Source organism: Sphingomonas sp. SDUR79 (genome assembly GCF_056821745.1).
Genome location: NZ_JBPDIN010000001.1, coordinates 2749058 through 2806728 on the forward strand (window position 1 = coordinate 2749058; position 57671 = coordinate 2806728).

Below are 57671 nucleotides of genomic sequence, written 5' to 3' on the forward strand. Positions count from 1 at the left end.
GGCGCAGCCGGACGCCTCGCTGGCGGTGGCAGAGCGGATCGCAGGATCGCTTATGGGTCTCGTTCCCGAGACCTGGCGCAGCCAGGAGATCCGCATCGTCTCCGCCGAGCTGGGCGCAGAGATAGTGCGGCTGCGCCGCTTGGCCGATGCGGCGGGTGCGCCGGAAGGATCCTTGACCTCGCTGTGGCTGGACCAGCACCATCCAAGCTGGCGCGACGAACTGCCGGTGGGTGTCAGCAGTGAGGCGGGTCGCGCGCTCATCGACGGGCTGATGAAGACGACGGTGCTGCGGGGCGGCGCAGGCGCGGTCGGAGTGCGACGCCTGCTGCACTTGGCAGATGGCACCCGTCGAGAACTGGTGGAACTCAAACTTACGGGCACGCTGAACGACATTGAGGGACGAGCCATCTCTCGCAACCTTGAGGACGACTGGAGCAGGCTGCGCCTCTTTCCGTCGAGCGAGTTCGCCAGGCACGTCACGGGCGAGCTGGCGACGGCCGATCCCGATGAGGACGGGACCTGGGCGTCAAGACCGAGCACCACCCGCAGCAGGTTCGATCTTCCGATCGCGGTACCGGTGGTCGCCGAGCTCCGCGGAGCCGGGGCACGGGTGGGTGAGGCCTTCTGCCTTCCGGGCGGAGAAGCAGTGCGATCAGCGATACGAGTGTATGTCGCCGATGACGAGGCGGGTCGAGACGGTACCCATCTCCTAACTTTGGTCGGTACCGGCAGTGGTGGATATTCCGCGGAGCAGCTCTTCGTAGACCTCCCAGACAGCTGGAGCTGCTCGCCCCATAGTGAGCAGGCTGCATGTGAGCAGGTCGCCGGCGGAAAGCAGGGGGGAAGAGCGCTGTGGAAAGCGGAGGGCGCCGTTATGGCAACCTCGGAAAGCGGCGATCGCTTCCTCGTGCGATCCGGGCAGAAGGGCGCGCAGCGCGACAGCCTCGTGCTACTCGGTAACTTCGCACGCGATTGCACGAGCGTCGACGCTTCTCTCCACCTGTATCTCGGCTCGCCACGGTTCGTGCTCCGGGAGGGCGTCCGAGAGCGAAGCGCGGCATCCTCAGAAGTCGTCTGGAGGACCCAAGGCACCTCGGCTTGGCAGGGGACAACGCGGCAGCCAGAACTCGGGCCATGCGAGTTTGCGTGGCGGGACCAGCAGAGCGGTCATATCCGCAGCCGGGTAGACGCGGTGATTCTCCCCGCTGACTTCTCGATCGAAAGGCGAAACATAGGGGACTGGCTCGAGCTCCGCGTATCCGGGTGGCCGGGACGCATGGAGATCGACGGAGGCGTGAAGGTGTCCAGCGACTGCTGGCGCTTCGCCATGCGAGGCAGTCCCCAATCAAGCACGACGCTCAGGCTGTTCTGCGATCGTGGCGGGTCAGTCGAGATACGGATCGCGCTCCCCCATCAGGCCTGGATCGACGACTGGAGGTCGGGACCGCTGACGAGGGACGCGCGGATTTCCCTTTCGACGATGAACCGATATGTCGCGCGTGCCGACGGAAGGTGCGAACTGATGGCGGACCTCTTCGATCGCCATCGCAAGCCGGTGGCCCAAGGGATCGCCAGCTGGTGGGTCGATGGAGAGCTTCCGCTATCCACCATCCGCGACGATCTCGCTGCCCTGCTGAGACCGCTCGGCGACATACGAGCCACCATCAAACTCAACTTCAACGACGGATACGACAACGTCTGGTCGGTGGGAGAGTTCGACCACAATCTCCAGCGGGAGGGCCGAGGCTGGCGACCTGACAGCGCCGTGATCGAGGAGGACGTCAGGATCGTCGGCCGCGCACTTCATCAACCTGCCTCAGAGCGCGAGTTTGGATACTACGGCTCGCTGGCCAGCGGCAACCACCGGCCCTTCGAACTGCCGACGCTGCAGGGCGACTGGCTCGTCTACCTGCGTTCGAACGAGCGAGTGCTGAGCTGTCCCCAGTTCATCCGTGGTGCCGATATGTCCGCGCCTCCGACGTCCGCATTGGGAAAGGCGATGGCGATCCAGGAGCGTGACCATCGGCTCGAGGCCATCTGTCGACTCCTCGACGAGGTCTTCCAGGAACCGAGCTCAACGGAGAGCCGTGAGGTCGTGAAGGCTGCGATAGGGATAGCCCTGTCCCTTGATGGCATGCCACCGTCCACCTTCGACATCCTCGCCCTGATCTGCGATCGGCCACTGCTCGGGACCATGATGCTCTTTCATGCGCCGATCGCGGACATCGATGCGCTGCTTCGACTTGCAGAGGGGCTCCCGACTGCATGGACACTGATCCCGTCCCAATGCTGGGAGGAAGCGGCGCGGGCGCTGGCAGAGTACCTCTTCCAGACCGCACCGGACGACCCCCTCCTCGTGGCGCGGATGGTCAGCGATCGAAGAAAGGCCATAGCTGAGCAGGAGCCCGCCCTTGCGCCTCTGCTGGGCTTGAAGGCCGACGAGGCTGATCTTCATGCGGCTGCAAACGCATTCCTCAATCGGTCGGACGACAGGATCCAGACGATGCAGAACCCCTTCCGCCCGCTACGCTCAGAGATATTGCCGAACTGGACGGTCGGCGAGCACTTCTGGCGTGCGCTGGACGCGCCGGTCGCGGCCGCGCTCTCAGCTCTAGGGCATGTGAAGCTCGAACCGGCGGAGGTTCGATGCGTCAAGGATATCAGCCGGCGCCATCCGCGCTGGTTTCGCGAGGCGTTCGCTGCCACGCTTAAGGAGATGCAGTAATGGCAGATGCTGATCCCGCCGACTTTATGGCCAACCCACTATCCGTCGACCAGCGGCTCCGCGAGCGGGTCGCCTCAGCGGTGATCTCGCAGGCCGGCATACGCCATGATGAGCTCAACGCCTTTCTGCGGGATCATCTGTCGTGCAGCGACGTGTCCCGAGGCGCCCTCCTAGCGGAACCGGCGCTCGAGGGCGCGGCTGGATATGTCTCCTCCGGCAAATCTCCCTCTGACCTTCGCGGCAACCTTCTCCACCCCAGGTTGGTGGATGCGCTGATTGGACACGAGGGCCAGCCCTACCGGTTCGACTATCCAGCGTATTCCCATCAGCTCGAGGCATGGGAGCATCTCCTTTCCCAAGATCGCCGCTCGGTGCTGGTCTCAAGCGGAACGGGCTCCGGCAAAACCGAATGCTTCCTCGTTCCGATGCTCGACGACCTGGCCAGGGAGGTCGATGGGCGAGGTCGCCTGATGGGTGTACGTGCTCTGATGCTGTATCCGCTTAACGCCCTGATCGCGAGCCAGGAAGAGCGGCTCCGGCGGTGGATCGCGCCGTTCGATGGCGACATCCGCTTCGCGCTCTACAACGGCCTGATGACGGACAAGCGCAAGGACGAGCGCGACCGGGCTGAAGCGAGCTTCCCGGAACAGGTCCTCTACCGCCGCACGCTACGCAGCGATCCCCCGCCCGTGCTGGTCACCAACAGTACGATGCTCGAGTATATGACGATCAGGAAGGAGGACCACCCCATCGTGGAGGCATCGCAGGGCCTTCTGCGATGGATCGTCATCGACGAGGCGCACAGCTACGTGGGTTCTGCAGCCGCAGAGGTGTCGCTTCTGCTTCGACGCGTGCTGCAGACGTTCGGCGTGAAGGCGGCGGACGTCCGCTTCGTCGCCACGTCCGCCACGATCGGTGGATCGGATGAGAGGGCCAAGGCCGATTTGCAGCGATATCTGGCGGACCTTGCGGGGGTGCCGACGTCCCAAGTCCGCGTGGTGTTAGGCGCTAGGCAGGAGGTCCCGCTACCGCCCAAAGGGGACGGGCGATCCCCAGCCCTAAAGGGCAGTGATTTTGCGCGTCACCCAGTCGTGCAAAACTTCGTCCGAGAGGCTGAACAGGGACCACTGTCGCTCGGCCGCGTCCAACAGATGGCCTCGGCAGCCGGTATGGACGCAGCATCCTTGATCAACGGCGTGACTACGCCCGGCGCCGCCCCGGAGGGTAGCGGCCCATTGCTCCCGCTTCGCGTCCATCAGTTCATCCGAGCGGTGCCCGGTCTGTGGTCGTGCATCAACAGCGCGTGCACGGGCGAAAAGCCGACAGGGTGGCCGTATGGCGGAATCTCCTTCCAAGCCGAGGATCAGTGCGGCAGCTGCGGAAGCCAGCTCTTCGAGATCGTCAGCTGCCGAGAGTGCGGTGAGCCCTGGCTCAATGCATTCGACCATGGAGACAGGCTACTGCCCGCTGATACCGCTCCGGATCGTGACGAATTCGCTGCGGCAAGCGCAAGAGAGATGGACGAGCCTGGAACCGACGAGACCGGCGACGAAGCCGAGGACGAGGAGGCCCCGAGGTTGACGGATGGCGAGCGGCGTCTGCTCGGCGTCCGCCCGCTGCCTGATCTGCGCGAAAGAGGCGTCCAGCCGCTGGACGGTACACTTCCCGAGCGGCGCGGTGAGGGCACCACGGTCTGGATGAGCAGGCCCGTGGACGATGGGCGCTGCCCTCGTTGCCATGCCGCCGGCAGCGCGAATTCCGCAGGTCCCCTTTGGCCATTTCGGTTCGGAGCGCCGTTCCTGATTCAGAATGCCACTCCCACAATGCTAGAGGGTGTGTCTGCGAGCGCGGTCGATGGCATCGAGCTGCCAGCGGAAGGCCGACAGCTGATATCGTTCACTGATAGTCGCCAAGGCACTGCGCGCTTCGCGGCCAACATCGAGACGATGTCCGAGCGCAGCTTCGTGCGATCCTTCGTCTATCACCTTGTCCAGAAGGCTTCGGCCAGATCCGAGCTTCCTCCAGAGGTGCGTGCCGAGCTTGAGCAAAAGCGCGACAAGCTCGCGATTCTCGCCCGGGACGACGAGATGTTCGCCTCCTACCTCGCGGAGGTCGAGGCACAACTCGCGGGGCAGCCGACCGATGGAGACGTACCTTGGTCGACGGTGGTGAAGGCTCTGGGGAGCGAGCCCATGGTCCGGCTTTGGATCGGTCGCGTTTGGGACGCCGACAGAGACGACCGCTTCCATAGAGATCCCGACGCACTCGCGAACTATCTTCTGCTGCGGGAGCTGGCGCGCCGGCCACGGCGCGCGAACGCGATCGAGACGCTCGGCTTCGCGAAGCTAGCTTTCCCGGGGATCGACAAATTGACCGCGGCGCGCATTCCCCGGCGCGTGAGCGAAGGAGGCTTCAAGCTCCAGGACTGGCAGGACTACCTCTACTTCCTCGTAGACACGGTCGTGCGTGCCAACTTCGTGATCAACATCGGTTGGGCCGACGCCCGTTGGCTCCTGCCCAAGCAGGCGTTCCTGCGTACTATCGTCGGCCCCAACGAGCCTAAGCGGAACGCGTCAGACGTCGTGTGGCCGCAAGCACGTGCGGTTGGAGCCAAGACCAACGCGGTGATACTGCTTGAGAGGACGCTCGGACTGGACAGCGCGTCCGGCGAGGATCGCGCAGCCATCAACGACATCCTCCAGGCCGCTTGGGATCAGGTGCGCCCACTGCTCGAAGGCACCGGGTCGACGCTCTCGCTGGCCCTGGACAAAGCCTCGATCGCCAGCGTCGGAACGGCATGGCTGTGCCCGATCACCCACCGCGTTCTTCCGCGCCTGGCGATGGGGAGATCGCCATATGGTCTCCGGGGGTCGCCCCCCGGCAGCGATGAGAAGTCTATTGAACTGAGCTTCCCGCATCTCCCGAGCACCTTCCCCAGAAACAGCGTCGATCGCGAGCACCTTCGCTCCTTCGCCGCCACGGCTCCCGAAGTGTCGAGGCTGCGGAAGCTCGGCGTCTGGTCCGACCTCCACGACAGAGCCGCGACATTCGTCCCCTATATCCGAGCGGAGGAGCATTCCGCCCAGCAGCCTCCCTACAGGCTCCGGGCGTTCGAAGAGCAGTTCAAGAAGGGGGAAATCAACTTGCTGGCGTGCTCCACGACCATGGAGATGGGCGTGGACATCGGATCGATCGAGGCCGTGCTCAACACCAATGTGCCGCCTTCGATCGCCAACTATCGGCAGAGGGTCGGCCGCGCAGGTCGGCGAGGCCAGAGCTTCGCCTCCTCACTCACGTTCGCACGCAACACGCCGCTCGATCGGGAAGCGTTCCTCGACCCGGTGCGGTATCTCCAGACAAGCCTGCGCTCACCCAGAGTGAAGATCGATTCGAGGAGGATCGTTCAGCGCCATGTCAACGCTCTCCTGCTCGCGCAGTGGTTCCGAGAGGCGGCGGGCGAACTCAACCGGGTCAAGGCGGGAGACTTCTTCGGCTTCCCTCAGAGCCTAACGCTCGACCCTCCCGAGGACTCGCCCATCGCACAGTTCCTTGGATGGCTGGGGCAGCCGAGCACCGCAGCACGTGTGAGACCGCAGGTCGAAGCGCTGACATCCGGTACGGCGCTGGACGCAGCGGACAACGTTCTTTCCACCGCGCGGGAAATGTTCAGCTCGGCGGAGCAGTCCTTCGGCGCGCAGTGGCGATCGCTGCGCGAGCAGTCGAAGACGCTTGCGGCGGATGCGCGTGCCGGGCTGGAGATCCAGGTCAGACGCATGTGCCGGGAACCCCTGCTCAGGGAACTGGCCAATCGGTCGCTGCTGCCGGGCCACGGATTCCCGAACGCAGTAGTTCCGTTCATCACCGATTGCGCAGAGACGCGCGACAGACAGCGCGGCCGCCAGGATGACGAGGGGGAGACCACTCGCAACCGACGCTACGACTATCCAAGCAGAAACGCCGATGTGGCCATCCGCGAGTATGCTCCCGGTGCCGAGATCGTCGTCGACGGCCTAGTGTGGACGTCGGCAGGGGTGACCCTCAACTGGGAGCGTCCAGCCCACGACAACGGCGACGCCGAGATCCAGAGCATCCGCTGGGCCTGGTCGTGCCGGGACTGCGGCGAAGCCGGTTCCGCGCTAACAATGGTGGAGCAATGCACCGCCTGCGCGTCGATCGCGGTGGAGCGACAGCAGTTCCTCGAGCCCGCCGGGTTTCGCGTCGACTGGCGAGCCAAGCCGCACGCTGAAACGGACAAGGTCGAGTTCATCGAGCCCAGCCCGGCGCGCATCTCCGCCCGCGAGGCGCGCTGGGAGCCACTGCTGGACCCGGCCCTGGGGCGCGTCAGAGCGACTGCGAACGGGATGGTGTTTCATCACTCGCTGGGGCGATCCAAGCAGGGATACAGGATCTGTCTGGACTGCGGACGTGCGGCCGAGGAGGGCGACACGTCCCTCGTGGACCACGACGCGCTGATGCCGCCCAAAGGCGGCGCGGGCCGCTGCTCCGGCAACGACAAGACCTTCGCGATCACTCGCCCGCTCGCGCTGGGACATGAGGTCCTGACGGACGTGGCGGAGTTCCAGCCCGCGCATCTGACCGATGCCGGGGCGGCCTGGGCGCTTGCGTCCGCCATGCGAGAGGCTCTTGCGCGCCGACTGGGCATAGAACCTAGAGAGCTGGGGCTGGGGGTCGCTAGGCGGTCCGGAGCGCTCGAGGCTCCTACCTGCTCCCTGTTCATATTCGACCAGAGCTCGGGCGGAGCGGGATATGCGCCGCGCCTCCTCGACGATCTGACGCTTGTTCTTCGGAATACGCAGCAGATCCTCGACTGCCCCCTGGATTGCAGCAGGGGCTGCTCATCCTGCGTGCTCGTGGCGGACCTCTTCGCTCAGCAGGAGATCATCGATCGTCGTGCGGCACTCGCATTCGTCACCCGCCTGCTGGTCGAACTGAGCGAACCCAAACCGGAGGACGTGCCCGGTCCCCAGGCCGCACTGAGCGCGCCCGTTGCGGACGTGCTTTCCCGACGGGCCGGGTCAGGAGACGTCGCAGCAGTCTTCACCGGTCCCGCGTTCGATCTAGCGACGCTCACCGAGCCACCCATGTCGACAATGCTGGCATCGCTTCGGAAGGCAGGCGCGGACGTCCGCCTGGTCCTTCCGGTCGGGCTGCTCGATCGAATGGACGATGCGGCGCGCGCAGGCTTGCGCAACGCGTCGCATCGCCACGGCTTTACGCTCTGGGACGCCGAAGCCGTAGAGGGTTCGAACGGATCTGCTCTGGTAGCGGCCCTCCGCGTCTCGGGCGGCGTGGAAGGGTTCTTCACGCGCGACAGGGCGGCGGCCATCCTGGGGAGCGCATGGGGAGCAGGAAGCGAGCATCCGCTCGTGACGATGCCGATGTGCGAGATGCCGGCAATGTGCCGGATCGATGATAACAAGCTCGAGCGAGCCCTAACCTCCGGCGACCGCGTGAGGATCATCCAGTCAGATCCGGGGAGACCGGCGAGACAGTTCGGTCCAGGCCTGGTGAACCGAGTGCTCAAGGAGGACCTCGAGGCTGCCGGCCTCTGGAAGCCCGGGCAGCTCAAGGCCATCAGCTACTCGGACAGGTACCTCAAGGCGCCGCTTCCAGTCCTGCTGATGCTTCGCACGGTCGCTGCGCTCAGAGATGCACTGGCACCTGAGCGAGCTGTCATACCACTGACGATCACGACTGAGCCGCTGAGAGACGACAACTACGGGGGGGCGCCATTCAAGTTGCAAAACAACTGGAAGAGCGAGGAAGATCGCGCGGACGTGGTCGAGGCTCTGGCCGGACGTTTGCGCTTCGAATGCCATTACCAGGATTCCCACGCGCCACACGGAAGGAAGATGGCGATTCAGTATGACGACGGGAGCGAAGCCTTAATCCTGTTCGATCAGGGTTTCGGGTACTGGCGCGCCACGTCCAACGACCGCCATGACTTCCGAGCACGTCCGGCCGAACAGGCGTCAGCGCTATTGGAGGCCGGCGTTTTCGTCGCCGGCATGGGCGAGAGTTACGTGGCAGTGACAAGATCATAGCCCACCGCAGGCGTGCGATAAGAGGGCTTGCCGTGTTTACGGCAGTATCGGTTGCCGTGAACGAACCGTCGCCATGGGCCGAGAGTGGAGGAAGTTCACTCTGGCGATCCAACTCGTTCTAAAGCAACAGTCACCTGCTGCGGGGGGTGTCTGCACAGAACCATGATTCGCGCAGCGGCCGCGCGGAGCGGACGACGACGACCGGGGGTGAGCGTGACCATTACAGAATGGCTTGGACAGGGCCTGATCTTCTTCTTCACAGAGATCCCCGGCATTCGCGATGCGATGGCGGCCCTTCTTGCCGTTGGGCTCGTACTCGCAGCCGTGGCAATCGCGCTCCGGTACCGACGTGACCACCATCTCCCGCTCATCAACGCGATCAACCGCCGCATCGCAGCGATCGACAAGGCTACGGGTGGCGCGGATGTCGACATCGATGACGCGCGTCTAGGCTTCGCGGAGCACTTCGAAACCATCAACGATCAAATGATGGAGGCGGGTAATGTCCAGTCCTACGCCCTTCGGCGAACGTGGGAGGAGTACCGCGAGACCATCGTCGATCCGAGCGCGGACGTCCTGCACAACACGGCGAGGCCTGAGCACTTCTTCCTGGGACTGGCCGACCGGCATCGCGGCCTAGGCTGGTTCGCCAACATCTTTATCGCTCTTGGGCTGCTCATAACGTTCCTCGGCATCATCGCCGCACTATCCACCCTGGACTTCAGCGGCGGGGTGGATGCGATGCAGGATCGGCTCAACGAGCTGATGAAAGTCGCGGGAGCCAAGTTCTGGGCCTCGGTGGGCGGCATCGTCGCCTCGATCATCCTTCGAGCCTTCGACTATCGCCTCGGCAAGCGCATCGATGAGGGATTGAGCTCCCTTTGCGACAAACTCGAGCACGGCATGGTCTACCTGCCACCCCAGCGGATCGCCAGCGATCAGCTCGAGCAGCTCAAGGAGCAGACACCAGCTCTGCGCACATTCTCGGAGCAGCTTGCCGTCGCGCTCGAAGGCGCGCTCGAGAAACAGATGAGCCCAATGATCGCACATCTCGGGTCAATCCAGAGCGGCATCGACAAGATCAGCGGCGGCGGCGGCGAGGCGGTCAAGGAGGCTATTGCCAGTGGCGCTGGCGCCGAGATGGCCGGGTTGGCCGAAGCAATCGGCGCGATGACCGTCACGATGGCTACGATGGCCGACAAGCTGGAAAAGCAGACTGGAGAAGCCGATCGTCAGATCGAAGAGGCCGTCCGGCGCTTCGGCCAGGCATCCGAGGAGATGCGGGGGGCCTTCGGGGAACTGAATCGGAACTTCGAGGCCGTCGCCGAGCGCATGCGCTCGGACGGAGAGCAAGCCAGCGCGCAGGCGCGCGAACGGATGGACTCGCTTCTCACCACTCTAAGCACAACGCTCGATGGGATGAAGGAGGGCCTTGCACGAGCCGCCGGCGAGCTTGGGGAAGCTGGAGCGCGGGCGGCCAACGATGCCGCGCGCATTGGGCAGGAGGCGCTGGAGGACTCGTTCTCCACATTCGTCGAGCGGTTCGCAGAAGCCGGCGACCCGCTCGTCAGAAGCATGCGCGACGCCGGTGGCGCAATTTCGGCGAGCGCGGAGGGTCTCAACGCGTCGCATCGCGCGATTGGCGACCACGCGCGCGCCATCGAAGTGGTCGCCCGCAACTCGACTGACCTCGCGACTGCGTTCGGAACGGCCGCCAGCGATGTCCAGCAGGCTGCTGCGCCGGTGCGGCAGTCCGCCGAGACGATGGAGAAGGCTGCGATCTCCATCGAACGATCGCTTGCCGCCGAGGCGCGCTCCAACGAGGCGGCCCGCGACGAGACCAAGCAGATGGCCCAGGCGCTCCAGGATACGGCACGCGCGGCGGAGCAGGCATGGTCGGACTACCGCGCCCGCTTCGCGGAGGTCGATCGCGCGCTCGGCGAGGCGCTCGTCCAGCTCACCGACGCGGCAAGCAGCCACTCGCGCAACCTCAACGAGAGGGTCGCCCAGATCGACACCGCACTCGGGAATGGCATCGCTCAGCTGGCAGGCGCGCTGGAGCCGCTGTCCACTCTGCGAGACACCGTGGAAGAGCTCGCAGACGCGTTGACCAGCCAGCCACGCGAGGCGGCTGAGTGATAGAGGGGATAGTCCGCCGACGCCCCGCGGAGGAGGGCGAGAGCTACTTCATGTCGATGACCGACATGATGGTCGGCCTGCTGCTCATCTTCATCATTCTGCTCGTCTACTTCGCGCTGAACCTGCAGACGAAGACCGCGGAGCTGACCGGGGCGAACAGAACTCGCGCGGAGATCCTCCAAGATCTGCAGCAGTCGCTACGGGACAAGGGACTGCAGGTCGAGATCGACACCCAGACCGGGGTGCTCCGTCTGCCGGACGACGTCCTCTTCGACAAGGGGCGCTTCGAGCTGAGCCCGGCGGGCCAAGGCGCGATCGACAAAGTTGCAGCCGCCATGATCGAAGTACTGCCGTGCTTCACGTCAAGCGACCTCTGCAAGGGGGAGCGCAGCCCGCACCTGATCGACGCCGTGTTCGTCGAGGGCCATACAGACAAGGACGTCATGGTAGGTGCAATGAACAACTATGGCCTGTCCGTCCGTCGCGCCGAGGCGACGTTCGCGAGGCTGCAGGAGGGGCGCCCAGAACTGAACGGGTTTCGAAATGCACCTTCCGGGCAACCTGGCTCGGCCCCGATCCTAGGTTTGAGCGGATATGGTCCGGACCGCCCCATCGCCGACGGCGACGATGAGGCCGCGAAGAAGCGCAACCGGCGGATTGACTTGCGATTTCTGATGTCCGCGCCAGGGTCACACAGGCTCGACGAGGACGTGCTGAGACGATGAGCGCCGTCAAAGATGCCATCGCGCGAATGCACGCGACCGGAGCGGCGGGATTCCCGCGCTCTCCGACGACGCAGCCGGAGATCCAAAAGCAGCTGCAGGCGTTCGATCAGCAAGTTGGCACCCCCGAACAGGTAGAGGAACTGAGACCCTTCCTTGAGCGGTCCAGCGTCAGGGGAGCCGGAAACCTCCGTCGCTTCGAGCTCAATCGCGTCTTGAGGGGCGCCTGGTTCGACGAGAGCTTCGACGAGCTGGGTACCAACGCCCTGAACCGTGCAGAGCGGGATGCCAAGCGGAGCTCGGACCAAGCGACGATCGAAGGATATCTCACCTACTTCCCGAGCGGGCGCCCAGCGATGACTCCACTTGCGGCGGCCGCCAAGAAGGCAGCCGGTCGCCACATTTGGGCATGGCGGCGGCGATCGGAGACATGGGACCTGTTCGACCCTCAGCGCGGGCCAGGGCGCGTGGGTAGTGCCGTCGCGTCGGCCGAAGCTGGCGCTGTCATCAACGTCCTGACCGAAGTCGGAATCGGCCGCTCACTGGCTGCCTCACAGTTTGGGCGGGCGGCCTTCGTCGCGGCATGTGATCAGATCGCGGAGATGCGGGGCGCGCAGGCGAGCGCTGCCCAAGAAGGCATCATGAGCCTGTTCGATTCAGAGAGTCAGGCCAGTGATCTTCCCGATCTGGTCCGGGCGCTTCTCCAGCCGTGGCTGTCGGCGCAGCCCGAAACACATCATCGGAAGGCGCTGTCGGAATTCCTCCTAGACCAGGTGGGAGACCCGCGGGTCACGCCCAGACGCTGGGAATCCGTCGTGGCGGCGATCGGACGTAAGGTGGGGGCCGAGCGCGCAACGGCCATCGTGCAGGTGCTCAAGCGGTGGCTGACGGACGTAGCCATGCGCGAGTTCTTCCGGGCGATCGCCAAAACCACCGACCGGCCCGACCAGTGGAGGCAAAGATCCGCCTTCTGGCTCGCATACCTCGACGAAGGACTCGTCACTGACGCCTGGCCAGCTCTGGGGCAGCGAGCGCGCCACGGGATCGAAGAGATCATGAGGCAGAGCGGGGAGCGGCCAGAGTTCGGCGTCATGCGGGGCGGCCCGCTATCCTCGTCCACGATCATCATGCGGATCGGCGACCTCAGGATCGCCGAGTGGAGTGACAACGGTTCGTGCCGCTTCTGGAGCGACGACGATGCGCGAGCTCCAAAGCTGTATGCAAAGTTCTACGACGGAGGCGATCTGCGTACCACCAGCGGTCGTGCGGACTTCGAGTATCTGTCGCACGTGCCGCCAAGCCCTGGGTGGGAGGCCAAGTTCGCCGGCGTAATCCACCGGCGTACGGGCGTTCTTCATCCGGTGCACGGGCGCGGGCGCGCGCGCAGCTGGAACGATGTGCGATGACGTTCCGCATCCTCGCCACCCAGCTTCCCGACGGGTCCGAGCGCATCGAATTGTTCGAAGACCTGACGGGCGGCCTGTTCCGCAGGTCGAGCAGTCGGATCGTGCCACGGGCCGAATGGGTGCGCCACATGCCTCACCGGTCGCTCTCGGCCTTGACGGTCGCGACAGCGCTCGCAGGTTCGTCCGGTATCGAAGAGGACGATCAGGGCGTGAACCTGCCCTTTCACGCAGTCGCGCTTCTGGACGAAAGTGATGCCCATTCACTGGGTTTGCCACCTGCGACCCCGCTCACCCTTCAACTGCGTTCCAGCGGATCTTTATCGGAAGGGACGATCCAGGTTCATCTGAAGTGGGTTCGCCGCGGCGGCGTCCCGGTCCGCGCGAAGCGGCTCGGCGCAAGATTGCGCGAGGGGGAACGATCAGGACGTCTCAGCGAGCCCCTTTTGTCGACCGCGATCGCTGCCGAGCGGGTTAACGAAGCTGCGGATGAGGATGAACGCAGGGCCGCATTTGCCGAATTCCGCAACGCATTGGGAGAGGAGATCGCCGATAGCATTGACGTCGACGGGTTCATCGAGCGCATTCGCATCGCTTACGCAGCAAATTTCTCCCTGAATGCGAAGACCAGTGGGGGCCGCTTCGACTTTGATCCTGTCCTGTTCAGTCGACAGGTCAACGAAGTGGAGGATGGTGCGCTTGTCGATGAGCAGCAGGCTTCGCTACTGACCCCGAACGAAAGCGCACACTTCCAAACACGGTTCCGCGCGCACGACGGACCACGCCGTAGCTACCTCATGCAGGACGGAACCCTGCTCTTCCTCGACCCTTTGTTAGGTCGGGCCCTCGAGGTAGTTCGTCGGAAGCAGAAGGCCTCTTCCGAGGAGCGCAGGGAGTTCCTGCGGGCGCCCCAGCGCCACCTGCGCGAAGCGTTGTCCCTGGACGAGTCGGGCGATGACGCAGCGGCCGACCGCATCTTCATTGAAACTCAGCAGTTCTCCGACCGGGTCAAGGGGATTGAGGTCTGGCAGAAGCCAGTGCTTCCCTGGATCAAGCCGAAACCGAATAGCTGGCTTCCTGAGGCGTTCGGTCTCAGGGTCGGCGATCCACCTGACGATCGCCACATCGAGCTGGCTCCAGGCGACGCCGCGACCATCGAGCAAGCCGTCACTGCGGCCATCGCTCGGGGGGAGCCGTCGATCGAATGGAATGACGAGCGGCTGCCCGCCACAGTAGAAACACTAAGTGCTGTGCAGGGGATCGCGCACCTCGAACGAGAGGCAGCAGAGAGCGGCACGGCGACAGAGCGGACACCAGAAGAGCACCCTAGAACTTTCTTCCTGCAGGTAGGCCAGAACTTTGAGACGCTCGACTACGCCCGACTTCCGCGACCGGTTTCGCAACGTGCGCCATTCCAGCCTCCCTCCGTGCCCGAGACGGTGGTCTCGCAACCGAAACCTCACCAGGTAGCCGCCTTCTCGTGGCTGACAGAGACATGGACGCGCAAGATGCCCGGCGCGCTGCTTGCCGACGACATGGGTCTTGGCAAGACGTTCCAGGCGCTGATGTTCCTACAATGGCTCCGGGCCGAGGCTGCGCCGGACAGACCGATCTTGATCGTTGCGCCGACCGGTCTGCTGAGGAACTGGAAAGCCGAGATTGCACGTCACCTCGGGCCAAGCGCGCTCGGTCCCCTCGTAGATGCCTTCGGTGAGGCGCTCGGACATATCCGAATCGGCGTAGGGAACGACATCCGGGGCGGCACCACACGGCTCGATGTCGATGCCTGGAAGGATGCGGGACTCGTCCTCACGACCTACGAGACGATGCGCGACTACCACATGAGTTTCGCGCGGATCCGCTTCGCCGCGATCGTCTTCGACGAGGTTCAAAAGTTGAAGAACCCTGCCAGTCAGATGACGCGGGCAGCCAAGGCGCTGAACGCCGATCTGCAGCTGGCAATGACCGGCACTCCCGTCGAGAACCGACTTCAGGATCTATGGTCGATCACCGACATCATCTATCCTGGCTTTCTTGGAACGAGCAGAGAGTTCGAGACGCACTACCCAGCCAACGACCGGAACGCGCTGACATCCCTGCAGTCACGGCTGGTCGGCCGAGACGACGAACTTCCTCCCTTCATGCTTCGCCGCATGAAGGAAGATATACTCAGCGGTCTGCCAGCCAAGACCACGAAGAAATATCACGTCGACATGCCCCCGCCACAGGCGGCGGCATATGATCGCGTGCTCGCCCGTGCCCGCGCGCTGCGCCAGAGCGGAGAAAAGGGAGGCATGCTGAGGGTCCTGCACATGCTGCGCGGGACATCGCTGCATCCCGAGGCGCCGCGGAACGTGCTCGACTTTCAGGACTACGTCAGCCGCTCGTCGCGTCTGAAGAAGACATTCGAAATCCTAACCGAGGTGAAACTCGCGGGTGAGAAGGCACTGGTCTTCTGCGAAGATCTTGAGATGCAAGCGTTCTTGGCGACGGCCATCCAGGAGCGGTTCTCTCTGCCCCGCCCGCCCGCCTGCATAAGCGGGGATGTCGCAGGATCGAGGCGTCAGGACCTCGTCGAAACCTTCCAGTCGGCGCCGCCTGGATTCGGAGTTATGATCCTGTCGCCCAAGGCAGGCGGCGTCGGGCTCACCATCACGGCGGCGAACCACGTCATCCACCTGTCGCGATGGTGGAACCCGGCGGTCGAGGATCAAGCGACCGACCGCGCCTATCGGATCGGTCAGCAGCGGCCGGTAACGGTACACATCCCAATCGCGATGCACCCCGACCCGGCAATCGCATCCTCGAGCTTCGACCTGCGGCTTGACGATCTGATGGAGCGCAAGCGGGCGCTCAGCCGGGGTCTGCTATTGCCTCCGGAAAGTGACGACGACGTAGAGGATCTGCTTTCCAACGTTCTGGACGGGCGGCCAGACGAAGGCCCGGCGGATGCAGAAGCGATTGCGTCTGAGCCCGGGGCACCCGACACTGCCCCTGAAGCGACTGAGAGTGGCGTCAAAGAGGACCATCTTGCTGCGACGAGCGAGGTGCCGTCTCCAGGACTGCCTGCAGCCAGACCGATACTCACGCTCCGCCCAACTCCCGTCGAGGCTGCGGAGAGGCGTGCGAACGAAATACGACGCGTCGAATTCGAACAATATGGAACCCGGGACTGGGCGATTTTCGACCAGTATATCGATGGAGCGTCGATCTCGCGCCTAGAGATCCAGGATCCTTACTGCTGCGCGGACGAGGCCGCTCGCGGACGGCTGGTCAACTTTGTGAAGCGTTTTGAGGAGAAGGCGGACAAGCTAGCGCGGGTCGAGATCCTCGCGTTCGATGCAGACTCGATCGAGACGCGCCAGCCCGAGAGCACGCGGGACCAACGAGAACAGCTCGAGCGCCGCTGGCAGGCCAGCCTCGGCGAGGTCGACCTGAGGCTGGCACAGCGATCCCGTCGGGCCAGGGGCGACCTGCACGACCGATTTGTTCGCGCACACCTCGCAAGTGGCGACACAATCATCTGGGATCTAGGCCGGGGCATCGATGGCGTGATGAACGCCAAGTGGCCTTGCGTCGTGAATGCATTTCACCAGCCCGTTTCCAGCCCGTAGGTCAGATAGTGTCATATACTCTTGTATCGGCATGCAGCGCCGCCATAGGTCGGAACAAGATTGAGACAGTCTCGCGGTCGTCCCGCCGTTTGGCCGCACCACGGCAATCCATATCACTCGCGCCTCAGCATCGCTCGCGACGCTTCCCGATGACTATGCGGCAGGCCAGGTCTGGGTGATCCTGCCGACTCTTGGCCGGGCAGTGGTGCTGATCACGACGCCCGAATAAATCGCGCAGTTGGTGGGAGGGATTCCTACCCCCGAACTGCTCTCGCTTGCGGTCGCGCGGTTCGATCCAGCGCTGCCGCCGCCGTCCTGACGGCGAACGACCGCGAAGGTAAAAAGTACCGCGAACGAACGCCTTTGGGACCGATGATTTCATCAACGAACGGCTGATTGTAAGGCGCTTTGCTGACTGGCCGGTCAGTCAGAAGCGGTCCTGCGGATCATGGGCCGGTTGCCGACTGGCTTCTTTTGGATGCTCAAGTGTGAAAAGCGGACCTTCCTTGCTGCGGCCACGGTCGGAGCACGCATTTCGGCCCCTGCGCAACGTCGATTAAATCCCAGCCGCGAGATCCTTGGCGGCCTGCAGCAGGAAGCTGCGGACGTATTCCGCGCGAGTCGCTACGATCGAGCCGTGATCGGACGGCCAGCCCCAGACCACTCCCGTCACGACGGCCAGATCGGGCGTCCACGTCTGCCCCGCCATCTTCGCGGCGACGAAGTTGGTGTTCCAGACGGTGGACCCGCTGAGACCCGGCGGTAACGGCAGACCGGCACTTCCGACGACCTGCTCGGCCAGGTCGGGGCGGTAGTCGATGCCGAAGTGGAAACGGCCGTCCAAGCGTGGGTCAGCCGGCAGACCGACCTCGCGCGCGACGTAGCAGGTGGCCTCGGAAAACAGGTGGTCGAAGTGGAACCGGACGCGCTCCCCTGCAAAGCCCGTAAAGGCCAGCAGTTCGCCTTCCACCGGCTGGTGCGCGATGGCGATCTGGCCGACGTCGATCGGCGTTGAACTATGCGTCGCTGACCATATCAAGTCGGGCACGGGCAGGAGGGCGAGGTCATAGGGCGCAGGAAGTTCGACGTGCTTGCCGTCGATCCGCCAGATGTCTTCCTTCCCGCGAAGCCGGGAGGTCAACGTCCGTTTCTCGGCGCGTGCGGTAGCTACGTGCTCATTGGTCAAGATGAAGACCCTGGTCCCCAGCTGCGGGAAGGATCCGCTGCTCCACCCGGTGCCATAGTCCCCGTGATCTTCGAACACCGGCGCGCGGCGGTGGGCCAGATAGGTGGTCATGTCGCGCACCATTGCGGGGATGGCGGCGATCCATTCGTCTTCGGTGAACAGCACGTTGTCGATTTTGTCCATCATGCGACCGCCCTACCATCACCGGCAACCCCGGCGCGATATTCACGCGAAGTAGGAATCGGGGCCAGTACCAGCGATCCGCCGACCGTCGCCGCCGTAGATGCAGGCAATGTCGGCTATCGAGCCGATGTCCATAAAGTACGCGCCCTCGGCGAGCGCGACACCGCGACCCGGGTCCAGCACGAACCGCAGCTCACGTTGATAGGCGAAGCGCATCGCCTTCATCGTCACCGGTGAGATGTGCGGTCCCGGAGGGTGGTACAGGTCGTAGTAGTCGACGATTGCGATGCGCCCAAGGATATGCGGCTGCGCCGCCGCCAGAGCGACCCCGGCGCGACGCCGGAATTCCACGGGGTCGAAAATGGCCAGCACGCCGTCGTCACCGTGACCACCTGGAAACGCGTCGAGAAGCCGCGGGTCGAAGTCCGTACTCGCGCGCAGCATCCAGTAAGGAAGGGCGATTTCGTCGGTGGTCGCCCTAGTCGTGTCGAACCGTACGTCACCGATCGCCTCGATCCGCCTGCCGTCGAGGGTGGCGATCGTCACCCCGCTGCCCGCGCGTCGGTAACCTTTGGTCATCTCGTCGTCGGCGCGGGCCTCGTCGTCCTCGATCGCCTTGTAGTCCACTGCCGGCGCGAAGCGGAGCTGCCCCTCTTCGAGGAATCGCATCAGGTAGGGCACGCGGCTGAGCCGAAACACCCTCGGCGGCCCGCCGGCGTGTATACCGAGGAAGTCGGGGTGCAGCGGGATGGGGGGCGCGACTACGGGCGTCGGCTGCACTGTCAAGCCGCGGCGCGCGAACTCCGACAGCGTCCAGTGGCGCAGCCGCAGCCACCACCACGGGCTCAGCCAACCCTTCTCCGGCGGCCAATCGTCGCGCGGCCCGTCTGCGACGTCGAGGTACTGGATGTTGCCGTCGATCGCATCGAGGCGCGCCTGCAGGGATTCGTCGCCGACGTGCTGAAGCGGCCTTGGAACGACGGTGCGGTCGTTCAGATCGTCCCCGGAGACGAACTGCACGCGCTCGGCGAAATCCCAGAGATCGGGATCCCACATGAGCTGCCTCCGGCGCCGCTCGATGATCTCGTCGATGCCCATGGCGGGGGATATAGTTGCGCGCTGGGCGTTGCGCATGGGTTGCGAAGCATCGCGATCGCATCAAACAGGTTGATGCTCGTCCCCATCTACGGGAAACGAGGAGAATCGTGACCTCGTCCCCCGCCATCAAACCGACCGCCATTCCAAGGGCCGGCTACGACTATCAGGATCTCGTCGGCATCGAGCTCCTGATCCGCTTCTTCCGTGATCCTGACCAATTTCAGTGGGTCACCCTCGAGTCGGACGAACCCGAGACCCGCTCGCTCGATGATGTCGTCGCCCTTCGACGTGACGGCAGCGTCGAACTCATCCAAGTGAAGTTCACAGTCGACGGGGGGCGCTATCCTCTCGACTGGGACTGGCTCCTCGCCAAGAAGAAGCGCGGCACCTCGCTGCTTGCGAAATGGTCGTCGGCCTATGCGCGCGCTCATGCGTACGGGCCGATCCACAGTGCTTCTTTGCGGACTAACCGCGTCCCTTCGGCCGAATTTCTGGCGTGTCTCGAAGGGAATCGCATCGTCCCCTCCCAGCTCGAACCGGGGCTGCGGGCCCGGGTGTTCACCGAATGCGGGGGCCAAGCGCAAGCCGAACTCTTCTTCCGCGACTTCACCTTCGTCACTAGCCTGCCGGACCTCGAACGACTCGAGGTGCAGCTTCGGGATGCCGTTATTCCGACCGACACGGACATTGGGGGATGGAACCTCCTGCGCTCGCACGTGCGTCGCTGGTCCACGTTTTCCGGTGAACCGGGCCCGGACGGCCGCATCCGGCACGAGCATCTCGTCCAGCTTCTCTCGCGCAAGCGCCCCAAACCTATCCGCCAGGACTTCCACGTTCCCGAACACTATGCGCCGCCCAGCGCCGTGTTCGACCGCGACTTCCTCAGTCGAATCGTCCAGCATCTCGCACCCCTGACGGTGCTCTGGGGGACGCCGGGCCGCGGCAAGAGCACCTATCTCAGCTATCTCGCCGACGTCCTCGCCGCAGACGGATTGGTGATCCGCCACCACTATTTCCTGTCGCTCCGCGAGTCCTCGGCGGATCGCACCTCCTTCTTCGACATCGCCAATTCGCTCTTTCACCAAATAGCGGCCAAGGCACCAGATCTGGCGAGTGCGATGACGGGCGAGACCGCAAATCTTCGGGAGGACTTGGCGCGGGTTGCCGATGCTTTGGCCGCGAAGGGCAAGCGGCTGTTCATCATCGTGGATGGGCTCGACCACGTCTGGCGCGATACCCACCGCGTGGACCAGCTCGAGCATCTCTTCAACATCCTGCTGCCTCTTTCCGGCAATATCAGCCTGGTCGTCGGAACACAGCGGGTCGACGACACCCAGCTACCGAAGAAGCTGCTCGTGCAGGCCGAGCCCTCCGACTGGATTGAAATCCCAGCGATGGACCGGGTTGCGGTTCACGTCTGGGTCGCGGGGCAAGATACGGCGCGTCCCCTTATGCTGAACCCCCTTCAGCCTGGCGATCGCGGCGAGCAAATCGCTCCCATCGCTGAGGCCCTTTGGGAGGTGAGCCGCGGCCACCCGCTTCATCTCATCTACGCGACGGAGAGCCTGCGGTCGCGTGACGTCCCGGTCGACGTGGACGCGGTGAAGACGGTCCCGCCTTGTCCCGATGGTGACATACGCGAATATTACAACTCGCTCTGGGTAACGCTTCCGGCCGAGGCAAAGCGTATCCTGCATGCGCTGGCCGGCTCGCCATTCGCCTGGCCGCCGCGCGGCGTCCGCTGCTGCTTCGGCGATTTCACTGCCGTCGAGTTCCTGCTGGAAAGCCGCCCTTCAGGCCTGATGCCGTTTCACGGCAGCATCTTTGCCTGGGTGCGCGAACGCATCGATCATGCGGAGGTCTTTGACGCCCTTCTGCGCGACATCGTCCAATGGCTACGATCGGATGCGCCGCCCGCGTGGCGATGGGCTTGGCTCTGGATTCTGGAGGCGCGCGCCGGCAATGCCGACCCCCTTCTCGTCGGAGCCACGCGCGACTGGGCGGTTAGCTCCCTGGCCCACGGCTGGGCGGAGGAGCAAATTGAAGAGGTCTTCGGTGAAGCCGAGCGGATCGCCTTCGATCGCGGCGAGTTGGCAAGGACGGTGGCGCTTCGATCCGTCAAGACGCGGGTCAGCAATGTCCGGGACTTTCAGGCCTCAGACTACGGCATCTATCGGGCAACGGCGATCGCCATCGCCGGGAATCGCCAGCAGGCTCGCAACCTCCTCGATAAGCTGCCCGAGCTGGATCATGGCGACCTGCCCTGGCTCGCGCGGCTGGCGCCCGCTGAGCTGCGCGACGAAGTGACGACAGCCTGTGTCGAGGACCTCGCCCGACGCATCACCGCTTGGCTCGCTCTGAGGGATCGGCCACACCAGGAGTTCGTCGCGCTCGCCGACTCCTTCGTCGCCTCCGCGCTGCTTCAGGGCGAGTCGGCCCTCCCGCGGATAATGCGGTTCCTGCGCGGCTTTCGTTCGCCGGCGGCGCGTCTGTCCCTTTTCATAAGCGGCCTGGGCGATCGGGCCGATTTCGAGAGTTTGGCCCGCCTTCGGGGTGAGTTACGATCGCCGCGCTGGAAGGAGCAGCGTCGTGATATTGAAGCACAGCTCCTGCGAGCGGGCCTGAGACTGGGACGCGATCCGCGCAGCGTGCTCAACCGACCATCCCGCACCCTCTCACCGCTCGTCGCCGCGTGGCGAAGATTGCAAGACCCGCAAATGCCCGTGGTCATCGCCGAGCCGCCAATTCCAGGGGACCTGCTGCGCGAACGCTATTTCAGCGAATCCGGGCCCCAGCTCGAGCAATTCTTTGTCGATGCGTTTTGGCTCTACGTGTGCCGGGCGGACGTCGGCGGCGCATCCGTGCCAGTCTATAGCCAGCTGGACCGGGAGGCGATGGGCTGGATGGCCGAGGGTTTGTCGGCGCTCGAGAGCGCTGCGACCTGCATCGTCTCCGGCGAGAGCTACGGCTTTTCCACGCCCTATGAAGCAGCCGCCGAACTCGCGCCGGTGCAGTTCAGCAACAAGCATGAACGCGACTACACCTTCTACACCGCGTTCAAGCGGAGCCTCGTCCGGATCGCGGTCGATCTTCATCTAATGAGCAGGACGGGCCTTCCCGAGAAGCTGGTTCCGCTCGTCGATTTCGACGCCGCCCGCGGCTCGGTCCATTGGTCCGATTCTGCTTGGATCAGCGCGCGCGTCGCCGACCGATTGGTTCTGCTGGCGCCGGACGCCGCCAGCAGCATTCTCGACCATCAGGTTAAGGAACTCGAAACGCGCGTGACCGAATTCATGGAACGCGCCGCTGAATGGAACGAGCTGGCTTGCTTCGCGCACCTCCATCGCGTTGGCGACGCGGCGACTTTGGTTCGCCGCTCCGCCGACTGTCTGCTGGGCTATGGCTATCGCAAGGACCTCAGCGCGATGGAGGTGCTTGACGCCATTGCGCAGCTTCACCCACATGAGCCGGCGAGGACGCGGGAAAGACTGGAGGCGGTCACTCCGGTGATCGACGTCATTACCGAATTCACCGACGGAGACGAAACCGACCATGTCCGATCGGACCTGATCGATACCGTCGCGGCTACTCTGCCGGAGTTGCTCCCCGCCTTCCATCGCCACCACATCGAGGACGAGGACTGGCGCTATGCGGACGAATGCCTGCGCGAGCTGCTGAAGTTGGTCGATCTGAATGACGCATTCGCGGCCGGCCTCGCCTCGACCCTGATCGACCCGAGCAGCCTTGGCGCGCTGGAATATCGAGCGGCAAGCGACGCTGCGACGGCGACCCTGCATGCGAGGCAGCTCGACCTCTTGGGGGGTGCACCGCCGATGCCGGAACGGCCGCAAAGCACTCCTCAGAGGGCCGAAAAGCGCCGCAAGCGGGTCCCCGTGGCCCGGTTTTCACCACGCCGGCTTCCAAATCTGCTTGCAGCGATATCAGATCCCGACATCGCCTTCGACGAACAGCGGAACGCGGTGAAACGATGGTTCGAGCATTGGAGCGGAAAAGGGCGGGCCGTCGAAGCCTTGGCCGCGCTCGAGGGTCAGCTCGATCAGCTGGGGAGCGGCATCGTCGTCGAGGAGGCGCTGGACAGCGCCTATCGGGCTAGCCTGGCGGCGGAGGGGAAGAATGCCGCCTTCAGGTGGCTCGTCCGCGCTCATGTCTACCGTCGCGGCTGGGCCAGCTTCTGGATGAGCGAAAAGGAGATCATGGAGCGCCTCGAAGCAGCGGCGGCGGTCTATCCGGAAAGGTGGCTAGAGTACATCCGGGAGACGGCCCGGCAGCCGCCGTTTTGGGCTCGGCGCGGATATGGATTTTCCATTGGGCAGAAATACCTCGTCAGGTTCCTCGTTCTGGCCGGCCAGATCGACAAGGCTGCCGAAGTCACCGACGTGCTTGTCTCGTCCCTCCTTGAGGAAGTTCAGGACCAACCGGTCCCTCCGGCGAGATGGCTATGACGGCGGCAGGCTACCTAGGACATGAGGCCCTCGATTTCCTCGTGGCGCGCCTCTGGTGGCCGGTCCCTCTCGTTCGCTGGCGCGCGGCCCGCGCGCTTCGGGACCTCATGGAGGCGCCAGCCACGCGTTGGGAGGCCACCCGCGAGATGCTTCGCCGCCTCGCCGCAGCACGCTGCGAATCGGAGGTCTGCACCATGCTAACGGTGTTCATGATGGCACGGGCGGACGCGAGGCCAGCATCGAGCCTGCTCGCCACGACGCTTCGTCACCCCTCCGTGCTTGCCGCCGTGCTTCTTCGGCATTTGGGGGAGACCAGTGAGCTCGAATGGGAGCAGGCACATTCTGGGCCAGCGCCCGACGAGTTCGAGCAAGAAGCCTATTTCGAGGAGTTTCGAACCGCACATGTGCCGCCAATCCTAAGCACGAATCTTACTTGGCTCGAGCAGACGTCGCGCTGGCCGTTCATGCGTCAATGGGCGTTCGAATGGCAAAGGCTCCAGGAAGCGACGGGCATTCCACGTACCGATTATCCCTATTATTTCGACAGCTTTTCAGAGGTCCGCAGCGGCATCATCGGCCAGTATATACAGGGCCAGGGCGAGCTCTTCCGCTCCGCCTATCTTCGCACGCTGGCGCTCGCCGTGGAGCGCTGGCGCTTGCCGGCCGCCCTCGCAGAAACGCACGCCATGGACGTCGTCCCCGCGGTGCCGGGCCTGTTCGAGATCGATCCAGTGAGGCGACCTACGTGGCTAGGAGACATTCCTGAGCGCTGCGCGGCAAACCCGGACGATCTAGGTCGCCTGGCGCGCGAGCTGATCGACGTCTCCCGCGCGTCCGACATGCGGCCCGTGTCTCTTAATGTCCCCATCGCCTCGGGAGTCGCTCAATATGGTGCGCTCGAAATCTCAGCCTTCCTCGTGACCGATGAATTCACTACCCAGCACATCCCAGAGAACAGGATAGAGCTCGCGGATTTCGAGGCGGCTTTCAGCATCGTCGGTGAACGCCCTGAGACGCGGCTTTCTCAATATTCGGACGACGGCCCAGGCGCCGCTGCGCCCGTCTGCACCTCCATGCTTCCTCAGCCCTACGGCTACTGGCAGGGACACTATTTCGCCACGGGGATGCCCGTGCCGGCCAGCTACGTCCTTCCTCCATCAACGGATCTGCACTGCACCCGCAGCGGTCTGGAACTCGTCAATTCCGATCGTTTAGTCGCGAAAACGGCATTCTGGCACGATCATTGGTCGCCGGACTATCCACGAGAAGGCCATACCCGATGCGGCGCGTCTGCGATGTTGGAAACCGCGCTGCTCGAGGCAGCGATGATGCGGCTGGGCCGCAGGCTCATCTGGAAGGCGCGCATTCGTTTATGGCGGCGAGAGCGTGACTACGGCGACTACGCCTTCATAGAGAGGACTTTGGTGCTGCGTCACTGATGGGCCAACCGGAGAGCCGTTCACGCTCCGTCAGCAAACTCCTTCTCAATAAGCTGATCACACCAGGACTCGGGGAGAGCCCGCGACACATTTCCGACAGAGCCCTGCGTGCATGATTATGGAGCTTCCTGTGACGCCAATAATGATGCCCGCGAGGAAGCGTACCAGCGGGGCGTGCATAGAATCGTCATAACCGCCGACGTGTCGGACAGGCCGCGCTCCTCTCAAGTTTCTCCCGCTTAAGCCGGTGCCGCTTGGCTAGGACGAATCTGTCCGAATCGATACTACCCCGATGAGGACATCTGGCGTGCTGGGGCTCACAGAAGAGCGCGATTTGAGGAATGGCGGGGCCAGACTGCGTTGAACCGCTTTTGCCGCGGTTAAAGCAGGAATGGCTAAAGTCTGCATCTGCGCAGCCTGGAAAGCTTACGACCTTGCCGCTTGCATGTCCGCTAACGAGGGGGCGTTGGAACACCCGGTATGACTAAAATGGGGCGCATTTCTGCCCGGCAACTTCCTCCAGCAGCAGCCAGTCGGCTCCTGGGCCGATTTCAGACAGACGGCTTCCAGATGAGAAAACGCAGTAGCAGACGTCTCGGGTAGCTGCGCGCCACATGGGCGCATTGCCCGATAGCGCAGAACGACACATCATTCAGGTCGTCACGGTACGGCGCCGATCCTTGCACGCGCCGCCAATATCTCCGATAGTCAGGCGCTTAGGGGGATTGTTAATGTCACTCGCGACAAGGCTCGTCGAGCATCCGCAGCGCGAAATCGGCGGCAGTCTCGCGCAGGAACGTTTCGACTATCAGGCATTGTGGGGACTTGCGCTAATTCTCTCTAACCATGAGACGGGCGAAGATTATGCGATTGCCTTCGAGTTTCACGACGATGTTGTGCTGCTCGACAGCGCCAGCGCCCCGGCCAGCGTGCGATTCTATCAGGTCAAAACCAAGGACAAGGGTCACTGGACGCTGACCGATCTATTCCGCCGGCCAGCGCTCAAGAAAGGCCAGAAGGAAGCGGACCGCCCGCATTCGTTCATGGGCAAGCTGTTCGCCAACTTTGCCGCCTTTCCGGACGACACCACGGCGATGAGCTTCGTCTCGAACGTACCGCTCGAATTTGCCGGCGCCAATCAGGACATCGCCTTCAAGGATTGCGACGGCGACTCGTTCGTCAAATTCCTAAAACGTCTGCAGGAAGAACACGCCAGCGCGACCGGCGTCCAGGCTGGACTGATGCACTTCGTCAAAGCCAATCTCAGTCTCAACGATGCAGCGACCCACGCCAAGGGCATCCTCCACAATTTCGTCGTGAAGGCGCACGGCGAAATAGAGTATAATCTCGACGCATTGTACCGCGCGGTGATCGAAGACTGCCGGACCCGCTCGAAATATACCGGCGAGATCAAATCGTTTGCCGACCTCGTCCGCTACAAGGCGATCTGCCGCGCTGACGTCGAGGCATGGCTGGCTGCGGTCGGCGCCGCCAAGCCGCCGTCCTGGAGCGAGATCGCGCCCGAGCTCAGCTACGATGCGATCAAGAAGATGCGGCTCCGCGCCGAATGGATGAAGTATCGCGCGACGGTGCTCGACGCCGGCGACGAGGGCATCCGCTCGGTCCGCCGCGAGATCAGGACAGCACTGGACTCATCGCTCGGCGATGAGCTGTCGCTGACACCGCTCGTGGACATGATCCTAGCGGTCGTCAGGCCCGCCGCGACGAAGCATCTGTCGCCGTGCACCGACGAGCGGCTCATCGTAATGATCCTCTACGAGGTGATACAGCATGCAGAAACAGGAGAATTTCAAGGCCCTGATCCGAAGCCTTCGGGTCAAGCGTCATGAAAAACTTAAAATTTCAAAGCCTGACTTTGCTCTCCAAAAGGGAGAAGGCAGCGAGACGGGTCGCGTTCGATCCACGCGCGACGTTGGTGCTGGGCGAGAATGACACGGGCAAATCTTCGCTGATCAAAGCGATCTACGCGACATTCGGCGCCGATCCGGCCGTGACTCACCGCGACTGGAAATCGCTCGGCGTCGCCTCGCTCATTGCGTTCACGATCGACGGACTTCCCTATCGGCTACTGCGATCGTCGAACATCTACGCGCTGTTCGACGCCAGTGGCGCAAAGTTGTGGGGCGTATCGGGCGTCACCTCCAACCTGGCACCGCAACTGGCCGACATCCTCGGCGTTGAACTGCGCATGCAGTCGCGCGATGGCGAGTTCGTTATCCCGCCGCCGGCCTATTTCTTCGCGCCCTTCTATGTCGACCAAGACGCCGGCTGGCAGCGCAACTGGAGCTCGTTCGCGAGCATGCACCAGTTCGAGAAGTATCGGCCCAGCCTGGCGCTGTTCCATGCCGGGGTCCGGCCTAACGAATATTATGCCGCGCAGGCCGCCAAGATCGAAGCCGATCGCGCCAAGGCCGAACTCGCCAAGGAGCGCGACGCGCTCGAACGCGCGGCAACGCGGCTGCAGTCGGGCCGCAAGATGTTGGCGTTTGACCTCAACCCCGAAGGCTTTGGCGACCGGATCGAGGAATTGACGCGCCGCGCCTCGGCGCTCAAGTCCAAACAGGACGTGGTCAAGGTCGAGCTCGCGCGATTGCACTCGACCCGGGCGATGCTGGTCGAGCAGACCGATATCGCAGGTGCAGCGCTGGCCGAGCTCGACAAAGATTTTGCGTTCCTGCGCGCGTCGCCCGACGCCGAGATCGCCTGCCCGACTTGCGGCACGCTCCATCAAAACGATTTCGCCAACAAATTCTCGCTGATCGCCGATGCCGATACGTGTCGCGAGTTTCTGCTCGAGGCCCGGCAGGATCTTGCGCGGATCGAGCAACAGATCGCGGTCGAGAATAAGCGGTTCGCGTCGTTCGACGAGGACATTCGTGCGATCGACGCGATCCTCGAGGAGACCAAGGGCGACCTGCGGCTGCGCGATATTCTCGAAAGTGAGAGCGAGCGGCTGGTCGATGAAGCGTTCGCGAGCGAACGCCACGAGATCGATCTCGCGGTGGGCGTGCGTGACGGCGAATCAGAGCAAGCCAGCGCCACCATGAAGGGGTTTGCAAATCGCAAGCGCGAAAAGGCGATCAAGGATTTCTTCGCCGAGAAGTTGCACCGCTTCGCGCTGCACTTGCAGGTACCGACGCTGCCCGATGCCTTCTTCAAGTCGCTCCACGCCGTCCCTCCCGAAACCGGGAGCGACCAGCCGCGCGCGCTGCTAGCTTATTATTACGCCTTTGCCCATACGGTGCGCGAATATTCGTCGGCGCTGACCGCGCCGCTGGTGATCGACAGCCCTGTTCAGCAGGATCAAGATCCCGCCAATGCCGAACGCATCATGCAGTTCGCGGTCGACAATGTGCCCGCGGACATGCAGCTCATCCTGGGATCAGTGCGGCTGCACAACGCCCAGTACAACGGGACACGCATCGAGCTCACGGACAAGCGGCGGCTGCTGCGCGCCGAGGAGTTCGCTAGCGTTCACGAGGAACTCGAACCGCTCCTCAACAGCCTAGTCTAACGTTCGTGAGCAATAATATGATGGACAAAGGCGCGGTCAATTCGCCCACCAAGAAGGCGTCGCCTCGCCTTTGAGAACATGGCCGGAGAATTGCAAAAAGGGGGCGGTGGTGAGCGACGACGACGCGGCGATGGCGCCGAATCCGGATTTTGACCCTGACGATTTCGACATTCCGTTCGCCGACCCGGCGATCCGCGCCGATTATCGTGATGCACTGGGGCGCTTCATTATGGCGCACAACGAGGTCGATTTCTGGCTGGCCGGGATCCTCGCGAAGGCGGTCAAAGTGCTAGCGCCCGACGGCAGCCTCGACCGGCTGGCGATGGGCGACTTCTCGCAGCGGATCGCCGCGCTCGGCTTGTTGCGCAAGGTGGCGCCGCATCTCGGTTTCGGTGGCGCCGACGTGGTACGGCTGGGCGAGCTCAACGGGACGCGCAACATCCTGGCGCACGGCTATTTTGACCAAGACCCATTTGACGGCAGCTACGAACTCGTTCGCAACCGCCACCAGACGCTTAAAAAGGATCGCGTCACCAATCTCAACGCGGCCGCGATCAACGCGCAGGCCAAGGAACTCGAAGATATCGCACGCAACTTATCGGCCGTGTTCGACTTCATCGATCATCCGGTGCCGGCAAAATACTTCAAGGCGAATGCGAGTGCGATGCTGAGCGCCCAGCTATGGGAGACCTACCGTGAGCAGGTCGCGGCGGCCGAGCCCAAGCGGGTCTTAATGCGACCGTCGAAATGACCATCGTGACGCTCGATCAGCTCCGTGATCGCATCCAACTCATGGGCAAGCGCTGGGACGATTATGACCGTCGCGCTAAGGCCAATGGCGGCAAACTGCCGCTCAGCGACTTGTGGCGCCACGAATATGCCGCGGACCCTTATCTGATCGGCTGCAACGACGACCGCCTCGCCACGCGCTTTCGCGATATCTTCATCAACCAGACCGAGCTCGGCAAGAACGGTTTGATCGGCCTGCTTCCTGTCGACGCCGAGATCGGGTTCCTGCGCAAGTTCACGCACCTGCTCGAGGAATATAGCGTCCGGGGCGGATTGCCGACGCTCGATCCCGACAAACAGATGCCCGACTATTTCGCCAATGGAGGTCCGATCGCGGCGAAGATCTTCGCCGGCTATGAAGAGCCGGCGCAGCCATTTCTCGTCAAATATGGCGAGCGGCAGTTCCTCGAGCCGACGATGCGCGACGGGATCGTACGGGTTTGTCCGGCAAGCTATTATGGCCATGCGACCCACAACAATGCGGTTCGCGACGACGAAGTCAGCCGGACTTTTTACATCTCGACCTATCTCGCACGCTTGAAGGGCGACACTTACGCTGAGGTCAGGGGGTACCGCCTCTCGTTTAACGAAGACGATATCGAGCTTCCGGTCGTCTTTCCCGATTACTATTTCTTCAGCGTGTGCGACGCGGTCTATTACCGCATGCCGACCGATTTCAGGGCGGACGCGGCACTTGTCATCCGCGATCCGGCCCGTTTCACGCAGCGCGTTGTTTCGGCTTTTCTCGCCAAGATGCCCGAATGGGAGCCGATGACGGGACCAGTCACCTATTACGATCCCTATCTCAACCGGAAGAAGTTCCGCGTCCCCGAAATGGCCAAACCGTTCGGCTATGCTTATCAGCGTGAGGTCCGGATTGCGTTTCGCAGCCAGCGACGCCCCCCCGCGCCGCTGGCGCCGGTGTTCCTCGATATCGGCGCGATGGACGACTATGCCGAGCTGCTCTGGGCATGAACCGGGCACCAACGAAGGAACCAGGATGATTATCGGCGATCAGCTCGGGCTGCTCCTGTCGTCGCCGCTCGCCGCGGCGGTGGCGACCGCCATCCTGTCATTGTCGCTCGGCGCCTATTTCGGCTTACGGACATATCGCCACCAATCGCGCGAGTTGATCGACGCGGCGGTCACTTGGAAATGGCGTCCGGGCCCCGACGGTCCCGACGAGGCACCGTACCTGACGGTGCAGAATCGATCGGCTAACCCCGCCTATCTCAAGCGCGCTCGCTATCTCCGCGGCGTCTTCGTGAGACGCGAGGCGAAGCGCTACGCATTCAGTTACGCCGAAGTGGATGAGCGAAACTTTCCGCTCGAAATCCGCGCCAACACCGCCACGTCGTTCCCGCTTAACGATGGCGATGCCGGCGCGGTCGCTCTCAAGGCCCGCTGGTACAGCAAGGCGGCGGGCTATCTGCTGCGCCGGTCCAACGTGTGGGTCGAAATCGCCACGATTTCGGGCCGCAGGATCGTCATTCCAGCAAACGATGCGACCCCGTTCCAGACGCGCCCGCTCTGGCTGTCCGAGCGTTAACTTCCGGAGTCCAGACCAGCCTGGAACAAGGTTTAGATCGACGGTCGTTCATGGCCCGCCACGGCCTAGTTGAGGATGCGGATTCGGCGGTAGCCCGCCGCAGCGACTGGGGCGTATGAGGTCGGCGCGGCACAATGGGCAACGGCGCGCGCTGTGCGAACCGAGGGTGCGGTGCTTTAGGCCGCTCGGAAATAGATGCACCGCGGAAGATCGACTGCGGCAAGCTCGAAAAAGCGTTCCCACGCCGGCAAAGGGAAAGCGAGAAATGTGTCGCCCGCCGCCGGCGAAAGATCGCTGCGCCTTCGAGCGGCAGGGTCCATTGCGCATGCCCGCGAAGCCGTGCCGCAACGTAGACACGATCGGCTGTCGCGTTGATCGAGTCACTAGGATTGAGACGGCGCTGGCTGAATGAGCGGCGGCTTTCGGGATTGGCCGCGGGCAGTCTGAACGACCGAACTGAGGGCGCTTTGCCGAATGGCAGCTACCGCCAAAACGGCCCAGCCGCTGCTGGGCCGGAAGCCGCCCGACGGGTTTTTTGATTGGGCGGGCTCAAAGCCGCCCGTCAGCTCAGGAACTTGTGGGATCGATGTATCGCAATCCACATGCGGCACGTTCAAAACGGGACTAGCTGCCGAGCTCCGCCAAAACGCAGTTCCTGCGCCTTTCGCAGTCGACATCGCGGCAATCAGCAACGCTCTCATGGCACTTTCCTCGATAATTGAATGCGACGGCGCCCCGGTCAAACTGAACCGGCGCTGCCTGCCAGTCAGCCGACATCCGATCGACGTCGCTCACCAGCATCGACCGTTGCTACCACGGTGTAGGGCAGCGTTCGGCGCATCCACTGCGACGGTCGTCGGGAAGGCGTCCGATCACGCGCGGGTCCGACCAGGTGCCAACAGCCGGTGAGGGCGGCAGCGCGGCGGCTTTAGTACTGTCAGCCTGCGCTGGACCGTCGCCGACTATTCTCCGGCCTTCAGCCGCGCATTCAACTTTTCCTCTGACCGTTCGGCATAGGCACGGCATGCCCCCGCAGTCTCGTTAACTAGCAGGCCCTTGTCCTCATCAGGGGCAAAAGCGTTGTCGCGGTGCGCGGCGATCAGGACGTCGCAGGGCATCTTTTTCATTCGCGCGTAACTCTGGCGGAAGCTGTCAACAATTGGCTGGCTTGTGGGCGCGGTGTAGCGATAGGCCGGGTAAGTCACCGGATTGAGGCTGGAGGCGAAGACCATGTTCTTGCATCGCTGATTAGATCCGGAGCGATCGCACGATCGCCAGCGCCAACTCATGCTGCCCATCGTGTGGCCAGGCGTCGCCTCGGCGGTGATTGCGAGATTGGCCAATTTCAACACTTCGCCCGGTTTGACCATACGGACAGCGTCTACTCCTGGCCAGGTGCCGCCATAGCCAAGTTGCGGATCGTTTTGCAGGTGCGCGCCGCTCCGCAGTCCTTCCGCCGCAGCCTCGCTAGCCACAACTGCTGCGCCGGTATCGCGCACCAGAGCGGCAAGCCCGCCCGCGTGGTCGAAATGCGGTTCTGTGCTGAGGATGTATTTGATCTTGTGCGGATCGAAGCCCAGCGCGCGCACATTGGCGAGGATTTGCGGAGCTGCCTGTGGCAGGGCGCCATCAATGAGGATCAGGCCATCGCCACTGTCAATCAGAACCACGCTCAGACCGGCGAAGCCCACAAGATAAGTATTGCCATAAAGCCGTTCGGGCGCCCGGGGCGCCAGCCATTCGCCCGCTCGATCAACAGCAATCGGCCTGATCAGGGGATCGTCGCTGACCGCGGCGGACGCAGTGTTAAAGACCAGAAACATCGATGAAAGTGCTGTCAGGGCAACTGACCAGTATGACATAAACCAAGCTCCTCTCGCCCAACTCATGCCTCCACTTGCGCAACGGCACAAAGCATATAAACTCGACTTATCCATGAATTCATCTCAGGGATGATCCATGGATCGTGGACAACTCCCGCTCAGCGCGCTGCGTGCCTTCGAGGCCTCCGCGCGGCATCTCAACTTTACCCGCGCCGGGCTGGAGCTGCGGGTCAGTCAGGGGGCGGTGAGCCATCAGGTTGCACAGCTTGAGACCCGGCTCGGCACAAGGCTGTTCCACCGCCTCCCGCGCGGGTTGGCCTTGACCGATGATGGTGAAGCGCTGGTGCCCGTGCTGACGGAGAGTTTCGACCGGGTCAGCGCGGTGCTCGATCGCTATGTTTGTGGGCGCTATCGGGAGGCGCTGAACATCGGTGTGGTTGGGACCTTCGCAACCGGCTGGCTACTTGAGCGACTTGACGATTTTGCGGTGATGCACCCCAACATTGATCTGCGGATCATGACCAACAACAATCGTCCAGATCTGGCTGGCGATGCGCTCGATTTCGCGATCCGGTTTGGTGACGGAGCATGGCATGGCACGCATGCAGCCCCGATACTGCCCGCCCCACTTACCGTTTTGTGCTCACCTGTGCTGGCGGCGCGACTGACCAGCCCGGTCGACGTTGCCCAGTTCCGCTTGCTGCGGTCCTATCGCGCCGACGAATGGCCGCGCTGGTTCGAGGCGGCGGGCTGCCCCGCGCCGGTGATCCGCGGCCCGATATTCGATAGCTCGGTGCTGATGGTCGAAGCTGCGGCGAGCGGTCAGGGCATCGCGCTCGCCCCACCCGCAATGTTTACAACAGCCCTCGCCAGCACGCGACTTGTGCAGCCGTTCAAAGTCACGATCGAAACAGGGCAATACTGGCTGACCCGCCTACTATCGCGTCAACCGAGCCCGGCCATGCTGGCGTTTGAGGAATGGCTGATCGCAAGGGTCAGGGGGTACACGCGCGAGAGCGATCACCCATAGTCTCGATATAGTCGGCGAAAGCCCATCCACAGGCGCATGCCTTCAGTTCCAGCGATCCGTCAGCCCAACGGTCGAGTTGGGGCGCATTACTGAATGATGGCTATCGCCAAAGCAGTTCGACGTCTCATGGGCCGGTTGCGGACCGACAGCTTTGATCGAATAACAGTCAATTCGGTCAGCCATTGCGAACGGCCTGTGGATCGACGACCTCCTGCTCGAGCCAGTGAGCCCCGGGCTCCCTGAGGTATTCGGCGAGGTCATAGAAGGCGGAGCCTTCGGGCACTCTCGGGGCGAACTGGCCGGATTCGGGCAAAGAGCCGTTTAGACGAGCGAGATCGACATCCATCAGATGCGGCGCGACTGCGACGCCGAGCGCGGTCTCGAGGTGTCGGCCGATGCGGATTCCGCCCGGGTCGATGTCGCCCCAATGGTGGATCCCGCGTCCAGTCAAGCCGGTCAGGGAACTCAGCAAGGTAAGCACGGCGTTCGAGGGAAACCCGCCGGTGTAGATGACGAGATCAGTCGCGAGGCGGTGGGAGCGGACGTGGCGGTTGAAGCTCTCCAGGTTCTCGATCGTGAGGATGGTCCGCACCGGCGCGGTGACGCTGACGGTGGCGACCAAATCGGGCGGGACGCCGACATAAGGCCAGGCCGACGCATCCACGCCTGCGAACGACAGGGCTCCCGCCGCGAGCACCGGCTGCGGGTACTTAACCAGGCCGAGCGCCGTCAGTGCATCCTCTCGGCCGAGCAGCGGATCGACCAACCCAGCCTGTCTGAGATACACGAGCATCGACGGCAGTGCCCGCTCGAGCGCCTTGCTGTCGCCCAGCAGCCGTGCCGAGCGGGTCCTCAGTGGAACGTCCGGACCGATGTTCGTGAACGCCGCCTCGAGCGCCATGACGAGCGCCGCCGCGTCCCCGACGTCGGCCGGCGCCATCCCGGCGACACGGTCGCCAGCTCCCCACGCGAATCGGAGGTCCGATACAAGTCCACGGGCGGCAGCGGTCGCGACCTCGATGCCATCCAGCCGCGACAGGGAAGCGGCGAGGATCGTATCGGGACGCTGCCGGCCGGTGAAGTCGTAGAGCCTGTCGTGATCGACCAGCACCACCTTCTCCACCAAGTGCGGCGCGTCCCGGTCCCAAACCAGTTGCACCGCACCGACAGCCTCCGCCTCACGCAGGTTCTCCGTCACCGTGCGCAGATGTTCTGGGCCGTTGAAAGACTGGGCCGGTCGCTCGATGATCCGCCTGTCACCCTTCCGTCGCTCGTAACGTTCCAGCAGCCGCCGCAGGATGACGCCAGCGTCCGCCTCGCGCCTCATTCGGCCGCCTGCGGCGCGATGCGGTAATGCTCGACGCCGAGATTGACGGGGTTCATGGCCGCGAGCTTCTCCCGGGCGCGTTCCTTCGGATAGGTGACGGTGATGATCGGCTCCTGATTGTCCGGCCGACGGTTCACGGAGACAATCGTGTCGGCGTTTTCCAGAAACATCGCTCGCACCTTGTCGGGCGCGGCGACGAGCACCTGCAGGTGCATGTCCCCAAAGAAGTCGAGGAGCGCGCGGGTGTTGGGTGCATCGAGGTTGTTGAACGCCTCGTCGAACACGACGAGGCCGAAGCCGTCGGGTTCGCCACTCGCGGACTTCGGGTAGTAGGCGGCCGACATCGCGGCGCCGACCGCCACGTAGTATGGCGCCTGCTTCTGGCCTCCCGAGCCCGTGACTGACCGCTTACTGAGAGTCGTCTCCTGTCCCTTCTCGTTTCGCATGTGGAGGTCGAAGTCGTAGAATCGGCGATAGTCTCGCAAGTCCTTAATCAGCTCCTCGTCCGACAGTCGCCGCTCGAGATCGCGAAACCCCGCCTCGACCTTCGGGTCGACCGTCTCGTCCTCCAAGAGCGAGAGGCCCCGCCGCGGCGCATCCGCGACGGCCTCCGCCAACGCGTGGATCGGCTTTAGCGCGTCGTTGACACGGTAGCGGAAGGTATAGGTCTGCCCGGTGAATGTGCGGCCGGCGAGACTGCGGTTTAGCCGCTCGATCTGCGCCTTGGCTTTCTGGAACTTGTCGGAGAGGCGATTGATCAGGCCCTCGGTGAGGTCGGCCTCCATCTGCTTGCGGGCGTTCGCGAACTGCTCGCGGAACTGCCTTAGCTCATCCTCCTCGAGCTGCCGTGCACGGATGATGCACCAGTTGAGGATCGTGATGTCGTCGGGATCGGTGAGCGGCGCCAGACCAACGTGCTCAGTCACGAACGCCTGGTAACCACTACGCCCGCGGCGAACGCTGTCCTCCGCTAGCTTCGGCATGGGTTCCGCGTCCCGCCGTGCCTGCAGAGCGAGGTCGGCGAGTATGCCGGCCGGATCCTTGCCGGCGGGAACGAGGTCGGCCGAGACGGCGACGCGCGACCGCGCCATATCAAGCGTATCCTCCTCGGGTAGCATCTGCCGGAGTCGGGCTATTGGATCTGCAGCTTCTCTCTCCACCGCCGCGACCTCGTCGGCCGCTGCCCGCTCCGCCTGCTGCTCGGCAACCTTGAGCTTGACCTGCAAGTCGACGTCCGCGTCGCGGAGCCTCTCGATCTCGGGGTCGATCTCGTCGCGTATCTCATCTCTGTAACGACGGATGTCTTCGGAGTAGCCCGCGATTTCTTCGCCCAGGCGTTTGGTCTCCGGCGAGGACAAGGATGCCCGCGCCTGCTCGGCACCACGCAACCTGGCCCTCGCGTCGATGAGCCGGCCTAGCGCCTGCGCAAGTTCGTCCGCCGGCGCATCGCCCATGTCGGCGAACACCGCGCGCGCGGCGTTCAACGCATCACGGCCCCCACGCGTCCTGCGGTGCGTCGCCGAGAGCTGCTCGAACTCCTGCCGGGCCGCCTCCAGCGCACGCCTCTGCGCCGTTTTTCCGAGGATCGGGACTATGTCCCGGTACACCCGCATGGACATGCCAGCGGTCATCTTGCCGCGACGCGTCACGGCCCGCTCGAACCGTTCGAGGTCGGCATCGGTCTCAGCCATCGAGAAGCCGCCGACCTGTCGCTCGATGAACACACGCGCATCGTCGTCGATGGTCGATATCACGCTCGCAATCGAATCGGCCGAAGTCCTCGACTGCCACCGCGCGGTCTTCCTCACGTCGACGAGCCGACACCCGTCGAGGTTCCGACGGTTTTCGTAGAGGAGGGAAAAAGCGTCGGGAAGCCGCGCGGGAGGAACGAGCAGCGCTTCGCGGTTGGCACCGAGGAGCATCTCCAGCGCCATCGCCCAGCTAGGATCCGACACCTCGACCAGATCGGGCAACGGACGTGCCTCGATGCCCTCGGCGGCGAGCATCTGGCGGAACCTGTCCACCTGCGACGAGAGCATCTGCCCGGTGGCCTCGCCGCGCAATCCGGCCTCGAGCTCGTCGAGCCGCCTACGCTCCTCAACGATCTGGCGGTCGAGCGCGTCGATCTGCCGCTCGAAGTGCGCGTCGGCCTCGACGATCCGGTGGATTCGACGCTCGAGCGCCGCCAGTTCGTCATCGGTCGCCGCCAACGCATCCTGCGACTTGCCGCGCGCGAGGGCGATTAGCTCACCGACTGCCTTGGCCGCGTCGGACAGGTGGGTCGGTATCCTCTCGGAATGCTCCGATAGCGGAGCGAGCTTGGCGAGCAGCGCGATGCGCCTCGCTGCGGATCCCGAGGCCTCGGTCGCGGAGGCCTTCGCCCCCTCGATCTCGGATTCCAGCCCGCGCATCTGAGAAGCGATGGGTGAATCTGCCTGAAGAGTACGCGCGCGCAGGATGTTCTCCTCGAGCTCGGCGATGGACTGGAGGTGGCTCGCCCTGGCGCGCTCCTCGCGCGTCAGGAGTTCCGCCGCCCCCCGGCGGCCGTCCTCGATCCTTGCGATCTCGATGACGAGCCGGCGGCATTCGGCGTGGGCTGACGTGAACATCAGCACGTTGTGGCGGACCTGATACTGCGCCCAGACCCGCATCCGGCGAAGCGCCTCCGATATCTGCTCGAGCTGCTCCTCCCGCCTCCTCACCTCCGCCTCGAGGAACCGGTAGCGCTCGATCGAGCCCTTCAGCGCCTCAACGTCGATGAACTCCTCCTCCAGAATGTGGCGGCGAACGAAGTCGGTCGGGTCGTCGATCGGCTTGAAGGCGATCGATTCCTTGAAGTTACGCAACACCTGCGCACTATGCGGCGCCGAACCCCGCGGCCTCATGGCATGGAGGTAGTCGTCAACGTAGGAGATGCTGCTCTGGTGCTGACGGACCGACGGGCAGGCGGCCTTCAGACGCTCGATCAGCCGGCTGGCGCGGGGGATCACCCATCTGCCCGGCTCGCTGACCTCGACGAAGTCTTCTATGCTGATCGCGTAGTCGCGAGCGACGAAACGAGAACGCAGCTCTGCATGCGGCTCGGAACGGTCGGCGCTGAAGATCAGCCCGATCGAGATGGGCTTACCCGACACCTTGTCACGGAAGGACATTGCAATCAGCGAGTCCGCCACCGGGAACTTCGGCCCCTCGGGGTCGATGTAGTCGTCGGCGCCAAGGCAATAGTCGCGGATTGAGCGCGAGTTGCGGCCGCCCGTGGACTTGTTGAGGTCGTAGTAGCGGCTGTTCGATCCGGTCACGATCAGCTGGATAGCGTCGACGATCGTGCTCTTGCCCGCACCTGTCGGCCCCAGGATCGCAGTCATCTCGCGGATAGGGATATCCTGGGGCGCCAACCTCCCCCAGTTGCACAGCACGAGGCGCTCAAGCTGATGCATCGTCGTCACCCTCCAACACCGCCTGGTCTGACGGGACAAAGTCCTCGTCAAAGAAGGCTACGTCGTCGCCTGGATCGGGGGCGATCTCGGGAATGCCGCCGTCACGGACGGTCGCTATAGCAAGGATTCCGCCCTCTGGCAGACCGCCGCGACCCTCGAGCCATTGGACCAATGCCTCGATATAGACGTCCGGGACGAGAACGGTGATGCCCGGCATGATGGTCACGACGATCAGCTGCTCAGCCGCATCGCGCTCGCCGATCCGGACGAGCCCCTTGCGGTGGAACATCTTCAGGATCTCGTTGAGGCGAGGCATGGGCGGGGGCTCGTCCCCCGCAGCGCGCAAGCGGTCGTGGACGTCGTCGGTGGTGATCTCGACGCGACCATACTCGTCCAGCGAACTCACGCCCTCCGCGTAGAGGAGGCGCAGGGCGAGGAGTACCGTCGTCTCGTCCTTCTTCAGGCGTGCCAGCTGCGTGCCGTAGACCACCCCGCTCGACTGGAGCACGATCATGTTCGTGACCGGGTAGTGCGTAACTCGGTAACCGAACGCTCCCAGGATCGGCTGGACGTTCACCAGATGACGGGAGATGATCCTGTAGGCTTGGACGTGCGGCCAGTCTTCATAGAGGCACTGATGGAACAGCAGCGCCTGCAGCGCGGACTGCAGGCCCTCCTCGTCGACCTTGCCCGAATCGAGGATGAGTCCAACCTCGCGAAGCTCAGCCATTCGCCTTCTCCCTGCGGCGCAGCACGAAGTCGCGCCGCTCCACCCAGCCGTTATCCACGAAACCCTCCGTCGGAACGAGCTCGTATCGGTCCGAAAGCGTGCCCAGACCCGCCTCGTGGAGACGCTCGAAGAGCAGGAACTGCTCGACGTTGGCGACTGCAAACTCATCCGCCCGAGCCTCCTCGGCATCCTGCAGGGTTGCCTCGACGTAACTGGCCAGCCGTTCGGGCGTTATCGCAACCCGCGCCTCGAAATCGTCGATCGCGGCCATGTACGCGAGCAGCGCCGGATCGGGAATCTCGAGCTCGAATTCGCGCTCGGGTGCCTCCGTCCTGCGTCGCGGCGGCACGTAGAACTGCGTCGGCGAGATCGGAAGCGTCTCGAGCTGGAGGCGGGTCCGCACCTCAACATCGCCCCCATCGCCCAGTCCCGAATCGCGCATCAGCTCCAGGGCCAGCAGAATGCGGTCAGTGCTGACGGTCGCCATGCGGTCGCTGAAGCGAACCACATTGGTCATGCGGCGCTCGATGCGGAACGTCGTGGTCTCGATGTCATGCACGTGGTCGTCTATCCCGCCGAACACTCGGATGATCTCCCGGATATCCGCGATGACCGGCTCATGCGCGGCGCCCGCATCGGCCGCGATTCCACCGGCTACCCAGCCGCGGGCGATCTCGCCAATCGCGCGGTCATCGGCCAGCAGCGTCTCGCCGATCTCGAGTATCTTGCCTCTGAAACGGTATGGACTCTCGCGCGCATGCAGGTTGCGGTAGTCTTGGACCACGAGCGCCTCGATGAAGTCGGTCACGAAACTCCTCACCAGCGCCGCCGCGGTCGGCTGCGCCATGATCAGCGCCTCGACGCGGCGCATGGTCCCCGCGACGGTCCGCAGGTGGTTCATGAACCCGCGCGCCGACAACGCGGCCTCCCGGACGTTGAGCGCCTTGTCGCCCGGTTCGGCCTCTACGGACTGCAGCAGGGTCAGCACCTGCAGGACGGCCCCGCCATATGAGCGCACCCTGCCCTTCTGGATGTCGAGGAGGGTGTGGAGTACCAGCCGCGCGGCGGGGTCGAAGTCGACGACGCGGCGGTACCGGTCGCGATACTCGACGAGCCAGCCCGTATCCACGAGCCGGTTGTAGGCGGCAACGTAGGACTGACCTACCGCAGGCATGCTGCCCTGGTCGGAAGTGAGCGCGTCGACAACCTCCGACCGCCCCCAGCGATCGATGAACTCCGCGACGGAGTCAAACACCCGCTTTCGGGTCGCGATCTCGCCGGCCTGTCCGAACGGGTCGTCGGCCAGATGTGTCAGCAGCTCGGCGTAAAAGTGGCGGGCGCTCCCGAAGAAGACCCGGAACAGGCCAGATGGCACTGACCCGAATAACGGGCGGTCGTCCCCCTGCAACGAATCCATCAACATCCCCCGATCGCACCGAACTTTCCCGTTTATTCCTTATTTTGCAACGGGTGCGACACGCTGAACCGGCGCGGGAGGTCGCTACCGAGGCCGTGTCCGACTGCTGCGCGGATCGCGGGCGCTCCAGGCCCGGCATCTCGCCCGACGCCTCGGCTGCCGCGTTCCGACCGTGGAGCCGGTGCGGGCGCCGCAACGTCGGCCGGAATCCCGGCGCCGCGGCGCGTCGTGGGAGATATAAGCGTCAAAAAATCACAGTCCATTCTGGAGGTTTCGGCCATGCGGCGTTCGACGGCAGGAGACCGGTCGCGCAATGTGTAGGTCACGCACAACCAAGGGGTGAGATTCCGGCGGATATGGCCGAAAGCAGCCTGAACGGGTTGCGGTCGAAGGCCGCCACGATCTGGCCACTCAAGCTCGCTTGCACACCTTTCGACCGCGCACCGTCAGTTTTTTGTTACGGTCCGCTTTCGGGGCTGAAGGCATGCCATCCGAACGACCGACTTTAGGGCGCATAGGAGACGAGTTCATCATGAACGCGCGGGGTGACAGTAGCTGTCACCACTTCCCGTTTTTGGGCTATACGATGCCTGCAGCTGCTGGCGGCATCGAGATACGCGAGACGCCGAACCTGCCGGCCCGTCCCCAGTTGCGTTACCATCTCGGTCGGTGACGCATCGCTTTCTGAAGCGGCAGCGGCGAATGAAGCGAACGGATTGAGATGGTGCGGAAGAAGTGTGGCTTCCCTAAATGTCGGCGATGAACGACCCTTATAACCTCTCGAGATTCGTGCTCGCCCAGAAAGAGACGTACGAAACTGCTCTTGGCGAGATCCGCCGTGGAGCGAAGCGCACCCACTGGATGTGGTTCGTCTTCCCGCAGCTCTCAGGGCTCGGACACAGCGGGATGGCACAGCGCTATGCGATTGGGTCACTTGACGAGGCGGGGGCCTATCTCGCACATCCCTTGCTCGGCCCAAGGTACCGGGAAAGTGTGGGGGCGTTGCAGGACCTTGCCGGAAGGAGCGCCGAGCAGGTTTTTGGCGCGACTGACGCGATGAAGCTGCGTTCTTCACTAACGCTTTTCTCCCGGACCGGCGACGAGCGTCTCATCGGCGCGGCGCTCGAGCGCTGGTTCGGCGAGGCCGACCAAGCGACGCTACGGCTTCTCTATCCGAACTGATCACACCGTCGATTGCTTCCACAGGAGCGATATGATGAGCATCGTAGCGGCGGGGCTGGGCGTCACCACAGGCTTGTAGAACCGCTCCAGGAGCCTCTCATGTACTATTTCTATGATTCGAAGCGCCGAGATCCGGGCGACGACCCATCCAGTCATCAACGATCAATCGGAAACTGTCGAACCCAATTGCCTCGGCGCAGTGGCTCGACGACATGACGTACCGAGGTTACTTCCCGTGACGATCAGCGAACCAGAGGAAACCATCCATATGGGGACGCCAATCACCGGCGGATGTCTCTGCCGTGCCTGCACCTACCGGACGGATGCAGAGCCCATCAACGTGCGTGTTTGCCATTGCCGGGCGTGCCAGAAGGCGACAGGCGGACCGCTCTACGCGCGGGTACTTGTGCCACAGGCGGGTCTCGATATCGTCGGCCCGGTTGTCTGGTACAATTCTTCCGATGATGTTCGGCGGGGCTTCTGTCCGAGCTGCGGTTCGACCTTCTTTTCCGAGCGCTCTAGTCTCGAAACAGTCGGACTGACCATGGGAACCCTCGACGATCCAAGCAGATTTCAGCCGACCGAGCACATCTGGACTTCCGCGATGCAGGGCTGGGTGAAGCTGGATGACGGTTTACCTCGGTACCCGCAGGGAGTGTAATATGGCCGACTTACCGCAACAATCCGGCGAGTGGGGTCGCTGTTAGCTGTAGTACTTCACAAAAAACGCGGCAGTGATCGCCGCGGATAGCGCCAAGGTCCACGCACGCGCAGTGCCAGCATCCAGTCTGCGACCGACCACAGCGCCCACCACGCCCCCCACAACCGCCGCCACTCCAAGTATTATCGCCGCATTCCACGCCACGACGCCGGCGAGCGCGAAGCAGAGGACTGCGATGGTGTTCGAAGCCGTGACCATCAGTGTGCGGGGCGCATTGAGGGTGTTGAGGGCGGCTCCCCCCAGCAGCCCCCAAGTCGCCAGCATCATCAGTCCGACAGCGCCGCCGAAGTAGCCACCATAGGCTCCCAGAAAGAACTGAATGACGAGGACGCCGCCAAGCGGCACTTCGAGCCTGGACCGCAGCTCGACACCGATCCGCCTCCCAAATGCCAAGGCTAGAGTCGCGACGAGCAGGAGCCAGGGCAGTACGCGGTCGAAGACGGAGACCGGAGTCCAGAGGAGGAGCAAGGCGCCGGCGAGGCCGCCGACGAGCGTCACCACCAACATCGAGCGAACGGGAACGCCGCATACCTGGGTAAGGCCATCCCGGTAGACCCACGCACTGGCGGCTCCGCCGGGATAGAGAGCCACGGTACTGGTTGCATTCGCCGCGACCGAAGGCACGCCCGTCGCTATCAGAGCCGGTAGCGTGACGAAGGAGCCGCCTCCGGCCAGCGCGTTCATCGCACCCGCAATAAAGCCAGCACCTAGCAAAATGAGCATATCGTCCATGCCCCAGTCCTGCTGCCAATGGTCCGGCGGCACAATTCGGATTAGACGATCCCTGCCTTCGTCTCATACGTAGGATGAATAGTATGCGCTTCGATCTAACGGACCTGCGCCTGTTTGTTGCCATCAACGAAGCTGGCAGCATCTCCGGTGGCGCCGAGAAAGCCAACCTTGCCCTCGCGTCGGCAAGTGCCCGCGTCAGCGGAATGGAACTGGCACTCGGTGTCCCGCTGCTCGAACGTGGCCGCAGGGGAATCAAGCCGACACCGGCGGGACGAACGTTGCTTCAGCACGCCCGAGTGGTCGGAGCGCATGTTGAACGGATGCGCGGTGACATGCGCGCCTTCTCCACCGGACTGCGCGGGGAGATTCGGCTACTCTCCAACACGGCCGCGCTGGTCGAGCTTCTCCCGGCGGCACTCCGGAAATTCCTGGCGGCGAACCCGGGTGTGGACGTGGACCTAGAGGAGCGCACGAGCGACGAAATCATGGTGGCGATAGCCACCGGCAGCGCCGAGGTGGGCGTGGTCGCCGACAACGCGGAGCGGTCCGACGTGCAGACGCTGCCCATCGCGCGGGACCGGCTCGTCGCGCTGATACCAGCCGCACACGCGCTAGCGGACCGAGGTAGCGTGGCCTTCGAGGACCTGCTCGACGAACCCTTCGTGGGACTTCGCGAAGGTGCCCTCCAAAGCCATCTCAGCGGACACGCCGCCCGGCTGGGGCGCCGGATCAACTACCGCGTGCGCCTTGGCAGCTTCGACGCGATCGCCCGCATCGTGGGGGCCGGTGCCGGCGTCGCTGTGCTGCCTCTCACTGCGGCGAGCCGGTCGCAAACGGACGGGGTCGCCCTCGTGCCGCTGACTAACGACTGGACTCAACGCCGGCTGCTCGTCTGCGCGAGGAAGTTCGACAGCCTGAGCCTGCACGCACGCCGCCTCGTCGACGAGATCATCGAGGCGGCCGACCCGGCGCTCGCCGGAATCACGAGGACCGCGCCTATGTCCGAACGACGAGAGACGTGATACAATCGCAGAAATTGTCACGCGAGCTAACTTGTCCAAGAATCCAGACACCCCGCTGATCCTCCCAGATATCGCCGGTGGCCTCCACGAGCGCCTCGCGCTTGCCGTCGAGGGACTGATAACCGACGGGCGTCTTCGGCCGGGCGACCGGCTGCCGACCCACCGCGAACTCGCCAAGCAGGCAGGCGTCGCCATCGGCACGGTCACCAAGGCCATCGAAATCTTAAGCGACCGGGGCATCGTGCGCGGAGAGGTCGGCCGCGGCACCTTCATCAGCGAATCCCTTGCAGGAAGGAGCGAGGACGGCGTCATTGACCTGACGATCAACGGGCCGCCGCCCGTCATCGAGGAGGGCATATTCCTCGAAGCGTGCGCTCGCGCGGCTCGCGCGTCGGCATCGATGCCGAACGGTGGCTATGTGGATCTCCGAGGCACGATCACGCAGCGGGCCACGCTCGCCGGATGGCTCGCGCGTACGCGCATGACAGTGTCTCCCGAAGACCTGCTGGTCTGCGTCGGGGCCCAGCACGCGATCCATCTCGCCTTAGCCGATCTGAAGCGCGTCTCAGGGTCGATCGCCTCGGAGGGCGCCACCTTCTCCGGCACGATCGTCGCAGCGGCCAACCTAGAAATGGGAATGCTCCCAGTCGACCACGACGAGGAGGGAATGCTGCCAGATCAGCTTGACGCGGTCTTGGAGCGCAGTGGCTGCCGCATCGTCTACACGACACCCGTGTGCCAGAACCCGTTGGGCTTCGAGACGGGTGAGCAGCGTCGAAGGGACATCCTCGCAGTGTGCCAGAGGCGCGATGCCTTCATCGTCGAGGACGACATCTACTCCCTCTACTCCGCCAAGAACGCGCCCACCTACAAGGAGCTCGACCCGGATCGCGTGTACTATCTGACGAGCCTGTCCAAGTGCCTGACGCCACTCATGCGGGTCGGCATGCTGATCCCACCCCAGAGCCGCCGCTCCACGATCAGCCGAGCGATGCGGGCGGGTGTCTGGGGCGCGCCTCCGTTCGCGATCGAGCTCGGGTGCGCCATGGTCGAAATGGGCACGGATGTATCCGTCGGACGCATCCTGCGCAGCGAGGCTAAATCTCGCGTCGACCTCTCCAAGGCGATCCTGGGACTGGATTCGCTTCCGATGCCTGGGGGCGCCCCGCATTTCTGGCTGCCGATGTCGGCCGTCGAGGCGGAGAAACTCGCGCGGCGAGCGAGCGAGCGCGGCGTTCGCCTGACGCCGCCCGACGCGACCTCGATCGGTGGCGAGATGTCGGGCGGGGTGCGGCTCTGCGTGATGGCCCCACCACGCCGGGACGACTTGAGCCGTGCGCTCCAGATAGTGGCGGAATTGGTGGATAGCCCTGAGGAGACAGTGGTCTGAGGAGGAAAACATGAAAGAGGCCGAGGTGCTGCTCGTAACGGGGGGAAGCCGAGGGATCGGCGCCGAGATCGTGAGGGCCGGCGCACGGCAGGGATACTCCGTCGGGTTCAGCTACGCCCAGGACGCCGATGCAGCGAACGCACTCGTGGAAGAAATCGCCAGGGCGGGCGGCGAAGCTGCGGCAATCAGAGGCGACGTGGCCGAGCCGCAAACTGCGGCCAAGCTGTTCGACGCTGTGACCGAGCGCTTCAGTACGGTCACGGCCCTCGTCAACAACGCCGGCATCACCGGTCCGATCGGCTCGTTCGCCGATGCGTCTGCCGAGACCCTCCGCCGGACGACGGAGGTCAACGTCCTCGGTACAATGTGGATGGCGCAGGAGGCCGTCCGGAGATGGTCAGCCGGTTCCATTCGCGGCCGGATGGTGAACATCTCCTCCATCGCGGCGACGCTTGGTGCGCCGGGCGAGTATGTTCACTACGCTGCGACAAAAGCCGCGGTCGACGCACTTACCATCGGGCTGGGTAAAGAGGTCGCGCCCCTCGGCATTCGAGTAAACGCGGTCGCACCTGGGACGGCATATACCGACATCCATGCCGCTGCCGGTGAGCCGGAGCGGCCGGCGCGAGTGGTGTCGCGAGTGCCGATGGCGCGTATCGGCGAGCCCGAGGAAATCGCCGCAGCCGTCCTCTGGCTGCTTTCGGCGGAGGCGTCCTACGTGACCGCCACGGTGCTCCGCGTATCGGGCGGCCTCTGAGCATGAGCATCGCAACCGTTCGCCAGTTCCTGCTGGCGTCCGCTCCGGACATCGACGTCATCGAACTGGAGGAAAGCACCGCAACCGTGGTGGAGGCTGCAGCTGCACACGGCGTTGAGCCCGGGCAGATCGCCAAGACGCTGTGCGTCCGGTCTGAGTCGGACGTCCTGCTTGTCGTCACGAGAGGCGATGCCCGGCTGGACAATGCCAAGTTCAAGGCGCGGTTCGGGGTGAAGCCCGCGATGCTTGCGCTCGACCAGGTCGAAGCCGTCACAGGGCATCCGGTCGGCGGCGTCAGCCCCTTTGGTCTCAAGCCAGGGCTCCAGGTCTATTGCGACCTGTCACTGCGCGCCTTCAAGGTCGTCATCCCGGCCGCCGGATCGCGGAACAGCTCAGTCCAGCTGAGCCCTGATCGTCTGGCGGAGTTGGCCCGGGCCGAGTGGGTGGACGTCTCAAAGCTCTGAGCTGCCTGCGGGCCCGCTCAAGGTCGTCTGGCAGAAGGTCGGCCGAGCGATGCGGCACTGAGCATCGCCAGAAGGCCGCCGATGCCGAGAATCGAGAAAGCCCAGCCCCAGTTTGCGGGTGGCACACCTGCCGGATTGGTCAGATCGAGCACCCAGCCCACGGCGATAGGGGAGATCGCCCCGGCCCCGAAACCCAGGATTGACCGGAGCGCGAGCATGCGGCCCAGATGGCCCGGAGCAACGGCTTGCGTCATCGCGGTCGATAGGACGCCGGAATCTCCCAACGTCGCGAAACCGTACAGCGCGGCCACTACCAGGACCACCGTTGGGGCCAGGCCTGCAGTCCACCCAAAGGAGAAAGACAGCAAAGCCCCCGAAGCAGCCATCGCAATCAACACCGGACGCGCGCCCCAGCGGTCAGACGCGGCGCCGCCGATCAGAGTCGCGGCTGCGCCGGAGAGATGCAGGACGGCTGCAATAACCACGCCCAGGAGGACGGGCGCGATGCCGGCCTGCCCCGCAAGGGAAAGGGTGAGGAATGCCGGAGCCCAGGCCCACATGCCCAGCAACTCCCAGCAGTGGGCGGTGTAGCCCGACGTCAGTAGAACGGAATCTCTGCCCAGAAGAGTTTGTCTCAGTCCGGGTCCATCAGAAGCGGGCATTGTCCGCGGAGCTTCCGCGACGCCAATTACGGCGAACGATCCCGCCATCGCCGATGCGACCGGAACCGCCGAGAGCAGCAGCCAGGTCGCCTCGTAGCCGACATAGCCGATCAGGCCCGAGCAAGCCGCCACAGCGAAGAAGTAGCCGAGCGAAGAACCCGTGAGAACCCACCCGACCGCCCGCCCGCGTGTCGTCGTCGGCGTTCTCTCGGCAACCAGCATCAGGGCGGGCGTGTAGGATCCTCCCAAGGCAAGCGCCAGAATCACGAACAGTGGCAAGCCGGTCTCGAATGAGCGCGCTCCCAGCGCGCACGCAAAGAACGAGGCCGCGGCGAGCCAGTTCGCGACGACAAAGACCCTGCGAGGACCCACCCTGTCCGATAACCACGAGCAGGCCAGCAGCGAGATCGCGTAGGCGAGATTGAAAGCCGACTGCACCGCGCCCGCTGTCGCGGCGTTCATCTGCCAGCTTGCCATAAGAAATGGCAGGCTGCCCGCATAGACCATGTTCGCCGTGCTAGAGCCAAAGCGGCTTGCTACGAGAAGCGGCAGGAAGGAGCTCACCTGCGCCTCTGACGCGCCGGAGGTTGAACGACGCCGGGCACAGCTAGCGCCGCCACAATCTTGAGCAGGTAGGCGGCTGCGAACCAGTCAACTCCCGGGGGCGACGCGAGGCCGTGCAGTGCCGCCAGAGCTATCGAGCAATAGGCAAGGGCGAAGCCGCGCTTGAGCGACAGCTCGACCGCATGCACCATAACGACACCCACCACTGCCGCCATCCAGATTGCCGTCGCCCCGATCCAGGACGACGACGGCAGCGCCATGGCGAGTAGAAACGGGTGCACGTGCAACGCAGCGACGAGCAACGGTCGTAAGGGCTGACCGACCGGGTGATTCTTCCGTGTCGCGGCCGGAAGTGCGCTGGCTGCCGCACCGCCGATCAGGTCAAAGGCGAGAAACAGCACGACAGCCCACTGCCACCATTGCCAAGACTGGCCGGACAGTCGCCCCAGGCTCACGGCCACCGCCATCCCGATCAGCGCCATCGTAAGCGTCAACCGACGCTCCTCTGCCGTCGCGTCGTAAGCATGGCCGGCGACCAAGTCGCGCAGCCCAGTCCCATTCGTCATCTTCGCACCTCCGCACCGCTGCTCCGGCAAACGGCAGATTGTATTAGTGAGTAATGTTCATTCGATACAATCAGGTGTCGACAGGGGCGTCAATGTTCATTATCGCCTCACTTCAGGAGGCTTTATGAGACAGATCGTCGCTCTGGTGGCTTCGAAGGCGGCCGCGCGAACCACGCCGTCGAATTACCCTGAACCCTTCGCGTCGCGGATGCGCGGACGGACGAAGCGCCCCCTTGGCGACCCGTTCAGGATCACGAATTTCGGAGTGAATCTCACCACCCTCGACCCCGGGGCGTTCTCAGCGCTCCACCATGCCCACAGCCAGCAGGACGAGTTCGTCTACGTTCTGGAGGGAGAGATCACGCTTGTCGTCGGCGATAGGGAGACGACGTTATGCGCCGGTATGTGCGCGGGCTTCCCGGCTGGCGATGCTGCGCACCACTTGCACAACCGCTCGGAGCACCGCGCCACCTATCTCGAGGTCGGTGACCGCTCTTCCGAGGACGAAGTCGCGTATCCGTCCGATGATCTGGTCGCCGTTCGGAAGGACGGTGGATGGCGCTTCAATCACAAGGATGGCCGCCCCTACCCAGTGGGCGAGGACGGATGAGCGCTCTGGGAGATAAGGCGGCGCGTTTCCGCGAACTGCATCGACCGGGATGTCCGCTGATCATGCCGAACGCCTGGTCATCCGGCTCGGCCATGGCGCTTGCGGAAGCCGGGTTCCTGGCAATCGGTACCACCAGTGCGGGGCTGGCTGTCGATCTCGGGCTGATGGACGGAGAGGTCGGTCGCGCCGCGACGCTGGCAAACGCAGGAGCCGTGGCCGCGGCGGTCGACGTGCCTGTATCGGCAGATCTTGAGAATGGGTTCAGCGACCTGCCGGACGGTTGTGCCGAAACGGTCCGAAAAGCGATGGCTCTCGGGCTCGCCGGCGCGTCGATTGAGGACGCGACAGGTCGGATCGAGGATCCAATCTACACCTTCGAGCTCGCAGTCGTCCGAGTGCGCGCCGCAGTGGCTGCTGCGCGGACCGGGAGTTTCGTCGTGACGGCCCGGTGCGAGAACTTTCTCAATGGACGCCCCGACCTCGAGGACACGATCCACAGACTCCAAGCCTTCGAAGAGGCAGGAGCCGACGTTCTCTTCGCGCCGGGTCTCCCGGACATCGAGGCCATCCGCATCGTATGCGCCAGCGTCAATGCCCCCGTCAGCGTTCTGGTCGCCCCAGGCCACCCGAGGATGACAGCCGCCGCCGTGGCCGCCGCGGGAGCGAGTCGGATCAGCATGGGCAGCGCGCTGGCCAGGGTAGCCGCACGCGCCATGGTTTCCTTGGCCTTGGAGCTGCGCGATGGCGCCCGCGAGACCGTCTGAAGCTGCAACGTCCAGCGCGCCCAGCGCAGCGCAGCAAATCAGCTGCAGCGACGGGGTGCAGCTTGGCGCCGACGTCTGGCGTGCCGATGGGAGAGCCAAGGCGGTAGTAATCGTCAACCCAGCGACAGGTGTGCGGGCGAAATACTACCACCGGTACGCCGCATTCCTCACAGCCCACGGCTTCGATGTCGTCACATATGATTACCGGGGCATCGGTTCATCGCGGCCGGCTTCACTGCGTCGATGTGGGCATCGCTGGTTCGAATGGGGGACACGCGACTTCCCTGCCGTCGTGGAATTTGCGTCCTCACTCAATCCCGAAACGCAAATTCTGGTCGTGGGCCATAGCATCGGTGGCTTTCTCCCGGGACTCTCTGAGAACATCGATCGGATCCGGGGGATGGTGACCGTTGGCGCGCAATATGCGTACTGGCGCGACTACGCAGCTGCGGCGCGGCTTTGGCTTCTGCTGAAGTGGCATGTGGCGATGCCCGCAATCACGGTGGCGCTCGGTTACTTCCCAGGGAAGCGCTTAGGGTGGCTCGAGGACCTTCCGGCCGGCGTCGCACTTGAGTGGGCGTTTCGGGGCAGGCGAATGGAAGACAGTCTCCCCGTCTCGGAGCGTGCGGCCGCGGTTGGGCGTTTCGCTGCCTTCAGTGGCGACATCGTCGCCGTGGCCGTCAGCGACGATCAGCTAGGGACCGAGCCCGCAGTCTGGCGGGGACTGGGCTATTACCCGAATGCGCGCAAAAGGCTCGTCCAAATCAAGCCCACCGATCTCGGCTTCGAGCGCCTCGGTCATTTCGACCTTTTCCATTCAAGGCATCGGGATGGGTTCTGGCGACTGACCCTGAACTGGCTTGACGCGCTGATCACGCCGCCCAGCCTGCTCGATCCGCCAGTTAAAGACGTTCAGTCAGTCACCCAGCAGGAACACGCCTCATGAGCAGTCGACAACCATCTCCCGGGTTCGAGGCGCGAGTGCGTGACGGGTTCGCGCGCCAACCCTTCATGCGCTTCATTGGTGCTCAGCTCATCTCAATATCACCCGGAAAGGTGGAACTGTTGCTCGAAAGACGGCCCGAACTCACGCAGCAGATGGGCTTCTTCCATGGCGGTGTGGTTGCCACGATGGCCGACGTCGCGGGGGGGTTCGCAGCCCTGACCCTCTTCGAACCCACAAGCGAGATCCTCACGGTCGAGTTCAAGGTGAACCTCCTCGCACCCGCACTCGGCGACAGGATCACCGCTACGGGCGAGGTTTTCAAGTCCGGGCGAACGCTCACCGTATGCGGCATGAAGGTGCACAGCCACCAAGGGGATACGGCCACGCTCTGCGCCGTCGCGCAACAAACCCTTATGCAGATCGCGAGGTCGTCGGAATGAGTCGCGACGCCGCCCGGCACGAAGATCGCCGTACAGACGCCACCTCCATCCGTGCTCCAGCCCGACATGGAAGCTAGTCTCGCCGCATCCCTGCTGATGTTTTCGTTCGCGATGTCCATCACGCCTGGCCCGAACAACCTGACGATGGCGACGTCGGGGCTGATTCATGGCTTTCGTCGCACGACACCGGCACTCTTGGGGACGGTATTAGGATTCGTCGGTCTGATGGCGCTTAGCGGTCTTGGGATCGGCGCGCTGGTGGCAGGCAGCAGCCAGATCCAGCTTGGACTCCAGCTGGTCGGCACCGCCTATCTGCTCTTTCTTTCGTTCCGGCTCTGGCAGTCCAGCGAACTGAAGGAGGGCGATGGTCGGCCGCCCCTTCGGGCCTGGCACGGAGCAGTTCTTCAGTTCGTCAATCCGAAAGCCTGGATGATGGCGGTCACCGCGGTGGCCGTTTTCGTCGTCCCGGCGACGAACTTTCTTCACCGGCTAATTGTCGTGACCTTGGTCCTGATCGCGGTGTCCGTCCCATGCATGGTTGTCTGGACGGCATGCGGTGCGGGAATGAGGACGGCCCTACGCGAGCCACGGCACATGCGGCGCTTCAGCCGGGCTATGGCAGCCACCACTGCGGCCTCCGCCGTTCTTATCCTCTTCGCTTCGTAGGGAGTTCCCATGATCAGCGTCTACGGTGACAGCAACTCGGGCAACTGCCTCAAGGTCAGATGGCTTCTCGACTATCTCGGTGAGCCATACGAATGGATCGAGGTCGATGTCGCGGGCGGCAGCGCGCGCTCCGAGGAATTCCGCCGCATCAACCCGGCGGCGCAGGTCCCGGCGGTGGTCCTCGCCGACGGTCGCACGCTCGCCCAGTCGAACGCCATCGTCCTTTATCTGGCGGCGGGGACAAGCCTTGTGCCCGAGGACCCGTTTGCCCGGGCCAAGATGCTGGAATGGATGTTCTGGGAACAGTACTCCCACGAGCCCACAATAGCCGTGCGCCGATACCACAAGGTCTACCTTCGTAAGACCGACAGCGAGATAGACGCCACCCTGCTCCCGAAGGGCCACGCGGCGCTGGAGAGGCTGGAGCGCCAACTTAGCGGCACCGAATATTTGGTCGGCGATAACATGACGACTGCAGACATCTGCCTCTTCCCCTACACGATGCTGGCGCCGCAGGGCGGGTTCGACCTTGCAGACTATCCCGGCACGCGGTCCTGGCTCGCGCGCATAGCCAGTGAGCTGGGGGTCATGCCCAACGCCCCGTTCCAGAACGCTGCAACGGCCGCGGCAGCGAATGCCACCTGAAGTGAGACATGGAGGAACCAGCGTGGATTTTCCGACTTCTGCATCGGCCACCATCGTGACTGCAGCCCTCGGGCCGACGAGGGCCTTCTACGAGCGGCACTTCGGTGCGACGACCATCTTCGATTGCGGCTGGTACGTTCAGCTCAATCTTGGCGGAGGCGTCGAGCTCTGCCTCATGGAGCCCCAGCATGGCGCACAGCCGTACAGCGCAGGGCTCTGCATCAATCTCCGTTTCGATGACGCCGATGCGGTACATGACCGCGTCGTCGCCCAAGGCCTCGAACCTGTCATGCCGCTAGAGGACCATCCTTGGGGCGACAGGGGTTTCGGAGTCACGGACCCCGCTGGCGCACTGGTCTATTGCTATCACCCGATCCCGCCAGCGTCGGATTTCGCGCAGTATTTTACGGGGCGTCCCGCATGAGTGGGTCGGCTACCGAGCGTCCACCCGCAGCCGTTCAGGATGCCACGATCGACTGGTCGTATGAGGGCAAGCCGGACCTGTCGGCTGGTACCGGCGCGACCGCGATCGAACGTGCGATCCCGTGGCTCGGAGGCGGCCTTCTGGCATCGTGGCTGGCCTATGACGTTTGGGGATCGGGAAGCCAATGGACGGTGGTGCAATGGCTCGTCGGCCTATTCATCGCGTTGGACGTTGGAGGCGGCGTCGTCGCGAATGCGCTGAACTCGTGCAAGCGGTTCTACCACACCCCAGTGAAAGCCAATGAACGCGGTTTCACCGCCATCGCGAAGAATCACTATGCCTTCGCGGCATTCCACGTCCACACCGTGGTCGTCGCTGTATGCTGGGCTCCAAGCCAGCTATGGCTCGGTGCTGCCTGGTACGTTGGGCTTTTAGCCTCCGCTGTCATTGTGCTGGTGACACCACTCTACCTGCGGCGGCCCGTCGCAACGCTGTTCGTGGCGAGTGCCATCGTTCTGGCGTCGACCCTCGCGCCGATTGTCGCACACTTCGCGTGGCTGGTGCCGCTGTTGTTTCTCAAGATCGTCCTGGGTCACGCGGTCCGCGAGGAACCCTATCGACCAATATGCTAAGGAGGGCAGATCGGCAGCACGTCGAAAAGTCACAGAGGTTCTTGAGTGCTCGTACCATCCACTATCACCGGGAAAGGGGACGACCTGTATCGTCGGCTGCGCGCCACGTGCCAGACGGTCCAATTCGAGGAATAGGCCGGAGGTTGCGAGATCGACTTATCTAGGTGGCGCCGGGCGCGTTGACGATGCTACGAACCGTAAGCGGCTGCCATCCAGAACGCCCTCGGAAAACACGTGACAGACAAGTTCGACGATCTCCGAAATTATGTCGCCGTCGTCGAAAACGGTGGAATCAACGCAGCTGCGGCAGCGCTCGGGATCGCTAAATCGGCCGTCAGCCGCCGGCTGGGCGAGCTTGAGGCGCGACTGGGCGTCACGCTGATCGAGCGGACGACGCGACGCTTCGAGTTGACCGCCGTTGGACGAGACTACCATCAACGTGCGAGTGCCATCCTCCGGGACCTCGAGAACCTTGATAAATCAATTGCGAATCGCGAGGGCTTGCCGACCATCCGCGTCGAATGCGCGACCCGGACATTGGCAACGCTTGTCGCTCCAGTGCTCGCGTCCTTCCAGTTGTCCAACGAGGGTCTGGTAATAGATCTCTGGATCAAAGGAGCTCCTTCCAGGGACGATGCTGACATTGCCCTTGAGATCGGAACGCCCGCCGCAACGGCTAGTGGTGTGCATGTCGTGGCAAGCCTCGAGCGGGTAATCTGTGCGGCGCCGTCCTACCTGGACAATCGGGGACGGCCCGCCACGCTATCCGATCTCCGCGCTCACTCGGGCATCGCCGTGCCGAGCGATCCTGATGACTGGCGTCTTTCGACCGAAGCGGCACAAGGTCCTACAATTGTGTTCTCCGCCCCGGACGCCCAAACAGCAGCGCTGGTGGCAATTGCCGGGTGCGGTCTCGTGCAGATTCCCGAGCTCGTCGCCCGGGATTCCGTCGCCCAAGGGCAGCTGGACATTCTCCTGCCGGATAAGAACCCTGCCCCGTCGACCGTTCTCGCGACATACGCGCCAGACGCGTCGGTCACCATCAGACGGCTCGTGGACCACCTCGCGACTACGTTGTCGTAAGGCATCTGAGCCCTGCCTGGGCTGATAGGGAAGCGTGCGACCGACTGCGTCGAGACGCAAGCATCATGGCCATTAGAAAGATGCGTTTCGCACAGACCGCCAGTCCTGTTCTCACTCCCCAACGGGCGTACCGAAACCCTAGACTTACAAAATATCGGCGAAAACGCAGGCGCCAGTCTTTCGGTAACCCAGCGGAATAGGCTGTCTAATTAGCAGATCTTCTGGGGCTTGATCGGTGTCGATCAAGACAGGAGAAAAAAAGTGAAGCATTGGACACCAGAAGCAGCGAACTCGGCGGAGCTCGTGCTCGACCTGAACGAGCGCCGATTGGCTCGCCGATGCGAGGACATTCTCGCAGCGGCGAAAATGCCGAACCACACGCCGGCGGCAGACGCCGTTTACAGTGCTTTGATTGCGGACATGAAGGCGGCAGGCGTGCCGACGATTGCCCTCAATGAACTGACGCGCGATCAGCTCATCAACGTCTTCTGCGAGATTGTCTGGGAGATCGACAAGAGCTCCGGCCAGCACTTTGCACTGCCATTCGGGACCGAGGCCTATTCCAGGACACCGGGCACGCTGACGATCGGCGTCCAGGACTTCGTCCTCGATGCAGGCCGTCCCGGCCTGCATCCCATCGAAACCGTGTCGATGGCTGCGCACGGTCCCAACCTTGAGCGGCTTACGGCATCCATTCTTCGCAAGACCAAGAAGCTCGCGTGTCGCAGACTTGGAGGCCCCCTCCCAGTGCACATCGTTGAATCGGACTCGCGGCACCTGGTGCAGTTCTCCCCGCTTCCCGAAGCGGGCGGCGTCGTCTTGCAGCGCGATACTTGGGATTCGGGCGCGGACCGCTTCTGCGCAGCGCTGCCGTGGCAGATCGAGCAAATGGCCAAGTCCATTGTGGAGGACATGCGGGTCCTGTGGAACCGTCGAGCAGAAATCGGGAAGCGAGTCGAGGAAGTCCGCAAAGCGGCCGAAGCAGGCATTAGCGCCGAACCGGGGCTGGCCGAGCGCGCGAGCGTGAAGGCGATCACACTCGATCTTCACCTGCAACGCGAACATCCAGTCTTTCTTTACATCGAGTACGAGGCGCTCGACGCGGCGCTCCGCCCGGGAACCGTCCTTGACTTCTTTCCAGCTGGGGATGTCGTCCGGGGTGACCTTATTCCACCGCCGCGTGACCTCGTCGAACGAGCAGATGTGGCGGAACGCTTGGCAGCAGCGGGTGCTCAGGGATGGATCGACGAGATTGCGTACGGCGTGGTGAGCGCGGCGCCTGAGGGTGCGGCTGCCGTGCTTGCTCGCCTGTCCAACAGCTATGAAACGATGGTGATCCTGCCGACGACGTCAGGCCCCATGTTCGCCACGCTTTTCTGGCGGGACGGCGTGATCAAGGCCGAAGTCACGCTTCAAGGCAAACTCGACTGGTTCAACGGCCACCTGGAACTCCGTAACGTCAAGCTCCCCGAGACGATCATCGAGACCTTGCCAGGACGATCGCTGTCATCGCTGGTGAACTTGCCATTGGCTTCGACCGCGACAATCGGCGCCGTTGATTCCGTGACAGGCAACACACTGCGCCTTCGCGTCGATCCGGTCGAGTTGTTGGTCAACTGTGACACCGGCAGAGTCTGGAGCGATCCGCAGTTCGACCGCCTCATCTGGTTCGGCAAAGTCGATTGATCAGCGCCGTCGGCGGGCCTGAACCGATGCGGGATAATCCGTGCCGATCAGGTCCGCCGATGATTTCCCCACTCGCCTCGGATCACCCCGGACAAAATCTCCACCGGATATAACTGCAATTATGGCGGGCGTGGAAAATGTCCAAGCCGCCTGCTGCCCCCTCGTGGAGAGGCGTCCGGCCACCGCCTCCTTTCAGCTTCGCAGTTTTCGTCCGGATTCCCGGAGGAGGAAAAACATGACCCTTACAGTCCAGCGTTTCGATCTCGACGACACGCCGCGCGAACCGAACACGCCGCGTTCGACGCCGCCATGGTCGCCATTGCCGACTGGCTTCCCGTTTCTGGTCGACAGTGACACGGCCGAGGTCGTCGAGCCGGTGCTTGCATTCCTGGTAAACAAGTGCGCGCAGCCGAACGCGTTCCAGCGCGGCAGGTGGACCAAGAAGGCGACTGCCGACAACTACGCCGCCGACATGAAGGACTGGTGGGCCAAGGTCGTCGCATCCGGCCGCCCCTGGCACGACGCCGACGACGAGCTGGTCGACGACTACCTGCTCGACATGAAGCTGTCGCTCAGCGAACACACCGGAGACTTCCTCGCGGATCCGACAATCGCCCGGCGCCGATCCACGCTCAACGAATTTCACCGGTTCGCCCGCCGGCGATACGGCTACAAACATCTTCCGATTGCCAGCACTTCTAGCCTGCGCAATGTGCGACGCGACGACGATGGGGAGGAGATCTTCGACTCCTTCACGCTGGCGCGGTACGACGCGAACCCCCGCCCGTTCGATCAGGACGACCTGCTGCGGATCTTCGAACGGCTCGGGCCGCTGCCGGAAGATGCGGATCGATGGGCTGCGAAGGCACCGACCCTTGCTAATGGCCGCAGGGCCAAGCCCACGTCGCGAACGCGACTTGCCCTACTGCTTGCCGTAACCGTCGGGCTGCGGATCGACGAGATCATCCACCTCCGCGCCGATCTGTTCGACTTCGACATAAGCGGCCGTGACGACGACGACAACTTCAGCGTCCAGCTGAA

The 57671-nt window shown here is 63.7% G+C and carries 41 protein-coding genes (2 of these 41 running past the window's edge); 31 read left to right on the top strand and 10 right to left on the bottom strand.

Going from position 1 to position 57671, the window contains the following annotated elements:
- The 6 genes from ACRYLO_RS13545 to ACRYLO_RS13570 form a co-directional block, all read left to right on the top strand.
- Positions 1 to 2725 carry the 3' portion of an STY4851/ECs_5259 family protein gene (locus tag ACRYLO_RS13545; protein WP_482661747.1) on the top strand. Its footprint begins 416 nt before the window's first position, so the window shows 2725 of its 3141 coding nt (coding positions 417-3141); its start codon lies beyond the left edge, outside the window; its stop codon occupies positions 2723 to 2725.
- Entirely contained in the window at positions 2725 to 8790 is a 6066-nt protein-coding gene (locus tag ACRYLO_RS13550; protein ID WP_482660641.1) for a DEAD/DEAH box helicase, read from the top strand. The genes ACRYLO_RS13545 and ACRYLO_RS13550 overlap by 1 nt, the downstream gene beginning before the upstream one ends.
- Before the next feature lie 213 nt (positions 8791 to 9003).
- Positions 9004 to 10929 (top strand): anti-phage ZorAB system protein ZorA, encoded by a 1926-nt coding sequence (zorA, locus tag ACRYLO_RS13555; RefSeq protein ID WP_482660642.1) that lies wholly within the window; start codon positions 9004 to 9006, stop codon positions 10927 to 10929.
- Positions 10930 to 10979: 50 nt separating this feature from the next.
- Positions 10980 to 11654, top strand: a complete 675-nt coding sequence (locus ACRYLO_RS13560; RefSeq protein ID WP_482660643.1) for an OmpA/MotB family protein — start codon at positions 10980 to 10982, stop codon at positions 11652 to 11654.
- On the top strand, positions 11651 to 13057 hold the full coding sequence (locus ACRYLO_RS13565; protein WP_482660644.1) for an EH signature domain-containing protein: 1407 nt from the start codon (positions 11651 to 11653) through the stop codon (positions 13055 to 13057). The genes ACRYLO_RS13560 and ACRYLO_RS13565 overlap by 4 nt, the downstream gene beginning before the upstream one ends.
- Complete coding sequence (locus tag ACRYLO_RS13570) at positions 13054 to 16668, top strand: DEAD/DEAH box helicase (protein ID WP_482660645.1); 3615 nt, start codon at positions 13054 to 13056, stop codon at positions 16666 to 16668. The genes ACRYLO_RS13565 and ACRYLO_RS13570 overlap by 4 nt, the downstream gene beginning before the upstream one ends.
- Before the next feature lie 556 nt (positions 16669 to 17224).
- Here ACRYLO_RS13570 and ACRYLO_RS13575 read toward each other — a convergent pair.
- A complete protein-coding gene (locus ACRYLO_RS13575; protein ID WP_482660646.1) occupies positions 17225 to 18037 on the bottom strand; it encodes a hypothetical protein in 813 nt (270 codons plus the stop codon).
- 42 nt (positions 18038 to 18079) lie between these two features.
- Positions 18080 to 19135 (bottom strand): hypothetical protein, encoded by a 1056-nt coding sequence (locus ACRYLO_RS13580; RefSeq protein WP_482660647.1) that lies wholly within the window; start codon positions 19133 to 19135, stop codon positions 18080 to 18082.
- Between the two features lie 107 nt (positions 19136 to 19242).
- Here ACRYLO_RS13580 and ACRYLO_RS13585 point away from each other — a divergent pair, with 107 nt between their 5' ends.
- From ACRYLO_RS13585 to ACRYLO_RS13615, 7 genes are all read left to right on the top strand, one after another.
- The gene (locus ACRYLO_RS13585) at positions 19243 to 23598 is read left to right on the top strand and encodes a P-loop domain-containing protein (protein ID WP_482660648.1); all 4356 of its coding nucleotides are present in this window, start codon (positions 19243 to 19245) and stop codon (positions 23596 to 23598) included.
- Between the two features lie 107 nt (positions 23599 to 23705).
- Positions 23706 to 25037, top strand: coding sequence for a hypothetical protein (locus tag ACRYLO_RS13590; protein WP_482660649.1), 1332 nt, complete (start codon positions 23706 to 23708; stop codon positions 25035 to 25037).
- 614 nt (positions 25038 to 25651) lie between these two features.
- Complete coding sequence (locus tag ACRYLO_RS13595) at positions 25652 to 26887, top strand: DUF4297 domain-containing protein (RefSeq protein WP_482660650.1); 1236 nt, start codon at positions 25652 to 25654, stop codon at positions 26885 to 26887.
- Entirely contained in the window at positions 26884 to 28572 is a 1689-nt protein-coding gene (locus tag ACRYLO_RS13600; RefSeq protein ID WP_482660651.1) for a hypothetical protein, read from the top strand. Before ACRYLO_RS13595 ends, ACRYLO_RS13600 begins: the two co-directional genes overlap by 4 nt.
- 109 nt (positions 28573 to 28681) lie before the next feature.
- On the top strand, positions 28682 to 29323 hold the full coding sequence (locus ACRYLO_RS13605) for a hypothetical protein (RefSeq protein WP_482660652.1): 642 nt from the start codon (positions 28682 to 28684) through the stop codon (positions 29321 to 29323).
- The gene (locus ACRYLO_RS13610; protein ID WP_482660653.1) at positions 29320 to 30336 is read left to right on the top strand and encodes a hypothetical protein; all 1017 of its coding nucleotides are present in this window, start codon (positions 29320 to 29322) and stop codon (positions 30334 to 30336) included. The genes ACRYLO_RS13605 and ACRYLO_RS13610 overlap by 4 nt, the downstream gene beginning before the upstream one ends.
- A 25-nt stretch (positions 30337 to 30361) precedes the next feature.
- The gene (locus ACRYLO_RS13615) at positions 30362 to 30910 is read left to right on the top strand and encodes a hypothetical protein (RefSeq protein WP_482660654.1); all 549 of its coding nucleotides are present in this window, start codon (positions 30362 to 30364) and stop codon (positions 30908 to 30910) included.
- 962 nt (positions 30911 to 31872) lie between these two features.
- Here the strand turns inward: ACRYLO_RS13615 and bla are convergent.
- Positions 31873 to 32733, bottom strand: coding sequence for a subclass B3 metallo-beta-lactamase (gene bla, locus ACRYLO_RS13620; protein ID WP_482660655.1), 861 nt, complete (start codon positions 32731 to 32733; stop codon positions 31873 to 31875).
- A 136-nt stretch (positions 32734 to 32869) separates the two neighbouring features.
- Here bla and ACRYLO_RS13625 point away from each other — a divergent pair, with 136 nt between their 5' ends.
- Entirely contained in the window at positions 32870 to 33763 is an 894-nt protein-coding gene (locus ACRYLO_RS13625; protein WP_482660656.1) for a LysR family transcriptional regulator, read from the top strand.
- A gap of 175 nt (positions 33764 to 33938) precedes the next feature.
- On the opposite strand, the gene ACRYLO_RS13630 is transcribed toward ACRYLO_RS13625, so the two are convergent.
- The 4 genes from ACRYLO_RS13630 to ACRYLO_RS13645 are packed head-to-tail and all read right to left on the bottom strand — an operon-like array spanning position 33939 to position 40674.
- Entirely contained in the window at positions 33939 to 35090 is a 1152-nt protein-coding gene (locus tag ACRYLO_RS13630; RefSeq protein WP_482660657.1) for a Wadjet anti-phage system protein JetD domain-containing protein, read from the bottom strand.
- The gene (locus tag ACRYLO_RS13635) at positions 35087 to 38527 is read right to left on the bottom strand and encodes an SbcC/MukB-like Walker B domain-containing protein (RefSeq protein WP_482660658.1); all 3441 of its coding nucleotides are present in this window, start codon (positions 38525 to 38527) and stop codon (positions 35087 to 35089) included. Before ACRYLO_RS13635 ends, ACRYLO_RS13630 begins: the two co-directional genes overlap by 4 nt.
- Positions 38514 to 39257, bottom strand: a complete 744-nt coding sequence (locus tag ACRYLO_RS13640; protein WP_482660659.1) for a DUF4194 domain-containing protein — start codon at positions 39255 to 39257, stop codon at positions 38514 to 38516. Before ACRYLO_RS13640 ends, ACRYLO_RS13635 begins: the two co-directional genes overlap by 14 nt.
- Positions 39250 to 40674: a Wadjet anti-phage system protein JetA family protein gene (locus ACRYLO_RS13645; RefSeq protein WP_482660660.1), complete on the bottom strand. Its 1425-nt coding sequence runs from the start codon at positions 40672 to 40674 to the stop codon at positions 39250 to 39252. Before ACRYLO_RS13645 ends, ACRYLO_RS13640 begins: the two co-directional genes overlap by 8 nt.
- A 750-nt stretch (positions 40675 to 41424) precedes the next feature.
- On the opposite strand from ACRYLO_RS13645, the gene ACRYLO_RS13650 reads away from it, so the two are divergent.
- Complete coding sequence (locus ACRYLO_RS13650) at positions 41425 to 41856, top strand: DUF1810 domain-containing protein (protein WP_482660661.1); 432 nt, start codon at positions 41425 to 41427, stop codon at positions 41854 to 41856.
- A 235-nt stretch (positions 41857 to 42091) separates the two neighbouring features.
- Positions 42092 to 42517 carry a GFA family protein gene (locus tag ACRYLO_RS13655; protein ID WP_482660662.1) on the top strand — a complete coding sequence of 142 codons (426 nt, stop codon included), beginning with the start codon at positions 42092 to 42094 and terminating at the stop codon, positions 42515 to 42517.
- A 42-nt stretch (positions 42518 to 42559) separates the two neighbouring features.
- Here the strand turns inward: ACRYLO_RS13655 and ACRYLO_RS13660 are convergent, their stop codons facing one another.
- Positions 42560 to 43309 (bottom strand): sulfite exporter TauE/SafE family protein, encoded by a 750-nt coding sequence (locus ACRYLO_RS13660; protein WP_482660663.1) that lies wholly within the window; start codon positions 43307 to 43309, stop codon positions 42560 to 42562.
- 83 nt (positions 43310 to 43392) lie between these two features.
- Between ACRYLO_RS13660 and ACRYLO_RS13665 the strand changes: the two genes are divergently transcribed.
- Genes ACRYLO_RS13665 through ACRYLO_RS13680 form a run of 4 tightly spaced genes read left to right on the top strand, consistent with a single transcriptional unit; the run spans position 43393 to position 46942 of the window.
- Complete coding sequence (locus tag ACRYLO_RS13665; RefSeq protein WP_482660664.1) at positions 43393 to 44331, top strand: LysR family transcriptional regulator; 939 nt, start codon at positions 43393 to 43395, stop codon at positions 44329 to 44331.
- Between the two features lie 31 nt (positions 44332 to 44362).
- Positions 44363 to 45721: an aminotransferase-like domain-containing protein gene (locus ACRYLO_RS13670; RefSeq protein ID WP_482660665.1), complete on the top strand. Its 1359-nt coding sequence runs from the start codon at positions 44363 to 44365 to the stop codon at positions 45719 to 45721.
- A gap of 10 nt (positions 45722 to 45731) precedes the next feature.
- Positions 45732 to 46478: an SDR family oxidoreductase gene (locus ACRYLO_RS13675; RefSeq protein ID WP_482660666.1), complete on the top strand. Its 747-nt coding sequence runs from the start codon at positions 45732 to 45734 to the stop codon at positions 46476 to 46478.
- A gap of 2 nt (positions 46479 to 46480) precedes the next feature.
- On the top strand, positions 46481 to 46942 hold the full coding sequence (locus ACRYLO_RS13680; protein ID WP_482660667.1) for a YbaK/EbsC family protein: 462 nt from the start codon (positions 46481 to 46483) through the stop codon (positions 46940 to 46942).
- Positions 46943 to 46959: 17 nt separating this feature from the next.
- Here the strand turns inward: ACRYLO_RS13680 and ACRYLO_RS13685 are convergent, their stop codons facing one another.
- Together ACRYLO_RS13685 and ACRYLO_RS13690 are read right to left on the bottom strand one after the other, a co-directional pair.
- Positions 46960 to 48168, bottom strand: a complete 1209-nt coding sequence (locus tag ACRYLO_RS13685; RefSeq protein WP_482660668.1) for an MFS transporter — start codon at positions 48166 to 48168, stop codon at positions 46960 to 46962.
- Positions 48165 to 48734: a hypothetical protein gene (locus ACRYLO_RS13690; RefSeq protein ID WP_482660669.1), complete on the bottom strand. Its 570-nt coding sequence runs from the start codon at positions 48732 to 48734 to the stop codon at positions 48165 to 48167. The genes ACRYLO_RS13685 and ACRYLO_RS13690 overlap by 4 nt, the downstream gene beginning before the upstream one ends.
- 124 nt (positions 48735 to 48858) lie before the next feature.
- Here ACRYLO_RS13690 and ACRYLO_RS13695 point away from each other — a divergent pair, with 124 nt between their 5' ends.
- From ACRYLO_RS13695 to ACRYLO_RS13745, 11 genes are all read left to right on the top strand, one after another.
- Positions 48859 to 49344: a cupin domain-containing protein gene (locus ACRYLO_RS13695; protein WP_482660670.1), complete on the top strand. Its 486-nt coding sequence runs from the start codon at positions 48859 to 48861 to the stop codon at positions 49342 to 49344.
- Positions 49341 to 50108 (top strand): isocitrate lyase/PEP mutase family protein, encoded by a 768-nt coding sequence (locus tag ACRYLO_RS13700; protein ID WP_482660671.1) that lies wholly within the window; start codon positions 49341 to 49343, stop codon positions 50106 to 50108. Before ACRYLO_RS13695 ends, ACRYLO_RS13700 begins: the two co-directional genes overlap by 4 nt.
- Complete coding sequence (locus tag ACRYLO_RS13705; RefSeq protein WP_482660672.1) at positions 50086 to 51054, top strand: alpha/beta hydrolase family protein; 969 nt, start codon at positions 50086 to 50088, stop codon at positions 51052 to 51054. Before ACRYLO_RS13700 ends, ACRYLO_RS13705 begins: the two co-directional genes overlap by 23 nt.
- Before the next feature lie 110 nt (positions 51055 to 51164).
- Positions 51165 to 51494, top strand: a complete 330-nt coding sequence (locus tag ACRYLO_RS13710) for a PaaI family thioesterase (protein WP_482660673.1) — start codon at positions 51165 to 51167, stop codon at positions 51492 to 51494.
- Positions 51495 to 51545: 51 nt separating this feature from the next.
- Entirely contained in the window at positions 51546 to 52160 is a 615-nt protein-coding gene (locus tag ACRYLO_RS13715; RefSeq protein ID WP_482660674.1) for a LysE family translocator, read from the top strand.
- 9 nt (positions 52161 to 52169) lie between these two features.
- Positions 52170 to 52805 (top strand): glutathione S-transferase family protein, encoded by a 636-nt coding sequence (locus ACRYLO_RS13720; RefSeq protein WP_482660675.1) that lies wholly within the window; start codon positions 52170 to 52172, stop codon positions 52803 to 52805.
- 22 nt (positions 52806 to 52827) lie between these two features.
- The gene (locus tag ACRYLO_RS13725) at positions 52828 to 53229 is read left to right on the top strand and encodes a VOC family protein (protein WP_482660676.1); all 402 of its coding nucleotides are present in this window, start codon (positions 52828 to 52830) and stop codon (positions 53227 to 53229) included.
- Positions 53226 to 53861: a hypothetical protein gene (locus ACRYLO_RS13730; RefSeq protein WP_482660677.1), complete on the top strand. Its 636-nt coding sequence runs from the start codon at positions 53226 to 53228 to the stop codon at positions 53859 to 53861. Before ACRYLO_RS13725 ends, ACRYLO_RS13730 begins: the two co-directional genes overlap by 4 nt.
- Positions 53862 to 54095: 234 nt before the next feature.
- A complete protein-coding gene (locus ACRYLO_RS13735) occupies positions 54096 to 54944 on the top strand; it encodes a LysR family transcriptional regulator (protein WP_482660678.1) in 849 nt (282 codons plus the stop codon).
- 228 nt (positions 54945 to 55172) lie between these two features.
- A complete protein-coding gene (locus ACRYLO_RS13740) occupies positions 55173 to 56630 on the top strand; it encodes a hypothetical protein (protein WP_482660679.1) in 1458 nt (485 codons plus the stop codon).
- 235 nt (positions 56631 to 56865) lie between these two features.
- Positions 56866 to 57671: the 5' portion of a tyrosine-type recombinase/integrase gene (locus ACRYLO_RS13745; RefSeq protein ID WP_482660680.1), read on the top strand. 571 nt of this gene lie beyond the right edge of the window; the window shows 806 of its 1377 coding nt (coding positions 1-806); the start codon lies at positions 56866 to 56868; its stop codon lies off the right edge, out of view.

Coding starts and splice junctions, on each gene's coding strand:
- ACRYLO_RS13690 (WP_482660669.1), bottom strand. CDS start 48,734: ATGACGAATGGGACTGGGCTGCGCGACTTGGTCGCCGGCCATGCTTAC.
- ACRYLO_RS13640 (WP_482660659.1), bottom strand. CDS start 39,257: ATGGCTGAGCTTCGCGAGGTTGGACTCATCCTCGATTCGGGCAAGGTC.
- ACRYLO_RS13645 (WP_482660660.1), bottom strand. CDS start 40,674: ATGGATTCGTTGCAGGGGGACGACCGCCCGTTATTCGGGTCAGTGCCA.
- ACRYLO_RS13560 (WP_482660643.1), top strand. CDS start 10,980: ATGTCGATGACCGACATGATGGTCGGCCTGCTGCTCATCTTCATCATT.
- ACRYLO_RS13565 (WP_482660644.1), top strand. CDS start 11,651: ATGAGCGCCGTCAAAGATGCCATCGCGCGAATGCACGCGACCGGAGCG.
- ACRYLO_RS13695 (WP_482660670.1), top strand. CDS start 48,859: ATGAGACAGATCGTCGCTCTGGTGGCTTCGAAGGCGGCCGCGCGAACC.
- ACRYLO_RS13580 (WP_482660647.1), bottom strand. CDS start 19,135: ATGGGCATCGACGAGATCATCGAGCGGCGCCGGAGGCAGCTCATGTGG.
- ACRYLO_RS13720 (WP_482660675.1), top strand. CDS start 52,170: ATGATCAGCGTCTACGGTGACAGCAACTCGGGCAACTGCCTCAAGGTC.
- ACRYLO_RS13730 (WP_482660677.1), top strand. CDS start 53,226: ATGAGTGGGTCGGCTACCGAGCGTCCACCCGCAGCCGTTCAGGATGCC.
- ACRYLO_RS13610 (WP_482660653.1), top strand. CDS start 29,320: ATGACCATCGTGACGCTCGATCAGCTCCGTGATCGCATCCAACTCATG.
- ACRYLO_RS13590 (WP_482660649.1), top strand. CDS start 23,706: ATGGAGGCGCCAGCCACGCGTTGGGAGGCCACCCGCGAGATGCTTCGC.
- ACRYLO_RS13630 (WP_482660657.1), bottom strand. CDS start 35,090: ATGAGGCGCGAGGCGGACGCTGGCGTCATCCTGCGGCGGCTGCTGGAA.
- ACRYLO_RS13665 (WP_482660664.1), top strand. CDS start 43,393: ATGCGCTTCGATCTAACGGACCTGCGCCTGTTTGTTGCCATCAACGAA.
- ACRYLO_RS13705 (WP_482660672.1), top strand. CDS start 50,086: ATGGCGCCCGCGAGACCGTCTGAAGCTGCAACGTCCAGCGCGCCCAGC.
- ACRYLO_RS13660 (WP_482660663.1), bottom strand. CDS start 43,309: ATGGACGATATGCTCATTTTGCTAGGTGCTGGCTTTATTGCGGGTGCG.
- bla (WP_482660655.1), bottom strand. CDS start 32,733: ATGTTTCTGGTCTTTAACACTGCGTCCGCCGCGGTCAGCGACGATCCC.
- ACRYLO_RS13675 (WP_482660666.1), top strand. CDS start 45,732: ATGAAAGAGGCCGAGGTGCTGCTCGTAACGGGGGGAAGCCGAGGGATC.
- ACRYLO_RS13575 (WP_482660646.1), bottom strand. CDS start 18,037: ATGGACAAAATCGACAACGTGCTGTTCACCGAAGACGAATGGATCGCC.
- ACRYLO_RS13615 (WP_482660654.1), top strand. CDS start 30,362: ATGATTATCGGCGATCAGCTCGGGCTGCTCCTGTCGTCGCCGCTCGCC.
- ACRYLO_RS13570 (WP_482660645.1), top strand. CDS start 13,054: ATGACGTTCCGCATCCTCGCCACCCAGCTTCCCGACGGGTCCGAGCGC.
- ACRYLO_RS13650 (WP_482660661.1), top strand. CDS start 41,425: ATGTCGGCGATGAACGACCCTTATAACCTCTCGAGATTCGTGCTCGCC.
- ACRYLO_RS13625 (WP_482660656.1), top strand. CDS start 32,870: ATGGATCGTGGACAACTCCCGCTCAGCGCGCTGCGTGCCTTCGAGGCC.
- ACRYLO_RS13595 (WP_482660650.1), top strand. CDS start 25,652: ATGGGCGCATTGCCCGATAGCGCAGAACGACACATCATTCAGGTCGTC.
- ACRYLO_RS13600 (WP_482660651.1), top strand. CDS start 26,884: ATGAAAAACTTAAAATTTCAAAGCCTGACTTTGCTCTCCAAAAGGGAG.
- ACRYLO_RS13635 (WP_482660658.1), bottom strand. CDS start 38,527: ATGCATCAGCTTGAGCGCCTCGTGCTGTGCAACTGGGGGAGGTTGGCG.
- ACRYLO_RS13700 (WP_482660671.1), top strand. CDS start 49,341: ATGAGCGCTCTGGGAGATAAGGCGGCGCGTTTCCGCGAACTGCATCGA.
- ACRYLO_RS13680 (WP_482660667.1), top strand. CDS start 46,481: ATGAGCATCGCAACCGTTCGCCAGTTCCTGCTGGCGTCCGCTCCGGAC.
- ACRYLO_RS13550 (WP_482660641.1), top strand. CDS start 2,725: ATGGCAGATGCTGATCCCGCCGACTTTATGGCCAACCCACTATCCGTC.